General features: G+C 66.1%; 43 protein-coding genes, 1 tRNA gene and 1 pseudogene (2 of these 45 cut by a window edge). 24 read left to right on the top strand and 21 right to left on the bottom strand.

From position 1 onward, the window contains the following. The 3 genes from ybgF to H7F35_RS31965 form a co-directional block, all read left to right on the top strand. Nucleotides 1-426 carry the 3' portion of a tol-pal system protein YbgF gene (gene ybgF, locus H7F35_RS31975; protein WP_187110500.1) on the top strand. It extends 324 nt beyond the left edge of the window, so the window shows 426 of its 750 coding nt (coding positions 325-750); its start codon lies off the left edge, out of view; it ends in the stop codon at nucleotides 424-426. A 31-nt stretch (nucleotides 427-457) separates the two neighbouring features. Next, nucleotides 458-1,291, top strand: a complete 834-nt coding sequence (locus H7F35_RS31970; protein ID WP_410010806.1) for a ThiF family adenylyltransferase — start codon at nucleotides 458-460, stop codon at nucleotides 1,289-1,291. 48 nt (nucleotides 1,292-1,339) lie between these two features. Then, nucleotides 1,340-1,415 (top strand) — tRNA-Lys (locus H7F35_RS31965). A 262-nt stretch (nucleotides 1,416-1,677) separates the two neighbouring features. Here the strand turns inward: H7F35_RS31965 and H7F35_RS35200 are convergent. Both H7F35_RS35200 and H7F35_RS31955 read right to left on the bottom strand, forming a co-directional pair. Next, nucleotides 1,678-2,199, bottom strand: a pseudogene (locus H7F35_RS35200) (tyrosine-type recombinase/integrase); the annotation flags it as partial. Between the two features lie 488 nt (nucleotides 2,200-2,687). Then, complete coding sequence (locus tag H7F35_RS31955; RefSeq protein WP_187110498.1) at nucleotides 2,688-3,038, bottom strand: ssDNA-binding protein; 351 nt, start codon at nucleotides 3,036-3,038, stop codon at nucleotides 2,688-2,690. Between the two features lie 120 nt (nucleotides 3,039-3,158). Between H7F35_RS31955 and H7F35_RS31950 the strand changes: the two genes are divergently transcribed. Both H7F35_RS31950 and H7F35_RS31945 read left to right on the top strand, forming a co-directional pair. Continuing rightward, nucleotides 3,159-7,829 carry an RHS repeat-associated core domain-containing protein gene (locus tag H7F35_RS31950; protein WP_187110497.1) on the top strand — a complete coding sequence of 1,557 codons (4,671 nt, stop codon included), beginning with the start codon at nucleotides 3,159-3,161 and terminating at the stop codon, nucleotides 7,827-7,829. Nucleotide 7,830: 1 nt separating this feature from the next. Continuing rightward, nucleotides 7,831-8,535: a hypothetical protein gene (locus tag H7F35_RS31945; protein WP_187110496.1), complete on the top strand. Its 705-nt coding sequence runs from the start codon at nucleotides 7,831-7,833 to the stop codon at nucleotides 8,533-8,535. Between the two features lie 217 nt (nucleotides 8,536-8,752). On the opposite strand, the gene H7F35_RS34960 is transcribed toward H7F35_RS31945, so the two are convergent. Both H7F35_RS34960 and H7F35_RS31940 read right to left on the bottom strand, forming a co-directional pair. Further along, entirely contained in the window at nucleotides 8,753-8,878 is a 126-nt protein-coding gene (locus H7F35_RS34960; RefSeq protein WP_261803439.1) for a hypothetical protein, read from the bottom strand. A gap of 114 nt (nucleotides 8,879-8,992) precedes the next feature. After that, nucleotides 8,993-9,469, bottom strand: coding sequence for a hypothetical protein (locus tag H7F35_RS31940; protein ID WP_187110495.1), 477 nt, complete (start codon nucleotides 9,467-9,469; stop codon nucleotides 8,993-8,995). 162 nt (nucleotides 9,470-9,631) lie between these two features. Here H7F35_RS31940 and H7F35_RS31935 point away from each other — a divergent pair, with 162 nt between their 5' ends. The 12 genes from H7F35_RS31935 (at nucleotide 9,632) to H7F35_RS31880 (ending at nucleotide 23,380) form a co-directional block, all read left to right on the top strand. Next, a complete protein-coding gene (locus H7F35_RS31935; protein ID WP_187110494.1) occupies nucleotides 9,632-10,423 on the top strand; it encodes a class II aldolase/adducin family protein in 792 nt (263 codons plus the stop codon). A gap of 70 nt (nucleotides 10,424-10,493) precedes the next feature. Then, the gene (locus H7F35_RS31930; RefSeq protein ID WP_187110493.1) at nucleotides 10,494-12,062 is read left to right on the top strand and encodes an ABC transporter substrate-binding protein; all 1,569 of its coding nucleotides are present in this window, start codon (nucleotides 10,494-10,496) and stop codon (nucleotides 12,060-12,062) included. 34 nt (nucleotides 12,063-12,096) lie between these two features. Beyond that, a complete protein-coding gene (locus H7F35_RS31925) occupies nucleotides 12,097-13,071 on the top strand; it encodes an ABC transporter permease (RefSeq protein WP_187110492.1) in 975 nt (324 codons plus the stop codon). A 400-nt stretch (nucleotides 13,072-13,471) separates the two neighbouring features. After that, on the top strand, nucleotides 13,472-14,317 hold the full coding sequence (locus tag H7F35_RS31920; protein WP_187110491.1) for an ABC transporter permease: 846 nt from the start codon (nucleotides 13,472-13,474) through the stop codon (nucleotides 14,315-14,317). Next, nucleotides 14,314-15,966 (top strand): ABC transporter ATP-binding protein, encoded by a 1,653-nt coding sequence (locus tag H7F35_RS31915; protein WP_187110490.1) that lies wholly within the window; start codon nucleotides 14,314-14,316, stop codon nucleotides 15,964-15,966. Before H7F35_RS31920 ends, H7F35_RS31915 begins: the two co-directional genes overlap by 4 nt. Then, nucleotides 15,966-16,904, top strand: coding sequence for a 2-hydroxyacid dehydrogenase (locus tag H7F35_RS31910; protein ID WP_187110489.1), 939 nt, complete (start codon nucleotides 15,966-15,968; stop codon nucleotides 16,902-16,904). Before H7F35_RS31915 ends, H7F35_RS31910 begins: the two co-directional genes overlap by 1 nt. 49 nt (nucleotides 16,905-16,953) lie before the next feature. Further along, on the top strand, nucleotides 16,954-18,348 hold the full coding sequence (locus H7F35_RS31905; protein WP_187110488.1) for an aspartate aminotransferase family protein: 1,395 nt from the start codon (nucleotides 16,954-16,956) through the stop codon (nucleotides 18,346-18,348). Then, the gene (locus tag H7F35_RS31900) at nucleotides 18,345-19,247 is read left to right on the top strand and encodes a DMT family transporter (protein WP_410010746.1); all 903 of its coding nucleotides are present in this window, start codon (nucleotides 18,345-18,347) and stop codon (nucleotides 19,245-19,247) included. Before H7F35_RS31905 ends, H7F35_RS31900 begins: the two co-directional genes overlap by 4 nt. 33 nt (nucleotides 19,248-19,280) lie before the next feature. Further along, a complete protein-coding gene (locus H7F35_RS31895) occupies nucleotides 19,281-20,015 on the top strand; it encodes a GntR family transcriptional regulator (protein ID WP_187110487.1) in 735 nt (244 codons plus the stop codon). Further along, the gene (locus H7F35_RS31890) at nucleotides 20,012-21,040 is read left to right on the top strand and encodes a histone deacetylase family protein (RefSeq protein WP_187110486.1); all 1,029 of its coding nucleotides are present in this window, start codon (nucleotides 20,012-20,014) and stop codon (nucleotides 21,038-21,040) included. Before H7F35_RS31895 ends, H7F35_RS31890 begins: the two co-directional genes overlap by 4 nt. Then, a complete protein-coding gene (locus H7F35_RS31885; protein ID WP_187110485.1) occupies nucleotides 21,037-22,116 on the top strand; it encodes a phosphotransferase in 1,080 nt (359 codons plus the stop codon). The genes H7F35_RS31890 and H7F35_RS31885 overlap by 4 nt, the downstream gene beginning before the upstream one ends. Further along, on the top strand, nucleotides 22,106-23,380 hold the full coding sequence (locus H7F35_RS31880; RefSeq protein ID WP_187110484.1) for an aspartate aminotransferase family protein: 1,275 nt from the start codon (nucleotides 22,106-22,108) through the stop codon (nucleotides 23,378-23,380). The genes H7F35_RS31885 and H7F35_RS31880 overlap by 11 nt, the downstream gene beginning before the upstream one ends. 53 nt (nucleotides 23,381-23,433) lie before the next feature. Here the strand turns inward: H7F35_RS31880 and H7F35_RS31875 are convergent, their stop codons facing one another. Next, entirely contained in the window at nucleotides 23,434-24,372 is a 939-nt protein-coding gene (locus tag H7F35_RS31875) for a LysR family transcriptional regulator (protein WP_187110483.1), read from the bottom strand. Nucleotides 24,373-24,487: 115 nt separating this feature from the next. Here H7F35_RS31875 and H7F35_RS31870 point away from each other — a divergent pair, with 115 nt between their 5' ends. Together H7F35_RS31870 and H7F35_RS31865 are read left to right on the top strand one after the other, a co-directional pair. After that, a complete protein-coding gene (locus H7F35_RS31870) occupies nucleotides 24,488-25,921 on the top strand; it encodes a M20 family metallopeptidase (RefSeq protein ID WP_187110482.1) in 1,434 nt (477 codons plus the stop codon). A gap of 13 nt (nucleotides 25,922-25,934) precedes the next feature. After that, complete coding sequence (locus H7F35_RS31865; protein ID WP_187110481.1) at nucleotides 25,935-26,924, top strand: Bug family tripartite tricarboxylate transporter substrate binding protein; 990 nt, start codon at nucleotides 25,935-25,937, stop codon at nucleotides 26,922-26,924. 67 nt (nucleotides 26,925-26,991) lie between these two features. Here the strand turns inward: H7F35_RS31865 and H7F35_RS31860 are convergent, their stop codons facing one another. The 6 genes from H7F35_RS31860 to H7F35_RS31835 form a co-directional block, all read right to left on the bottom strand. Then, entirely contained in the window at nucleotides 26,992-28,287 is a 1,296-nt protein-coding gene (locus tag H7F35_RS31860) for a TCR/Tet family MFS transporter (protein ID WP_187110480.1), read from the bottom strand. Then, nucleotides 28,284-29,333: a glycosyltransferase family 2 protein gene (locus tag H7F35_RS31855; protein ID WP_187110479.1), complete on the bottom strand. Its 1,050-nt coding sequence runs from the start codon at nucleotides 29,331-29,333 to the stop codon at nucleotides 28,284-28,286. The genes H7F35_RS31860 and H7F35_RS31855 overlap by 4 nt, the downstream gene beginning before the upstream one ends. After that, the gene (locus H7F35_RS31850; RefSeq protein WP_187110478.1) at nucleotides 29,330-30,604 is read right to left on the bottom strand and encodes an acyltransferase family protein; all 1,275 of its coding nucleotides are present in this window, start codon (nucleotides 30,602-30,604) and stop codon (nucleotides 29,330-29,332) included. The genes H7F35_RS31855 and H7F35_RS31850 overlap by 4 nt, the downstream gene beginning before the upstream one ends. A gap of 190 nt (nucleotides 30,605-30,794) precedes the next feature. Beyond that, on the bottom strand, nucleotides 30,795-31,019 hold the full coding sequence (locus H7F35_RS31845) for an MbtH family protein (protein WP_187110477.1): 225 nt from the start codon (nucleotides 31,017-31,019) through the stop codon (nucleotides 30,795-30,797). 22 nt (nucleotides 31,020-31,041) lie between these two features. Continuing rightward, the gene (locus H7F35_RS31840) at nucleotides 31,042-32,361 is read right to left on the bottom strand and encodes a glycosyltransferase (protein WP_187110476.1); all 1,320 of its coding nucleotides are present in this window, start codon (nucleotides 32,359-32,361) and stop codon (nucleotides 31,042-31,044) included. An 8-nt stretch (nucleotides 32,362-32,369) separates the two neighbouring features. Continuing rightward, complete coding sequence (locus tag H7F35_RS31835) at nucleotides 32,370-39,857, bottom strand: non-ribosomal peptide synthetase (protein WP_187110475.1); 7,488 nt, start codon at nucleotides 39,855-39,857, stop codon at nucleotides 32,370-32,372. A 545-nt stretch (nucleotides 39,858-40,402) separates the two neighbouring features. On the opposite strand from H7F35_RS31835, the gene H7F35_RS31830 reads away from it, so the two are divergent. After that, nucleotides 40,403-42,019 carry a phospholipase D family protein gene (locus H7F35_RS31830; RefSeq protein ID WP_261803437.1) on the top strand — a complete coding sequence of 539 codons (1,617 nt, stop codon included), beginning with the start codon at nucleotides 40,403-40,405 and terminating at the stop codon, nucleotides 42,017-42,019. Nucleotides 42,020-42,051: 32 nt separating this feature from the next. Here the strand turns inward: H7F35_RS31830 and H7F35_RS31825 are convergent, their stop codons facing one another. Further along, nucleotides 42,052-43,320 (bottom strand): alpha/beta hydrolase family protein, encoded by a 1,269-nt coding sequence (locus H7F35_RS31825; protein WP_222621988.1) that lies wholly within the window; start codon nucleotides 43,318-43,320, stop codon nucleotides 42,052-42,054. Nucleotides 43,321-43,420: 100 nt separating this feature from the next. Here H7F35_RS31825 and H7F35_RS31820 point away from each other — a divergent pair, with 100 nt between their 5' ends. Then, nucleotides 43,421-44,518, top strand: a complete 1,098-nt coding sequence (locus H7F35_RS31820; RefSeq protein ID WP_187110473.1) for an AraC family transcriptional regulator — start codon at nucleotides 43,421-43,423, stop codon at nucleotides 44,516-44,518. Between the two features lie 2 nt (nucleotides 44,519-44,520). Here H7F35_RS31820 and H7F35_RS31815 read toward each other — a convergent pair whose 3' ends face one another. The 4 genes from H7F35_RS31815 to H7F35_RS31800 form a co-directional block, all read right to left on the bottom strand. After that, nucleotides 44,521-45,018, bottom strand: coding sequence for a hypothetical protein (locus H7F35_RS31815; protein ID WP_187110472.1), 498 nt, complete (start codon nucleotides 45,016-45,018; stop codon nucleotides 44,521-44,523). Nucleotides 45,019-45,384: 366 nt separating this feature from the next. After that, nucleotides 45,385-48,474, bottom strand: a complete 3,090-nt coding sequence (locus H7F35_RS31810; protein WP_187110471.1) for an efflux RND transporter permease subunit — start codon at nucleotides 48,472-48,474, stop codon at nucleotides 45,385-45,387. A gap of 10 nt (nucleotides 48,475-48,484) precedes the next feature. Continuing rightward, a complete protein-coding gene (locus H7F35_RS31805; protein WP_187110470.1) occupies nucleotides 48,485-49,684 on the bottom strand; it encodes an efflux RND transporter periplasmic adaptor subunit in 1,200 nt (399 codons plus the stop codon). Between the two features lie 74 nt (nucleotides 49,685-49,758). Then, nucleotides 49,759-51,261, bottom strand: a complete 1,503-nt coding sequence (locus tag H7F35_RS31800; protein ID WP_261803436.1) for an efflux transporter outer membrane subunit — start codon at nucleotides 51,259-51,261, stop codon at nucleotides 49,759-49,761. 350 nt (nucleotides 51,262-51,611) lie between these two features. Between H7F35_RS31800 and H7F35_RS31795 the strand changes: the two genes are divergently transcribed. Continuing rightward, complete coding sequence (locus H7F35_RS31795) at nucleotides 51,612-52,172, top strand: fasciclin domain-containing protein (RefSeq protein ID WP_187110468.1); 561 nt, start codon at nucleotides 51,612-51,614, stop codon at nucleotides 52,170-52,172. Between the two features lie 218 nt (nucleotides 52,173-52,390). Here the strand turns inward: H7F35_RS31795 and H7F35_RS31790 are convergent, their stop codons facing one another. Further along, the gene (locus H7F35_RS31790; RefSeq protein ID WP_187110467.1) at nucleotides 52,391-53,104 is read right to left on the bottom strand and encodes a helix-turn-helix domain-containing protein; all 714 of its coding nucleotides are present in this window, start codon (nucleotides 53,102-53,104) and stop codon (nucleotides 52,391-52,393) included. A 68-nt stretch (nucleotides 53,105-53,172) separates the two neighbouring features. On the opposite strand from H7F35_RS31790, the gene H7F35_RS31785 reads away from it, so the two are divergent. Together H7F35_RS31785 and H7F35_RS31780 are read left to right on the top strand one after the other, a co-directional pair. Further along, complete coding sequence (locus H7F35_RS31785; RefSeq protein WP_187110466.1) at nucleotides 53,173-53,400, top strand: helix-turn-helix domain-containing protein; 228 nt, start codon at nucleotides 53,173-53,175, stop codon at nucleotides 53,398-53,400. Between the two features lie 3 nt (nucleotides 53,401-53,403). Beyond that, nucleotides 53,404-53,637 carry a hypothetical protein gene (locus H7F35_RS31780; protein WP_187110465.1) on the top strand — a complete coding sequence of 78 codons (234 nt, stop codon included), beginning with the start codon at nucleotides 53,404-53,406 and terminating at the stop codon, nucleotides 53,635-53,637. On the opposite strand, the gene H7F35_RS31775 is transcribed toward H7F35_RS31780, so the two are convergent. The 4 genes from H7F35_RS31775 to dapE all read right to left on the bottom strand — a co-directional run. Continuing rightward, on the bottom strand, nucleotides 53,588-54,091 hold the full coding sequence (locus tag H7F35_RS31775) for a hypothetical protein (RefSeq protein WP_187110464.1): 504 nt from the start codon (nucleotides 54,089-54,091) through the stop codon (nucleotides 53,588-53,590). The genes H7F35_RS31780 and H7F35_RS31775 overlap by 50 nt on opposite strands. A gap of 25 nt (nucleotides 54,092-54,116) precedes the next feature. Continuing rightward, nucleotides 54,117-56,147, bottom strand: a complete 2,031-nt coding sequence (locus H7F35_RS31770; RefSeq protein WP_187110463.1) for an ABC-F family ATP-binding cassette domain-containing protein — start codon at nucleotides 56,145-56,147, stop codon at nucleotides 54,117-54,119. Nucleotides 56,148-56,317: 170 nt separating this feature from the next. Continuing rightward, a complete protein-coding gene (prmB, locus tag H7F35_RS31765) occupies nucleotides 56,318-57,196 on the bottom strand; it encodes a 50S ribosomal protein L3 N(5)-glutamine methyltransferase (protein ID WP_187110462.1) in 879 nt (292 codons plus the stop codon). After that, a protein-coding gene (gene dapE / locus H7F35_RS31760; protein ID WP_187110461.1) for a succinyl-diaminopimelate desuccinylase crosses the window boundary here: on the bottom strand, nucleotides 57,193-57,671 show its end. The gene runs 700 nt beyond the window's last position; the window shows 479 of its 1,179 coding nt (coding positions 701-1,179); the start codon falls outside the window, past its right edge; it ends in the stop codon at nucleotides 57,193-57,195. Before dapE ends, prmB begins: the two co-directional genes overlap by 4 nt.

Here is a 57,671-nt window from a genome sequence, read left to right as displayed (position 1 = left end):
CAGACCGAGCCGTCGAAGGTGTCCGTGGACGGCCGCGAGTTCAACGCCGACCCCAAGGAAAAGGCCGATTTCGACGCCGCTCTCGGTGTCTTCCGTGCCGGCCAGTTTGCCCAGTCGCAAACGGCGTTCGCCGAATTCGTCAAGCGCTACCCGCAAAGCGGATACAACGCCTCGGCGCTGTTCTGGCTCGGCAATGCGCAGTACGCCACGCGCAACTACAACGAGGCCATCGCCAACTTCCGCTCGATGCTTTCGCTCGCGCCCGACCATGCGAAGGCCCCCGAAGCCGTGCTGTCGATCGCGAACTGTCAGATCGAACTGAAGGACACGCGCGCGGCACGCCGCACGCTGGAAGACCTGGCCAAGGCCTACCCGCAGTCCGAAGCCGCGCAGGCCGGCCGCGAGCGCCTCTCGCGCCTGCGCTGATGCCGGCAGCGGAGATTTCCGCTTGAGCACCATCACTCCTGAAGCCTTCGCAACAACAGCCGCCGCGGATGTCCTCACCGACACCGCGGCGCCTGACTTTGCGCGCCGCTTCGGCGGACTCGAACGGCTCTATGGCGTGGCCGGTGCCGCAGGCATTCGCAACGCCCACGTGCTGGTCGTCGGCATCGGCGGCGTAGGCTCCTGGGCCGTCGAGGCGCTGGCACGCAGCGGGGTGGGGCGGCTGACGCTGATCGACCTCGACCACGTGTCGGAGTCGAACATCAACCGGCAGATCCACGCGCTCGATTCAACCGTGGGGCAGGCCAAGGTCGAAGCCATGCGCGAGCGCATTGCGCAGATCAACCCCGAATGCAAGGTGCTGGCCATCGACGAATTCGTCGAGCCCGGCAACTGGACTGCCCTGCTCGACACGGCGCAGGCTTCGAACGGGCCGGCAACGGCTGTCATCGATGCCTGTGACCAGGTGAAGGCCAAGCTTGCGATGGCCGCATGGTCGCGCAGCGCGCGCACGGCGTTCGTGACGGTCGGTGCGGCGGGTGGGAAGCGGCAGGCGCACAAGGTCGACATCGACGATCTGTCGCTCGTCACGCACGACCCTTTGCTTGCCCAACTTCGCCAGCGTCTGCGCAAGGAACACGGCGCGCCGCGCGAAGGCCGAAAGATCGGCGTGACCTGTGTCTTCAGCCGTGAAAGCGTGGCGCCGCCAGACGCTTCATGCTCGGTCGAAGGCGATGGTTCGCTCAACTGCCACGGCTATGGTTCTGTGGTCAGCGTGACGGCAACTTTCGGTCAATGTGCGGCAGGTTGGGTTCTCGACAAAATCGCGAGCAACGCCACGCTATAATCTTTGGCTTTGCTGGATTCAACGCCAGCAAGAAACAAAAATGGTTCCGGGACGTTAGCTCAGTTGGTAGAGCAGCGGACTTTTAATCCGTTGGTCACTGGTTCGAATCCAGTACGTCCTACCAACGAATCTTGAAAATCGTCATTTGCGGCAAGCACTTGGCGATTTTCTTCCGGCTTCAGGAGCGCGAGTCGCCTACTGTGACTGGTGCTACTGTGGCCGGAAGTGTGCCCTGCGGAAGCGGGGGCGATATGGTCGTCACCATGCGTGGGTTTAATCGAATGCAGGGTGTCGAGCACGCTGGCCGCCTCGGTGCCGTTGGCGGTAGGGTCCAAGTGAGCATACTTTTGGGTCATCACAACGTTGGCGTGACCCAACAGCTTTGAGACTTTGTAGAGGCTCACGCCGGCCTGCACCAGCCGCGCAGCGAAGGTGTCGCGGAACGTGTGGGGCGTCACCTTGTCGCTCGTCGGGTCACTGTTCAACCCGCAGCCGTCGATGTGGCGCTGGATGGCTCCAGTGGCATGGCCGCGTGGCCGGTCAACCTTGGGCATCCACGCCCGCCCTTTAAGCGCCGGGAAGACGTAGGAGTACCCCAGCCCTTCCATCGACTCTTTGCGCCCCTTCAGCATCGCCAGAGTGCGCTGCGTGAGGGTCAGGATCGATTCGTTGTCCACCTTGTCGCGGTACAGGTTGATGGTGCCGGCCCGAAGGTCGATCTGGCTCCAGCGAACCTCGGCGACTTCAGCGTACCGGGCGCCCGTGTCCAGCAGGAACAGGGTCAGGTCGTGGGCGTCAATAGCCGACTGGTCGTCGCTGCGTTGATCAGCAGTAGCGGCAAGTGACGCGAGCAATTTGTGCTCTTCCCAGTCGCGAAGCCAGCGCAGTTTGCCCTTGCGCTCGGCCATCTTGACCGAGGCCGCCTTGTTCCGACCAGCGGTCCAGACGAGGGGCGGGTTTGGTACGACCACCGACAGCGACTTGGCGTAGCCGATCAGCGTTTGCAGCAGGCTCATCTCGCGGTTCACGGTAGCTGGCGAGCAGCCCTCCTTGAGCCGGGCGGCCTTGAGGCGCACGAGGTGCTCTTGCGACAGGTCCTGAACAGGGAGGTCGCGGGGGAGCCCGTGGCGGTTGCCGACAGTCAGCACCCAGCCAGTCCCGTCCTGCACCAGCGAGTCGCCAAACAGCTTGCGCACGCGGCTGACGTTGTTGCGGTGGTCGCGGTGGGTGAGTTCGCTTGCAGCCAGCCATGACTCGGCCAGGGCGTACAGCGTGAAGCGCTTGTGGCCGTGGCGCTTGGCCTCAGCGTCGTCGCGGAGTTCTTGTAGTCGAAGTCCGCGCTGTCGTCCTCGTTTTCGCGGTAGCCGGCTTGGGCTCCACCGCTACGACGATCTCGTTAGAAATCTTCGTCGTCCTCGGGCTTCTCGCCACCTTCGTCGTCTTCACGCTCGGTGGTCTCGGCCGGCTTGGTGTCGCCGTCGAATTCGTCTTCTTCGTCGAAGTCGTCCACGGCCGAGGCAGCACGACGTTCCAGCAACTGCAGGGCGTTCAGGTACAGCGTCACGCCCTTGTTGGCGCCCGTGTCGAACTCGGCTGCAGCGATGGACAGCTTGCCGAAGTCACCGGACTTGGCGCTGGCCTTCAGAGGCGCCTTCTTCGAGTCCACTTGCTCGGGCTTGTTCTTCGACTTCGCCGACAGGACCCAGTAGCCGCGCATACCTTCGCGCTTCTCGTTGTCCTCGGCCATCGCGTCGCCGTCCTTGACGGGGCAGGTGACCGTTCAAAAAAAATGCTGATCACCAGGTGCGATGAAAAAACGGTCGCAGATGTTCAGTTTCACAAGCGAAAAAGCATGAGGGAGAGTGCAATGAGGCTTCTGAGCCAAATTCTGCGGCGCGTTCGAGATGCGGTGACGCCTAGCGGCTTGTCGTCGAACGGCGGGTCATCCGAATCGAAAAGGAAGGTTTGGCGCTCTCCCGTGATAGCGCATCTTCTGATGGCCTGGGCCGGTCTGCTTGTTGGCGCCCACGCCAGCGCAACGGAAGCGGAGCCAGGCATCCCAGATATTTTTATTGAATACCGCTCACAACTCTTAAGAGTACCCGCTGGCGTACAGCCTTGGGTCACCGGGCCGGAAGTACTTCCGATGTGCAATCAGGCCACCAGTTTAGTTGGCGGTCCCGACTACCTCGACCAGGCCATTTTGGATGAGCCGCCTTCGGTTCCCTACGTGGAGTATCCGACCGTCGGCGATCGACTGTACTCGGGCGTGTGCTTCATGAGTTGGAAGCAAGTTGCCTCCCATTACACCGCGCAAGTCGTGTATTTCCATCGAATCAGCGCCTGCCCGGCAAACAGCACTCATCTCTATGCCGCGACACGCTGTACTTGCCAGACGGGTTTTGCCGCAAAGAACAACGCTTGCGTGAAGACGCCACCGCGTGAGCTTCCCAACATGTGCAGAGCCGGAGACCCGGCGGGGTTCGTGGCAGGCAACCCGATTGTCCCGATGACAGGGGACAAGATCGAGAGCGTTACGGACTTTGCTGATCTTGGACCGTCGCCTTTGATGCTGCAGCGTTCTTATCGAAGCAGTCTCGGTCTCAATCCAGACCGGTCCGACAGCGGTTTTGGACGAGCCTGGACTCTCAAAGGTGGGGCAAGCCTGACGCGGTCTTCTTCGGTGAGTCCAGAGGAAGTCACCATCGAGTTTTCCGCCGGGCATGTGCGAACGTTCCAAGCGAACGGGACAGGCGGATGGTCCGACTCCCGCAATCCTTCGAGCACATTGATGCCAACTGCCGGTGGTGGATGGTCGTATAAAAGCGGGGATGATGACGTCACGCTCAACTTCAATTCCGCGGGTAAGTTGCTGAGCACGGTGCCGCCGAATGGGTGGATGACGACCTACACCTACAACGCGTCGGGTCAGCTCGCAACCATTGCGAATGTTTTTGGCCGAGTGCTCACCTTCAGCTACGACGGAAATGGGCAGGTTGCGTCAGTCACAACACCAGATGCCCGCGTCATCAACTACTCCTACGATGCGACCAAGCGGCTGGCTTCGGTCACGTATCCGGATGCGAAGGCGGTGGGCTACCTCTATGAAAGCTCGGCGTTTCGCTATGCGTTGACAGGCATCACCGATGAAGCCGGACTGCGGTACGCCACATTCGCATACGACGGGGCGGGTAATGCCATCAGCACGGAACATGCAGGCGGCGTAAATCGATACCAAGTCGTCAGAAACGCGACTGATGGGGTGGTCGTTAACGCCACGGTGATCGATCCTTTGGGTACGTCGCGCAGCTATGGCTACGAGCCCTTTTCCCCTAAGCCCATTGTTTCTACAAGCTCGCTTCCCTCTGGCGATGGGGCGCCGAGTTTTGCCAAGCGCGAGCAAAGTCTCTCTGGAGCCGTGTTGTCCGAATACGAGACGGATTTCAAGGGGAGGCTGGCGAGCCGCACGACTTGGGATCAAACACGCTGGCTTCCGGTTTCCATGGATCGGGACTTGTATGCCGATGAGCCTCAGACCGTCAAAACCGTTTGGCACGCGTCATTCCGGTTACCTGTTAGCGTGACTGAAGTCGGCCGTTTGACCAACTATTCCTACGATGCGTTGGGCAACGTCTTGTCGAAGATCGTTACCGACAGAGTGACTCGCAAAGAGCAGACTTGGGAATGGACCTACAACACTCAGCAACTTGTAGCCACAGCCAAGGAGCCCAACGGTGCGGTGACAAGCTACGCCTACGACACCCGGGGCAACATGCTGACGTCCACCAACGCCCTGGGCCACGTCACAACCTACAGCTATGACAACGCCAACCGGGTGGCCAGCAGCACGGCTCCTAACGGACTCGTCACTACCTACACTTACGATGCCCGTGATCGCTTGCTGACCCAGACCGTTGGAGGTCAGGCCACTACGATCACCTATAAGCCCTTCGGCACTGTCGAGACGATCACGCTACCCACCAGCCTCGTCCTCACCTATGCCTACGACGCCGCCCACCGCCTGATCGGCTGGAGCAACAACCGAGGCGAATTTGGCACCTACACCCTCGACGGCATGGGCAACCGCACCGCCGAGCAGATCAAGGACAGCGCAGGCCAAGTGGCTTGGAGCATGGCCCGCACGGTCAACAACATCAACCGCATCTCGAAGAAAACCGAGGGCTCAAATCAGACCAGCACCCTTGGCTACGACGCCAACGGAGACCTTAGCTCCGAGAGCAATGGCCTGAACCAAACCACGGGCTACGAACTGGATGTTCTGCGCCGGGTCACGCGAGTTACGAATGCTGCCGGTGATGGGGCTTCAATTCAGTACAACCCGCTCAATGCCGTGACGACGACTTGGGACTTCAAGAACGTTGCCACGAACTACAAGCGCGATGCCCAGGGCAACGCCACCACCGAAGCCAGCGCCGACGTGGGCAGCGCCAGTACCCAGTACGACAACCTCGGCCTGCCCAGCCAGATCACCGACGCCCTGGGCCAGGCCACAACCATCACCCGCGATGCGCTGGGCCGCCCCACAAGCCTCGTCTTCGCAGACGGCAAGACCACCACGCTGCGTTACGACCTCACGGCCAACAGCAAGGGGTATCTGTCCGAGATCGTGGACCGCAGCGGCACCACCGAGTACACCCGCGATGCCTTCGGCCGCGTCACCCTCAAGAAGCAGACCCTGATCAACGGCAGCGTGCAGCAGGTCAGCTACGGCTACAACGCCAACGGCACGCTGGCGAGCATCGGCTACCCCAACGGCGCCACGCTCACCCACCTGTACGACGCCACCGGCCGCCTTGCGGGCCTGAACTGGAACGGCAACCCCCTCGTCGCGGGCATCGCCTGGAACCCGCTGGGCCAGCCCATCGCCTGGACCTGGGCCTTTGCGAACCCTGCCGTAGCCGCCAGCCGGACCTACGACACAGCGGGACGCATGACTGCAACGGACTTCAGCAGCTACGTGTATGACGCCGCTGGCCGCATCACGAGCCTGACGCAGAACCTGTACCAGCCCGGCGATACCGATCCCACGCACAGCACCATCTCGCTGGCGCCGCAGACGTGGACTGTGGGCTACAACAATGTCGGGCGCATCGTGAGCTTCAATGCCACGGGCAACACCGCAGGCTTTGGCTACGACGCCAATGGCAACCGAAGCAGCAGCACCCGGGCCGTCAACGGCCTGAGCACCAACCGCACTTACACGGTGGGCGCGTCGAGCAACCAACTGACGGGCTTCACCCAGAGCATCAACGGCGCGAGCAACACCAGCGTCACCTACGGCTACAACACCAATGGCGACATGGTGACCGATGGCCTGCGCAGCTACACCTACGACGCTGAAGGGCGCCTCGGTGCATCGACCACCGGCGCCACCGATAGCAGCCCGACCACGCGCTACGCGCACAACGCGCTGGGGCAGCGGGTGTTCAAGACCGAGCCGCTGTATCCGCCGAGCCAGGGCAATGCGGCCGATCCGGGGTTCATGCAGAGCCTGATTGCGTTCTTCACCAAGCTGTGGAGCCCGAGCACAAGCCAAGCTGAACAACTGGGCTACGCGTATGTCTACGACGAGCAGGGCACGTTGATCGCAGAGGTGGGCAGCGGGGGCACGAACAGCGCGGGGCAGAGCCAGTACATCTACCTGCCCACGGCCAATGGGCCGATGCCGATTGCGGCCATCGTCAACGGCAACACGTTCGCGGTGCACAGCGATCACCTGAACACGCCGCGCAAGCTCACGAATGCGGACGGGCAAGCGGTCTGGCAGTGGAGCTACAGCGCGTTCGGGGAAGACAAGCCGACGCTGGCGAGGAACCGGTTTGCCAATCTGGAGGCGACACCGAATCCGGGCACGACCAACCTCTCCGAGGTGAGGTTCAACCTGAGGTATCCGGGGCAGTATGCGGATGAGGAGTCGGGGTTGTTCTACAACGGGTTCAGAACATATGACCCGAGAGTTGGTCGCTATACGCAGAGCGATCCCATCGGTCTCGAAGGTGGGTGGAATCGGTTCGGCTACGTTGGTGGAAATCCGCTGAGCTACGTTGATCCTGATGGATTGCAGGCGTTACCGAAGACAGTTGACCCCGCGCCGCGCATGTTTCCTCCTGCGGCGAATGATCCTCTTTATCGCGCGGGATCAGGGGCGATGCGACCGGTGACGGCTAGCAATCTCGCGATGATGGCATTCGCAGCTGGCGTCCTTACTTACCAGATGTGCAATCCGGAGGACAATTGCGACAGTAGGCTTGTCGCCATATATCGCTTGATGGCCGAAGTCGAAGGACGATTGACCGATCTATATTTCGACAAGCTCAATCTGAAAATCAACGCGCCCCAAAAACCGTCCCCTTCGCTGCCTGCTGGATCAGGCAGTTGGAATGGACATATCCAGCAGTTGGAACAAAAGCAGGGGCAGTTACGGAGAGCGATTACCGACGCGCTTGCGTCAGGGTGCAAGGTTCCACCGTTTGCTTTTCGTCTGGCCTATGCTTCTCTTCCAGATCGAATCTTGTGATATGAAATACAGAACCGATGACCTTGCGTTGTTGCTGAGTACCGATTGGTTTCTTCAGCTCTGGGGAACGTGTGGTCTGCTCAGCCCTTCTCCAGCTGCAGCGGAGATGAACAGGCAGTGTCGCGAGATCGTAAGAGATTTTGTCGGCGAGAACACGCGATACTGGGACGTGGAGTACTCACGATCGCGGATGAAGAAAACAGAAGATCGATTTCTGCAAGCGATGAGCGTGGCGCGGCTGGTTGCGCATGACCGTGAAACCCTATCCGGATTGAATCAAGGGCAGTCATCCAATACGCATTCCCTCGAAAACACTTCCCTGATATTCAACCTCTTGATGCTACTGACGTCGAACGGCGTTGCAGATAAGGATATGCGGGACGGAATTACTCCATCAATGTTTCAGAAGATCCAGGCGAGCCTTGCCAAGCATGCAGATGAGGATCGATCGGAAATTGTTGGTGCTGCATCGCAGGCCAGGACAAGGTGGGATGCATGGGCCGCGCAAATTACATCCGAAATCCCGGGCTTGCTCTTGGGCGTGGCCAGGGACGTCTATGACTACAACGGTCCCGCCGCCGCACTATGGGGGAGCCTACGTTCAGGTATGAGTGAGTCGGAGATGTCGGCCCTGAAGCTGTGGCTCAATCACTGGGGCCAAGAGCTTGCCGGCGTAGCCGTCATCGATCCCGGAGAAGTTCACTAAACGTCTTGTAGGTCCGAACGGAAGCGCCTCCTGCTCGTGACCGTTAATCCCGGGGCCCGCTGGGCCAGCCCATCGCCTGGACCTGGGCCTCTCTCTTCACCGTCCGAACAGCTTCCGAACAATCGACGGTCCAAGTAACCCCGTCAGGAACGGATGACGTTCGACCAGTTTCTTGCCCTGCGCGAATGCACTGGAATCCACGATGGTCTGGGCAACGTTAATCGCGCTTGTGCTTGACGGCCGTTTTCTGGGGAACCTTGGCGATTTGCTGCTTGGCCTTGGCCACCTTGATTGCGAGCAGTCCGCGAACTGGGCCTTGCAATGGTTTGGTCTCAAAGAACATGGCTCTCTCTTTCATTGGTTAATTGATTCGACGGCATGCCGTTGCTCCCGGAGCAGTGCGTTCAATTCCTTGCTGAGCTGGCGCGCTTCACGCCAACCCCCACCGGCATAGGCGTTACGCGACACCTTGGCTTTTCCTTCGGGTGTTTTTGGTCCGGTGGCTTTCTCCCACGGTCGCCAGGTGCGGATAAGCAGGGACTGCCGTTCCCGGCGCTCTTGTGTCCATCCATTCGCCATTGCTGCTCTCCAAAATTTTGTTTTGCGCGGTATCGCCGGTTTCCGCCTGCGCCTGTCGTGGCCGTCTAAGTAACGCCTGGGGATCAGGTGCAGGGGACTCGCCCTTGTTCTGATGCTGGACGACTGATCCCGGGCAACCTCGCAATTCGATCGTGCAGCGCTGCGCCAGGAATCGCCCGTCATTGCATTCGTGATTCGGTGACTCAGTGCGCGGCTGAGCCAAGAACGCGCCTTGCGGGGGCACTTCGCCGGTGCGCCCAGGCACACAAACGGACCCTTCAACCACGCCGATGTCGCGCGCTTGCATGCGCGCGCCATCGGCGTTTTTGCGTTCCGCCCCTTCGTACGGCGTCACTTTTTCCGCCTCCGACCTGCGACCAAGGGCTTACCCCATCACGCGGGCCTGCATATTGCTTAAGACTGTCGCGGGTCAACTGTCGACAGATTGCACTGTCGATCCAATGAACCCGAACAAGGCGCCGGCGACTCCCCGTCGGGCCTGAAAAAGGAACGCGATATGCAATTGCACGCAGTGGACCGCAAGGCCCCACCCGTTTCCGACGCCGAGCGCCAGGTCCGCGAAGACCTGGCCGCGGCCTACCGGCTGGTGGCGCACTACGGCATGGACGACAGCATCTACACGCACATCTCCGCGCGGGTGCCGGGCACTGAAGACCAGTTCCTGATCAACCCCTTCGGCATGTTGTTCCGCGACATCACGGCCTCGTCGCTGGTCAAGATCGACCTGGCGGGTCGCACCCTCGACGACTCGCCCCACGACGTGAACCCGGCCGGCTTCACCATCCACAGCGCGGTGCACGCGGCGCGCCACGACGCGGCCTGCGTGCTGCACACGCACACAGTGGCAGGCGTGGCGGTGTCGTCGCTGGCTGGCGGGCTGCAGCCGTGCAACCAGTGGGCGCTGCAGTTCTACCAACGCGTGGTCTATCACGACTTCGAAGGCATCGCGCTGGACCCCGAGGAGCGCGAGCGCCTCGTGGCCGACCTGGGCCCGACGGCCCGCGCGCTCATCCTGCGCAACCATGGCCTCGTCACGCTCGGCCGCACGGTGTCCGAAGCCTTCATCCTGATGCTCAACCTGGAGCGCGCCTGCCGCGTGCAGGTGGCCATCCAGTCGAGCGGCCTGCCGGTGTACCCGGTGCCGGCCGAGGTCTGCGAGAAGACCGCGCAGCAGTACGAAGCCGGTGGCGGCAGCGATCTGCCCGGCCACTCCGACCCGAACGCACGCGAATGGCGCGCGATGCTGCAGCGCATCGAGCCCGCACCGGCCACGTCGTTCCGCGACTGACCTGCTTTTCCCCGTTTCTTTCTTCCGTCCCTGTCCACCACCTCGCAAGAGCCAGAAGGAGTTCGCCCCCATGAAACGTCGCAACCTCATCCAGATGGGTGCCGCTGCCACCGCCGGCCTGACGCTGGCCGGCGTTCCCCTGCACCTTTTGGCCGCCGGCAAGAAGGGCGGCGTGATCAACGCCGTCGTCCAACCTGAACCTCCGGGGCTGATGCTGGGCATCACGCAGAACGGCCCCACGCAGATGATCTCCGGCAACATCTACGAAGGCCTGCTGCGCTACGACGAGAAGATCAATCCGCTGCCTTCGCTGGCCACTTCGTGGACCGTCAACAAGGAAGGCACGCTCTACACCTTCAAGCTCAAGCCCGGCGTCACCTGGCATGACGGCAAGCCCTTCACCTCGGCCGATGTGGTGTTCTCGGCCGATGTGTTCCTGCGCAAGACGCACGCACGCCTGCGGGCCAACCTGGCCGCGGTGGAAAGCATCCGCGCCATCGACCCGCTCACGGTCGAGTTTAAGCTCAAGTACCCCTTCGGGCCCTTCATCGGCATCTTCGAGGTCGGCAGCATGCCGATGGTGCCCAAGCACATCTACGACGGCACCGACTTCGCCACCAACCCCGCCAACGCCACGCCCATCGGCACCGGCCCGTTCAAGTTCAAGGAGTGGGTCAAGGGCTCGTACATCCAGCTCGTGGCCAACGACAAGTACCACGTGAAGGACGTGCCGCTGGTCGACAGCGTCTACTTCCACATCATTCCCGACGCGGCCTCGCGCGCGGCGGCCTTCGAATCGGGCAAGGTCGACCTGGTGCCCGGCGGCGCCGTCGAATACTTCGACGTGCAGCGCCTGGCCAAGCTGCCCGGCGTCGCGGTCACCACCAAGGGTTGGGAGTTCTTCGCGCCGCATTCGTGGCTGTGGCTCAACAACCGCAAGGCACCGATGGACAACGTCAAGTTCCGTCAGGCCGTGATGTTCGCCATGGACCGCGAGGCCATGGCCAAGATCGCGTGGCAGGGCTTCGCCAAGCCCGCCACCGGGCCGTTCAACAGCAACATCAAGTTCCACAGCACCGACGTTGCCAAGTACCCGCGCAACATCGAGACCGCCAAGAAGCTGCTCGCTGAATCGGGCTACAAGGGCGAAACGCTGCGGCTGCTGCCGCTGCCCTATGGCGAGACCTGGTCGCGGCAGGCCGAGATCCTGAAGCAGAACCTGGCGCAGGCCGGCATCAAGGTCGAGATGACCGCCACCGACGTGGCCGGCTGGAACCAGCGCCTGAACGACTGGGACTACGACCTCGCCTTCACCTACGTCTACCAGTACGGCGACCCGGCCTTGGGCGTGGCGCGCAACTACACCACCGCCAACATCGCCAAGGGCTCGCCCTTCAACAACGTCGAGGGTTATTCCAACCCGAAGATCGACGAACTGTTCGATGCCGGCGCGCGCGAGACCGACCCGGAAAAGCGCAAGGCCACCTACCTGCAGGCGCAGAAGATCCTGCTCGACGAGGTGCCCGTGGCCTGGATGCTGGAGCTCAACTTCCCGACGCTCTACCGCACCAAGCTCGGCAACATCATCAGCTCGGGCATCGGGCTGAACGACAGCCTCGGAACGGCAACGGTCGCATGACGGCACGCCAGCACCCGCAACGAAGGAGCCGCCGATGAAACGCACGCAGTTCATGCTCACCCGCGTGCTGCAGGGGCTGGTGGCGATCCTGCTGATCGCCACGGTCAACTTCATGCTGGTGCGCGCCGCGCCGGGCGATCCGGTGTCGGTGCTGGCCGGCGAGGCCGGCGCGTCCGATCCGCAGTTCGTCGCGCAACTGCGCGCGCAGTTCGGGCTCGACCAGCCGCTGTCCACGCAGCTCGCCACCTACGTCGGCAAGGTGGTGCAGCTAGACCTCGGCTATTCGTACCGCCAGCAGCAGCCGGTGCTCAAGCTCATCATGGACCGGCTGCCGGCCACGCTGCTGCTCACGGGCACTGCCTTCGCGCTGTCGCTGCTGTTCGGCATCACGCTGGGTGCGTTGTCGGCGCGGCGCGCGGGCACCTGGGTCGACAGCGGCATCACCGTGGTGGCGCTGCTGTTCTATGCCACGCCGCTCTACTGGCTCGCGCTGATGGCGGTGCTGGTGTTCACGGTGCAGCTCGACTGGCTGCCGGGCTTCGGCCTCTCGACCGTGGGCTCGGGTGCTACCGGCTTCGCACTGGCACTCGATGTGGCCAAGCACCTCGTGCTGCCAGCGCTCACGCTCGCGCTGTTCTACATGGCCGTCTATGCCCGCATGACGCGCGCCGCGATGCTCGAAGTGGCGCAGATGGACTTCGTGAAAACCGCGCGCGCCAAGGGTGTGCGGCCCGGCCGAATCCTGCGCGCGCATGTGTTGCGCAACGCGCTGCTGCCGGTGGTCACGCTCGCGGGCATCCAGGCCGGCGGGATGATCGGCGGCGCGGTGCTCACAGAGACCGTGTTCGCATGGCCCGGCATTGGCCGCCTGATGTTCGATGCGCTCCTGCAACGCGACTACAGCCTGTTGCTGGGTGCCTTCCTGGTGACGGCCGCAATGGCGGTCCTGTTCAATCTGATCACCGACCTGGTTTACACGCTGGTCGACCCACGGATCGAACTGACATGAAAACCTGTTTTTGGGGTCGCCGCGTTGTGTTTGATGTGCGTTGTTCAGGGCGCTGCTGTTGTTCAGGGCGTCGCTCACGCCGACACGGTGCTCTTTTTCGCGAATGTCCCCCGCTTCGCTCCTCCTTTATTTCGCGAAAAAGAGCCCCGTATCGACGTGAGCGTTATGCGGAGCGGTCGTTGATCGCCGATCACCAGCAGCGTGCCCCTGTGCGAATGACGCCGGGTGCTCCCCGCAGCGAAATAAAGGAGGAGCGAAGCGGGGGACATTCGCGGAGGGGAGCACCCGGTGTCATTCGCACCCGCCCTGAAGAACAACAGCGCCCCGAACAACAGCACCAAGAACAAAAGCCCACAGAACTCAAGCAACCCGCAACACAACGCGCAGCGGAGCAACCGACATGATGAACAGTCCTTTCTGGAGGCGCTTTCGCCGCAACAAGGGCGCAGTGGCCGGCATGGTCGTGCTGCTGGTCGTGGCGGCGGTCGCGCTGCTTGGTCCATGGCTCGCCACCAACGACCCGTGGGCCATGGTGGAGCAGCCCTTCGTGCGGCCCTGGTCCGAGCCCGGCTTTCTGCTGGGCACCGACACGCTGGGGCGCGACATTCTCTCGGGCCTCGTCTACGGCGCACGCGTGTCGCTCCTGATCGGCGTGGTGTCCACGCTGGTGGCACTGCTCATTGGCGTCTCGCTTGGCGCGGTGGCCGGCTACTTCGGCGGCTGGATCGATGCCGCGCTGATGCGCTTCACCGAGCTGTTCCAGGCGGTGCCGAGCTTTGCGCTGGCCATCGTGCTGGTGGCGATCTTCGAGCCCTCGATCAAGTCGATCGTCGTGGCCATCGCGATCGTCTCGTGGCCGCCGGTGGCGCGGCTGGTGCGCAGCGAATTCCTCACGCTGCGCCAGCGCGACTTCGTGCAGGCCGCGCTGCTCGCGGGGCAATCGACGCCGCGCATCATCCTCACGCAGATACTGCCCAACGCCATGTCGCCCATCATCGTGATGGCCTCGCTGATGGTGGCCACGGCCATCCTGCTCGAAAGCAGCCTGAGCTTTCTCGGCCTGGGCGACCCGAACCAGATGAGCTGGGGCTACATGGTCGGCGCGGCGCGCACCGTGCTGCGCCAGGCGTGGTGGATGGCGCTGTTTCCGGGGCTGGCCATCGTGCTGACGGTGCTTGCACTCAATCTTGTGGGCGAAGGCCTGAGCGACGGGCTCAACACGCGGCTCGACGGGAGGGGCAAATGAACGCCACCGTGACGCCGATGAAGCCCTTGCACCCCGTTCTTGAAATCACCGACCTGAGCATCTCTTTGCCCGCAGGCGCAGACCGCGCACTGGCCGTCGAAGGCGCCACGCTCTCGGTGATGCCGGGCCAGACGCTGTGCGTGGTCGGCGAGTCGGGCTCCGGCAAGTCGATGATCGCCAACGCGGTCATGGGCTTGCTGCCGCGCCCGCACGTGGCACCGGTGGCGGGCCGCATCCTGTTCGACGGCCACGACCTGCTGCAGCTCACCGAGCCGCAGATGCGCGAGCTGCGCGGCCGGCGCATCGGCATGGTGTTCCAGGAGCCGATGACCGCGCTGAACCCGGTGATGTGCATCGGCGAACAGATCGGCGAGGTGTTCGACGCGCACGGCAAGGTGCCCGCGGCAGAGAAGCGCCGCCGCATCCTTGCGGCGCTGGCCGACGTGGGCCTGCCCGACCCCGAGCTGCTGATCGACAGCTACCCCTTTCGCCTGTCGGGCGGCCAGAGGCAGCGCGTCATGATCGCCTGCGCGCTGGTGCTGGAGCCCGTGCTGCTGATCGCCGACGAGCCCACCACCGCGCTCGACGTCACCACGCAGGCGCAGATCCTAAAGCTCATCCGCGAGCTGCAGCAGCGCCGTGGCACGGCCGTGCTCTTCATCACGCACGACTTCGGCGTGGTCTCCGAAATTGCCGATCACGTGGTGGTCATGCAGACCGGCCATGTGGTGGAGTCCGGGCCGGCCGCGCAGGTGCTCAGTGCGCCGCAGCATCCCTACACGCGCAAGCTCATCGCCGCCATTCCCGATGGCCAGGCGCAGACCGTGCCGCACGACGACAAGACGCGCGTGCTGCAGGTGCAGGACCTGTGCAAGACCTACCACTCCAGCGGGGGCCTGTTCAAGCGTGGCCGCGCGGTGCAGGCGGCGAAGGACATCAACTTCGAGCTGCACCGCGGTGAAACGCTGGGGCTCGTTGGCGAGTCGGGCTCGGGCAAGTCGAGCGTGGGGCGCTGCCTGGTGGGGCTCGCGCCCTTCGACAGCGGCCGCATCATCTTCAAGGGCCGCACGCTCGCGCAGGGCAAGAACTTCCGGCGCGGCGTGGCCGGCAAGATCCAGATGGTGTTCCAGGACCCGTATGCCTCGCTCAACCCGCGCCACCGCGTGGGGGCAGCCATCGCGGGCGGCCCGATTGCGCAGGGCGTGAGCAAGGCCGAAGCCATGGCGCGCGCCATGGAGCTGCTCAAGCTCGTGGGCTTGGGCGCCGATGCGGCGCAGCGCTATCCGCATGAGTTTTCTGGCGGGCAGCGCCAGCGCATCGGCATTGCCCGCGCGCTCGCGATGCAGCCCGAGCTGCTGGTGGCCGACGAGCCCGTGTCCGCACTAGACGTGTCGGTGCAGGCGCAGGTACTGGAACTCTTTGCCCAGGTGCGCGAGCAGTTCCAGCTCGCGATGGTGTTCATCACGCACGACCTGCGCGTGGCCGGGCAGATGTGCGACCGCATCGCGGTGATGCAGCGCGGCGAAGTCGTGGAGTACGGCGAGACCCAGAAGGTGCTCAACGATCCGCAGCATGCCTACACGCGCAAGCTGATCGACGCGGTGCCGCGTCTGGCAGGGCAGGTCGATGCAGTGGCGAGGGTGGCCTGATGCCCTGTGTCGCGCTCCTGAGCGATGTGCTCGACATGCACTACCTCGCGCCCGCATTCCGCGCGCACTGCCCCGACATCGACCTGCGCCTGGGCGCCGACCTCGGCCCGCTCGACCAGATCGATGCCGCCGTCTGCTGGTATCCACCGCACGGTTTGCTCGCACAGTTGCCGCAACTGCAACTGGTGCAATCGCTGGCAGCGGGCGTCGACCACATCACGGCCGACCCACACCTGCCGCGCGCATTGCCGCTGTGCCGCATCGTCGATCCGGAGATGGCCACCGGCATGACGGCCTATGTGTGCTGGGCCGTGATCCAGCACCAGCGGCACATGCCGGCGTACCTTGCGAGCGCGGCAAGGGGCGCCTGGCAGGAACAGCCGATGAGCCCTCCGGGGCGCCACCGCGTCGGCATCGCGGGGCTTGGCACCTTGGGTCTGGCCTGTGCCGAGGCGCTGTCTGCCATCGGCTATCCGGTGCGCGGCTGGAGCCGCAACGCCAAGGCCGATCTGCCGGCCGGCATTGTTGGCTTTCACGGCGATGCGCAACTCGACGAATTTCTCTCGGGCTGCGACACGCTGGTGTGCCTGCTGCCGCTCACGCCGCAGACGCAGGGCTTTCTCGATGCCGATCTGTTCGCACGCCTGCCACGCGGTGCGCACCTGATCAACGTCGGGCGAGGCGCGCATCTGGTCGAAGCCGACCTGCTGCGCGCGCTTGAGCGGGGTGAGCTGTCCGCTGCCACGCTCGATGCCTTCACGCAGGAGCCGCTGCCGCCGGAGCACCCTTTCTGGGCCGACCCGCGCATCCTCGTCACGCCGCACATCGCCACCCGCACCGACGTCTCGGTGATCGCGCAACAGACGCTCGACAACCTCGCGTTGCTGCAGCGCGGGCAGCGGCCGGGCACGGCCGTCGACCTCGAACGGGGCTACTGAGCCGCGAGGCGCTCCTTCCCATATTCCCTCCATCAAAACGGACAGGTCCATGAACGCATCCATTCCCGCTTCCGCCCTGCAGTCGGCGCATGCCGAACGCGCCGCCAACGACATCGCGGCCCATCTGCACCCCTTCACCAACCTTGCGGCGCATCCGCAGGTCGACCCGCTCGTGATCGAGCGCGGCGACGGCATCTACGTGGAAGACGACCAGGGCCGCCGCTACCTGGAAGCCATGTCAGGCCTGTGGTGCGTCTCGCTGGGCTTCAGCAATGCGCGCCTGGCCAAGGCCGGCAGCGATGCGCTGCACACGCTGCCTTGTTATCACACCTTCAATCACCGATCGAACGCGGCCGCCATCGCGCTGGCTGAAAAGTTGATTGCGATGGCGCCGGTGCCCATGTCCAAGGTGTTCTTCGCCAACTCGGGCTCGGAGGCCAACGACACGGCGGTCAAGCTGGTCTGGTACTACCACAACGCCATCGGCAAGCCGGCCAAGAAGAAGATCATCGCGCGCCGCAATGCGTACCACGGCGTCACCGTGGCGGCGGCCAGCCTGAGCGGCCTGGTCCCCAACCACCGCGACTTCGACCTGCCCATCGACCGCATCCTGCATGTCGATTGCCCGCACCACTACCGCTACGCCGAGCCCGGCGAAACCGAAGAAGCTTTTGCCACGCGCCTGGCCGATGCGCTGGAGCAGCGCATCCTGGCCGAAGGGCCCGACACCGTGGGCGCCTTCATCGCCGAGCCGGTCATGGGTGCCGGCGGCGTGCTGGTGCCGCCCGCCACCTACTTCGAGAAGGTGCAGGCGGTGCTGCGCAAGTACGAGGTGCTGCTGATCGCCGACGAAGTGATCTGCGGTTTCTGCCGCACCGGCGAGATGTTCGGCTCCACCACCTTCGGCCTGCGGCCCGACATCCTCACGGCCGCCAAGGCGCTGTCGTCGGGCTATGTGCCGATCTCCGCCGTCATGGTGTCCGAGCAGGTGCATGCGGCCGTGGCCGCCAACAGCGGAAAGATCGGCACCTTCGGCCATGGCTTCACCTACTCGGGCCACCCGGTGACGGCCGCGGTGGCGCTCGAGACATTGCGCATCTACGAAGACGAAGAAGTGCTCGCGCACGTGAAGTCGCTGGCGCCGAAGTTCCAGGCCGGCCTGCGTCGCTACGCTGGCCATCCGCATGTGGGCGAAGTGCGCGGCGTGGGCCTGATCGGCGCGCTCGAACTCGCGGCCGACCCGGTGAAGCGCACGCCCTTCGATCCCGCAATGAAAGCCGGCGCACGCCTGGCTGAATTCGCGTTGGCCGAAGGCCTGATCGTGCGCGCCATGGGCGATGCGGTGGCTTTCTGCCCGCCGCTCATCATCACGGCCGCGGAAGTCGACGAGATGTTCGAGCGCTTCGATCGCGCAATGGTCCGTTTCGAGGCCTCGCTGGCGTGAAGACGGCCAGCGCCACAAGCGTCGCAACGGGGCTGCGCCCGCCGGGCTCCAGGAGCACCGGCGTCGCGCTGTTCTTCTGCGCGCTGATGGCCTTTGCGAGCTACGACGCCTTCTGCAAGTACATGCTGCAGTTCTACCCGGCGCCGTTCATCAACCTGATGCGCTACCTGTCGGTGATCTGCATTGCCTTCGCCATGCTGCTGCGCCACGGCGACCTGCGCATCTGGCGCGCGCCGCAGAAGAAGTTGCTGCTGCTGCGCGGCACCATGCTCGCAACGGTGGCCACCTGCTTCATGACGGCGCTGATCTGGATGCCGCTGGCCGAGGCCACCGCCATCTACTTCACCGCGCCGCTGCTCATGGTGGCGCTGTCGCCCTGGCTGGTCGGCGAATCTGTGCGGCGCAGCCAGTGGGTGGCGGTGAGCGCGGGCTTTGCCGGCATGCTGCTGATCGTGCGGCCCGGCGGCAACCTGCCATGGCTGGGCACGGTGTTGATGGCGGTGTCGGCTGTTTGCTACGCCATCTTCCAGTTGCTCACGCGGCGCCTCGCGGGGTTGGTCGCCAGCCCGGTGCAGTACGCGTACACCGCCGTGGTGTGCCTCGTCGTGACCGCGTTGCCCGCGCCGTTCTTTCTGCCGGCCGAGCGGCCTGCCGCCGGCGCCGTGTTGTTGCTGCTCGCGGGCGGTGCCTGTAGCGGCCTTGCGCAATGGCTGCTGCTGGCGGCCTTCGAGCGCGTCGAGGCCGCCACGCTGGCACCGCTCAATTACTTCCAGCTGCTGCTTGCCGTGGCCTTCAGCACCTTCTGGTTCCATCGGCCGCCCGACGGGTTGGCCATGGCGGGCATTGCGCTGATCGTGGCGGCGGGCATCTACCTGGCGCGGCGGCCGGTGAAAAAATAGCCCCCACACCCGTCATACAACGAGACAAACAACATGGCTTTTTCCTCCCCTTCAGACAGTGCCGTTTTCGAGTCCGTCGAGGCGCCCGACCTGGTCGGGCTGGTCGAGGCGCAACTGACACGCGCCATCGTCGAAGGGCACCTTGCGCCCGGCAGTCGCATCGTCGAAGCCGAGATCGCGCGCCGCATGGGTGTGAGCCGTGCCCCGGTGCGCGAGGCCGCACGCCGGCTCGAACGCCAGGGCGTGCTGGTGGCACGGCCGCGCCACGGCTTTGCGGTGCGCACCATCAGCGTCCAGGAGATCGACGATCTGTTCGAAGTGCGGCTGAGCCTGGAGCTGACTGCCGTCGAGCTGGCCTGCCGCAAGGCCGACGACGCGGGCCTGGCACGCCTGCGCGCGCTGGTCGACGCGATGGTGCGCGACGCACCCACGCAGCCGCAGCACGTGCGCATCGCGACCGACCTGGCTTTTCACACGCTGATCAGCGAGCTTTCGGGCAATGCCCACCTGCACCGCATCTTCTCGAACACGCAGACCGAGATGCAGATGATCATCGCGCTCATCGATGCGGTCTACCACGACCCCGAGACCATGGCCAACACGCACTACCCGATCGTCGATGCGCTGGAGAGCCGCGACGTCGAGGCTTCGCGCGCGGCCATGCGCGAGCACCTGGACGACGCCTGGCTGCAGGTGCGCGCGCTGTTCGTGAAGCAGCACGGCACCGTTTCCCCATCACCCACACCCACCAAAGGACCCGCGCGATGAAGATCGTCTACAGCGACGTGCACAAGGACCACGACCCGCAGCTCTTCATGGTGCGCGGCCGTTTGAAGCGCAGCAACGAGCAGCCCGAGCGCGCCTTCCGCCTGCTGTCGGCGGTCGAGCACGACGGCCACGAGGTCATTGCGGGCGAAGATTTCGGCCCCGGCCCGCGCGCCGCGATCCACACGCCGGAGTACCTGCGCTTTCTGGAGACCGCCTACGCGCGCTGGCGGCTGCTGGATGACCCGTCCGACGAGGTCATGCCCAACATCCATCCCTTTCCCGGCGAGCCGTGCACCTACCCCGAGAGCGTGGTCGGGCAGGCCGGCTACCACATGGGCGACAACGCCTGCTCGATCGGTCCGCACACCTGGGAGGCGGCCGTGGCCTCGGCCCACGTGGCCACGCATGCGGCGCAACTGGTGCTGCAGGGCGAGCGTGCGGCCTACGCGCTGTGCCGTCCGCCCGGCCATCACGCCTACGCGGACCGCGCCAACGGCTTCTGCTACCTCAACAACACGGCCATCGCCGCGCAGCAGTTGCGAGCCGCGCACGATCGCGTGGCCATCCTCGACATCGACGTGCATCACGGCAACGGCACGCAGGGCATCTTCTACCGCCGCGCCGACGTGCTGACCATTTCGCTGCACGGCGACCCGCGCAACTTCACGCCCTTTTTCACCGGCTATGCCCACGAGCGCGGCGAGGGCGCGGGCCTGGGCTACAACATCAACAAGCCGCTGGCGCTGGGCACCGACATCGATGGCTACCTGCCGGCCTTGCGCGATGCCTGCCAGAGCATTCGCGCCTTCGCGCCCGGCGCGCTGGTGGTGGCGCTGGGCCTCGATACGCATGAGCGCGATCCCTACAAGGGCATGAAGATCACGACGCCCGGTTTTGCTCGGTTGCTCGCGGAGATTGCCGGCCTCGGCCTGCCGACCGTGCTGGTGCAGGAGGGCGGCTACCTGTCGGACGACCTGGGCCCCAACCTCGCCAGTGCGCTGCGCGGCTTCGCAAGCGCCGCATGACGACGCAGGCCGGGTTCGACGACGAGGTCTTGAGCGAAGGCTCGCCTGCGCTCGATGCCGACTGGGTGCGCGCGCTCGCGTTGCGCCACTACGACATCGAAGGCGAGATGCAGCCGCTGACCGGCGAGCGCGACCGCAACTACCGTCTGGAATCCGCATGCACCGGCGAGCGCTTCATGCTGAAGATCTCGCATCCGTCCGAGACGCCGCTGGTGGCGGATTTCCAGACGCAAGCGCTGCTGCATATCGCGGCCACCGATCCGGAACTGCCGGTGCAGCGCATCGTGCCCACGAATGGCGGTCTTCCTTCCTTTCTGAGCGATCCGGGCGACGGACTGCCACGCGTGACGCGGCTGTTCAGCTACCTGCCGGGCACGCCCATGCCCGATGCGCCGCGCACGTCCACACAACAACTGAATCTCGCGTGCACCCTGGCCCGCCTCGACCTTGCGCTGCGCGACTTCGATCACCCGGCCGGCGCAATGGCGCTGCCTTGGGACATCCAGCGCGCCGACAGCGTGCGCGGCCTGCTCCAGCACATCGCCGATCCAGTGCGCCGCGCGCTGGCGGAACGCTCGCTCGACCGTTTCGAGCGCGACGCCAAGCCGGTGCTGGCCGGCCTGCGCTCGCAGCCCATTCACAACGACTTCAACATCTACAACGTGCTGGTCGATCCCGGTCACACCGACCGCATCGCCGGCGTTCTCGATTTCGGCGACATGGTGCGCGCACCGCTGATCGACGACCTGGCCGTGGCCGCGGCCTACCAGCTCGATCCGGCGGGTGACGCGCTGGCCGGCATCGTGCCCTTCGTCGCGGCGTACCACGCGGTGCTGCCGCTCGCGCGCGAAGAGGTCGACGCGCTGTTCACGCTCATCACCGCGCGGCTCGTGATGGTGGTGGCGATCAGCGGCTGGCGCGCCGCGCGTCATCCGGACAACGCGGCCTACCTGCTGCGCAACAACCCGCTGTCATGGGCCCGCCTGCAGGCCTGCGACCGCATCGGCAACGATGTCGCCAGCGCTGCGTTCCGGCGCGCCTGCGGCATGAACCAGAGTCACGAACATGCCTGTTGAAGAATCGCTCCTGGAGCGCCGCGCGCGCCTGCTCGGCCCGGCCTACCGCCTGTTCTACGAAGCGCCGTTGCACCCGGTGCGCGGCCAAGGCGTGTGGCTCGACGATGCCGATGGCAAGCGCTACCTTGACGCGTACAACAACGTCGCCTCGGTGGGGCATTGCCATCCGCATGTGGTGGAGACGATTGCGCGGCAGGCCGGCGTGCTCAACACCCACACCCGCTACCTGCACGAAGGCGTGCTCGACTATGCCGAACGCCTGCTCGCCACCATGCCGCCCGCGCTCGGCCATGCGATGTTCACCTGCACCGGCAGCGAGGCCAACGATCTGGCGATGCGCATTGCCAAGGCGCACACGAAGGCCGAAGGATTGATCGTCACGCGCTTCGCGTACCACGGCGTGACCGAATCGATCGCGCAGGCCTCGCCTTCACTCGGGCGCTTCGTGCAGCTTGGCAAGGCGGTGCGCGCCGTGCCGTCGCCCGACAGCTACCGCGTGCCGCCCGAAGAGCAGGGCAGGGTCTTTGCAGCCGGGGTGCGCGCTGCCATTGCCGACCTGCAGGCCCATGGCGTGCGGCCTGCGGCGCTGATGGTCGACACGGTGTTCTCGAGCGACGGCATCTTCACCGACCCTGCAGGTTTTCTGCATGAGGCGGTGGCCGCGATCCGCGAAGCCGGCGGCATCTTCATCGCCGACGAAGTGCAGCCCGGCCTCGGGCGCACAGGCGACGCCTTCTGGGGCTTCATGCGCCACGAGGGCCTGGTGCCCGACATCGTGACCATGGGCAAGCCGCTGGGCAATGGCCATCCGCTGGCCGGACTGGCCATACGTCCCGAGGTGCTGGCCGCGTTTGGCCGCGAGTGCCGCTACTTCAATACCTTCGGCGGCAACCCGGTGTCGATGGCCGCCGGCATGGCCGTGCTCGACGTGATCGAGCGTGAAGGCTTGATGGCCAATGCACAGCGCGTCGGCCGCCATCTGCGTGCCGGCCTCGTGAAGCTCGCCGAACGGCATGCGCTGATCGGCGACGTGCGCGGCGCGGGCCTGTTCGTGGGCGTGGAGCTGGTGACGGACCGCCACGCGCGCACGCCCGCCACTGCAGAGACCGTTCGCGTCGTCAACGGGCTGCGGGAGCGGCAGGTGTTGCTGAGCGCCACCGGCGAACACGCCAACACGCTGAAGATCCGCCCGCCGATGGTGTTTTCCGAAGCCAATGCAGATCTGCTGATCGATACGCTGCAGGACGTTCTGCGGACGTTGTGATGTGGCAGCGAAGATGGCGGCGCCGAGCACGCTGTCCGTCGCGGTGAGCTTCCTCAGGCGCAGGCGCGCGCAAGCCCGAGTTTGCGCCGGCCCGCTTTGGCGATGGTCTCCACCAGATGCTGCACGAAGTCCTGTGCCAGCGGCGGCAGCGTGCGGCCTTCGAGCGCCAGCACCTGCAACTGGCGCTGCTGCAGCGGCGCTTCGGCAAAGGGCCGCGCCACCACAGTGCCGGCGTCGATCAGGTGCATCACCGTGAGATGCCCCGACAGCATCACGTCGGAGCTGCGCAGCAGCGGCAGCAGCACCGACGAGAAGTTGCTCACGAAGATCGCGCGGTACTGCAGCCCCTGCAGGCTGCAGGCCTGGTCGAACAACTGGCGCGCGGTGACGCCCTTGTCGCCCACGGCCAGCGGGTAGCGCACCGCGTCGGCCACCGACACCACGCGCTGTCGCGCCAGCGGATGGTTGGGCCGCAGCACCGCGTACACCGGCGCGGTGGCCGTGTGCGCAACAGCCAGGCCGGGCTCCGGCGCCACGACGTACTTGAGCGCGATGTCGGTCTCGCCGCGCGCCAGCAGCGCGCTCACGCCGTCGGGCGAGCCCACGTGCAGTTCGAGCTGGCAGCCGGGGTGGGTCTCTTCGAAGCTGCGCATCACCAGCGGCATGAAGTGCCCGGCAAAGCCCTCGGTGCAGGCCATGCGGATGCGACGTGCGCCCTGGCCGCCGAGGTCGCGCACCTGCTCGAACACCTGTTCGATGTCGAGCTGCGCATTGCGCAGGTGCGCCGCCAGCCGCTCGCCGGCGGCCGTGAGCGCCATGCCGCGCGCATGCCGCTCGAACAGCGGCGTGCCCAGGCTGTCTTCGAGCTTGGCGATCTGCCGGCTCACCGCCGACGACGCAACGAACAGCCGCGCCGCGGCCTGGTTGACCGAACCGCTGCGTGCCACTTCGAGGAAGTGGCGCATCGGGATGCTCAGAAGTGGAAGGGCCATGCGTACAGCCAGGTGTTGCCTTGAAGGCAATGGTAGCTTGCCAAAACGATGCTGGAAGCATCGGCCTTCAGGCCTTGTACTTGCTGCACCCGATGGACAGACAAGGACCCCCTTCATGCAACGCACCGACAGCCTGGCCGCCGCCGCCGCCTATTTCGATGGCGGCGGCTTCTTCGCCGACCTCCAGCGCCGCATCGCCTTTCGCACCGAAAGCGACACCGGTGCGGTCACGCCCGCGCTCGAGGCCTACCTGCGCGAGGAACTGATGCCGCCGCTCGCGGCGCTCGGCTTCGCCTGCGAGATCGTCGCCAACCCGGTGCCCGGCGGCGGACCCTTCCTCATCGCGCGCCGCATCGAAGACCCGGCGCTGCCCACGGTGATGACCTACGGCCACGGCGATGTCGTGAGCGGGCAGGACGCGCAGTGGGACGAGGGCCTTGCGCCGTGGTTGCTCACCGTGCGCGGCGAGCGCTGGTACGGGCGTGGCACGGCCGACAACAAGGGCCAGCACAGCATCAACCTGGGCGGGCTGGCCGCCGCCATCGAGGCCCGCGGCGGACGCCTGGGCTACAACATGACGTGGCTCGTCGAGATGGGCGAGGAGGCCGCCTCGCCCGGCCTCCATGCGGTGTGCGCGCAGGAGCGCGACAAGCTGCGCGCCGACCTGTTCATCGCCAGCGACGGCCCGCGCGTGAGCGCCGAGCGGCCCACGCTCTTCCTGGGCTCGCGCGGCGCGGTCAATTTCAGCCTGCGGCTGCGCGCCCGGCCGCGCGGCTACCACTCGGGCAACTGGGGCGGCGTGCTGGTCAACCCGGGCACGGTGCTCAGCCATGCGGTGGCCTCGCTGGTGGATGCGCGCGGTTGCATCCTGGTCGAAGCCTTGCGCCCGCCGCCGGTCACACAGGCGGTGCGCGATGCGCTGGCCGACATCGCCATCGGCGGCGGTACCGACGACCCGACGGTCGACGAAGGGTGGGGCGAGCCCGGCCTGAGCCCGGCCGAGCGCCTGGTGGCATGGAACACCATCGAGGTGCTGGCGCTCGGTGCGGGCTCGGCCACGCGGCCGGTCAACGCCATTCCTTCGGAGGCCGTGGCGCATTGCCAACTGCGCTTTGTGGTGGGTACGCCCTGGCAAGACCTGCGGCAGATCGTGCGCACGCACCTCGATGCACATGGCTTCGAGCAGGTGGACGTCGAGATCACGCTGACCGGCGCCGCCACGCGGCTCGACGTCGACAACCCATGGGTCGGCTGGGCCCGCCAGTCCATCGAAGAAAGCAGCGGACAGCGCCTCGATCTGCTGCCTAATCTTGCGGGTTCGCTGCCCAACGACGTGTTCGCCGACCTGCTGGGTTTGCCGACGCTGTGGGTGCCGCATTCGTACCCCGCGTGCGCACAGCACGCGCCCAACGAGCATCTGCTCGCGCCGCTGGCGCGCGCGGGCCTGCAGATCATGGCCGGCCTGTACTGGGACCTGGGCGAGCCCGATGCCGCGCCGTGGACCACGGGGCGCATGGCTTCGACGGCTTCCGCTTCCGCAACCTCCTGACACGCACGCATCCATGAAATCCACTGTCTCCCGCCGCTCCTTCGGCCTGCTGCTCGGCGCCCTTGCCATTGTGGCGATGCATGACCCCGCGTTCGCGCAGAACGCCTGGCCCGAGCGCCCTGTCAAGCTCGTCGTTCCGTTCCCGCCCGGCGGGGGCACCGACATCGTGGCGCGTGCGATGGGGCAGACCTTGTCGGAGCGGCTCGGGCAGCCCATCGTGATCGACAACAAGCCAGGCGCCTCGACCATCATCGGCACCGACGCGGTGGCCAAGGCCGCGCCCGACGGCTACACGCTGCTGCTCTCCGGCTCGACCAGCTACAGCGTGAATCCGGCCCTGCGCGCCAGGCTGCCCTACGACCCCGTGCGCGACCTGGCGCCCATTGCCATCGTGGCGCGCACGCCGCTGGTGCTGGTGGTGGGCAAGGGCACGCCGTGGCATTCGGTGGCCGAACTCGTCGCGGCGGCCAAGGCCAAGCCCGGGAGCATCCGCTACGCCACCTTCGGCTCAGGCTCGGGCCCGCATCTGGCGGGCGAACTGCTGGCGCTGGCCGCCGGCATCCAGTTGCAGGACATTCCGTACAAGGGCAGCAGCCAGGGCGCGATGGCCGTGATCGGCGGCGAGGTCGAGATCGGCATCGACACGGTGACCTCGGTCGCGCCGCATGTGCGTTCGGGCAAGCTGCGTGCGCTGGGCATCGTGGGCGCGACGCGCTCCAGCCTGCTGCCCGAGGTGCGCACGCTGGCCGAGCAGGGCCTGCCCGACGCCACCTTCGACGCCTGGTACGGCTTTGCTGCGCCGGCGCGCACCCCCGCGCCGGTGATCGACAAGCTCACCCGTGCGGTCACTGCAACCATGGGCAATCCAGCGCTGCAGGCGCAGCTGCGCGCGCAGGGCATGGAGCCGGTGGTCATCGGCGCGGCGGCTTTCCGTGCGCAGATGGTGGGCGAGATCTCGCGCTACCGTGCGCTGGCGCACCGCGCGGGGATTGCAGCCGAGTAGGGCAGGAGCGTGGCCGCAGGCCTCGTCTCGGCACAGCGAGTGGCCGGCACCGCCGCAGTGGCAGCCGTCAGCGCGTGCGACAGCGAGGGGGCGCTGGACAGGTCGTCGGCGCCACCACCGCTGCCCCTGTCACCTTCCGCCGCGTGTACCGCCACGCGATCAGCGTGCCGATGCCCAGGAACACCGCGGCGAGGAAAAAGGGTGCGCCTGGCAAGTGCACCGGCGTGTCCGCGCCGATGAAATAGCCGAAGCTGCCGGCGAACATCGCCGGTCCGACGATGCCTGCCACTGACACCAGGCTCGTCAGCGCGCCCTGAATGCGACCCTGCTCACCGGCATCGACCTGCTCGGTGACCAGCGCCTGTGCCGCCGGCCCAGCGAACGCCAGCAAGGTGCCGAACGGCAGCGCGGCCAGAAGCATCCAGCCGGCATTGGCAAAGCCGTAGATGACGAAGCCGAGCACGCCGAAACCCATTCCGAACAACAGGGCACGGCGCTCGCCGAAGCGCTTCACGCCTGGCCCGATCAACAGCGCGTTGACCCCCACGCTGAGCACGCCCACCAGCCCGAGCACCCACCCCACGGTGTCTTCCTTCCAGTGGTACTGGTAGTCGGCGAACAGCACGAACACGCTGGGATAAACGTACTGGGCGAGGTTGACGAGGAAGATCACCGCCGCCAGCCCGAACACCTGCGGATAGCGCTTGAGCAGCACCAGCGATCCGACCGGGTTGGCATGCGACCAGTCGAACTTCCGGGCGCGCCGCTGTGGCGGCAGCGATTCCGGCAGCACGAACCATCCGTAGCAGAAGCTGAGCATGGTCAGGCCGGCCGCGAACCAGAACGGCAAGCGCGGATCGATGTGGCTCAGTTGCCCGCCAAACACGGGCCCGATCACCAGGCCCATGCCGAAGGCCGCGCCCACGATGCCGTAGCTCTTGGCGCGCTCGTCTGGCGGCGTCACATCGGCGATGTAGGCATTGGCGATGGTGAAGCTGGCCGCGAACACACCCGACACCACGCGGCCGATGAACAGCCACGGCAAGCTGGTGGCCAGGGCCATGAACACGAAGTCCACGCCCAACCCCAGGCACGACAGCAGGATCACCGGCCGCCGCCCGAAGCGATCGGACAACGCGCCCTGGATCGGCGCGCTGATGAACTGGATCGCCGCGAACGCCGTGCCGAACACCGCGATCCAGTACGCCGCCGTCGCGGTGCTGCCGCCGGCCAGGCGCTCCACCAGGTGCGGCAGGCCGGGAAGGATCAACCCGAACGCCAGGAAGTCGATCAGCACGGTCACGAAGATGAAGGCGAGCGCAGCGCGGCGCGCGCGCGGCGCTTGAAGGGTCGAGGTCGTCATGAATTCGCCGAAGTTGTCCCGCGCCCCGTTGCTCGATCGCTGCGGCTCAGGTACTTGCCCACCCGGGGGTGCACCTCGCTGAGGCCGCCCAGCCTGCCGAGCAGCCCGTCGACGAAGCCGACCATCAGCGCGATGCTCTTTCTCCAACGATCGCGCTCGAACATCAGCATGGGCAGGATCTGTTTGAGCGTGTAGACGTTGATGAACAGGATCGCGGGAAAGGCGCGCACATGCGCCCGCGAGAGGTCCAGGGCATTGCGCGCAATGTAGTAGCGCCGTGCGGCCGGATAGTTGATGAAATGGATCTTCCAGCCGAACAAAGACCTGGCCTCGATCTGGCCGATCTGGTGCCGCAGAACGACGTGCGGATTGAGATACAGCGGCACGTCGCGGCGCAGGGCGCGCATGCAATAGTCGGTGTCCACGTGGTCGATGACGTAGCGCTCGTCGAACCGGCCGACCCTGGCCCAGGCGGCGCGCGAAATCAAAGAGCCCGACGAGATCAGGAAGGCGCAGCGAACCAGCGGCTCGGTGAAGGGCTGTCGCAGATCGAACTGATAGACACGCTTGTCCTTGAGACCGAATTGCGGGATCAGCGCATCCAGGTTCGTGTCGTGAACGAGCGGCCCGATCAGGAAAGCCGCATCTTCCTTACCCTCGCTCTCCCGGTTCCGGGCTGCCATCGCGGCCTCGCACATTGCAGCGAAGTAGCCGGGCGGCAGCTTCGAGTCCTGGTCGAGCAGGAAGAAGAGTTCAGCGCCCCGCGCTTCGAGTTCGACAATGCCGCCATTGAAGGCCCCCGCGATGCCGCCGCGGTTGCCGTTGTGCAGCACATGGATTCCTGCATCGGCGAGCGCCCGATGCCAATCGCCCGCTTGTGGCGTGTTGTCGACCACGCACAGGCGCGCGCACGATCCGGCAAGCGCGTGGAGATTCGCCACTTGCGCGTCGGTCGGGAAATAGGTGACGACGACAGCACCGAACGAGAAGGGCACCTCGAGCGTCGACCGGCAGGAGGCGTCCTTGTCGCCAGACGGATAGCTCATCGTCGGGTTCCTTGCAGAGGTTGCTTCAACCCATTGCCATGGATGCCGCGGACTGCGACACCGGATCGCGCACGCCTGCCACGTGCGATGCCCGGCTTCTCGACAAGGCAGTAGCTGGCGACCGATGCCGCCACGAGCAGCAGCGCGCACAAGGTGCCCACCAGCCAGTACTGCATGGCCCCGGCCATCGCGAAATCGCGCATCGGCGGCATTGAGAAGATCACGGTCAGCACGAGGCCCTGCAGCAGGTAGATGCTGTAGCTCACCGTGCTCATGCGCCGGGCCACGCGCGTGGCCAGCAAGCCGTACAGCGTGCTGCCGCTGCAGACGAGATGGAAGAAGACCCAGAGCAGCAAGACCTGAACGGGGCCGACCATGTGCGGGAACCCGAGGAATAGAGCGACCAGGCAGGCCAGCGCGAAGAGGGACGCCGCCCATTCCGGCAAGTGCTCTCGCAGCCGGCTCGTGCCGTCGTGCCGGATCAGCCATGCCGACAGCATCCCCATGAGGAACGACGCGAGCACCCAGGCCAGTGCACCGACCACCAACGCAAGCGTGGGGTGCGTGGGCGAGCCGGCCGACGGAAGCGCCGCGACCGTCAGCGCCGGCAGGCACAGCAGCAACAAGCCGGCGGCGACGAAGCGCGGCGTCCGACCGCCGCGCGCGAGCGGTGCCATCAGCCGCAGAGATCCGTAGAACAACCATTCCACGAAGACCGTCCAGGTCACGCCCGCGAGGATCAAGGTCGTCCCGACGTAGCCATTGATGTCGGGCTGCTGCGGCACGATGCCGAGGGCCAGCCACTGCAGCGCCGCGGCCAGCACGGACCACGTCGGCTCCCTGAGCACGAACCCGGTTTTCCAGGCGACGATCAGGAACATCAGGCCGACCGCCAGCAGGTACGTCGGGCCGATGCGCCAGAGCCGGCCGATGTAGAGGCTGCGCCAGTCCGGGCGGCCCTTGGCGTCGAGCAATTTGCCCCAGAACAGGAAGCCCGTGATCATGAAGAAGACCCCCACGCCGACCTGTCCGAGCAGGGTGGGGAAGCCCGGAGGCGGAAACGTCCATTCGCCGTGTTCGAGGTAGCCGTGGGTCACCATCAGGTGATGCACGAAGACGCTCAGCGCGAGAAAGCCGCGCAGCCCGTCGAGCGTTGCGGTGCGCTGGTTGCGCTGCGGCGGCTCGTCGGCCACGCTGAAGACCGGCAGCGCCAGCATGCCGAGCACGACCAGCACGAGCGCGAAGTACGGCCAGACAGAGAAGACGCTCATCGCCGGCGCAGCCTGCGTTGCTGTTGCATTGCTGTTCCCCGCGGCTTGGCAGGAGCGCGGCCTTTCCCATCCGCAGGCCCGGCGCGCTCCCTGTCCGGCGCGCCAACGCCGGTCACTTCACCGGCAGCCGGCGGTTGGAACAGCGATGCATACGCCCATGCGGCGCCGCGCCGGTGCAGGGCGAACATCCTCATGCCTTGGTGGCATCGAGGTCCCTGGCCACCAGCGAGCGCGGCCGCATGTCACGCCGATGGGTCTCGATGAAGTCGTCGCAGGCGGCCCTGTCGGTTGCCGCCAGGGCCACCGTCCAGCCGGCGGGCACGCCGATGAAGCCCGGCCACAGCGAGTGCTGTCCTTCTTCGTTCACCAGCACCAGGAAGCTGGCGCTCTTGTCGTCAAACGGGTTGCTGCTCATCGTCGGTTTCCTTGCTTGGCGTTCAAGCCGTTTCCGCGGATGCGGGGGTTGTGTGCTGGAGTGCGGTGAGGGCTTGCGCGATGCCGCCCAGCGCGTGATGACGCGCGAAGTCCTCGCGCAGCGCGGCGGCGCGCTGCCGGTAGGTGGATGGGCCCAGCACCTTGCGCACGGCGTCGCCGATCTGCCGGGCACCGGGCTGGCCGCTGCCGAGATTGATGCCGGTGCCCGACCAGGCCACGCGTGCGGCGATCTCGGGCTTTTCCTCGGTGCCGCCCGCCACCACCAACGGCACGCCGAGGCTGAGCGCATGGTTGACCGAGCCATAGCCGCCGTTGGTCACCATGGCATGCACCTTGGGCAGCAACCGGTCGTAGGGCAGGAACGGCAACACGCGAGCGTTAGCTGGCACGTTCGCACTCAGCGCGGCAGGCACGGGGCCGCCGGTGGTGGCGATGACCTGAATGCCCTTGTCGCCCGCCAGGGCCTGCAGGGTCGGGCCGATCAACTGCGCCGGATTCTGGTTGGCCAGCGTGCCCTGCGTGACCAGCACGACCGCACGGCCGTCGTCCAGTTCGTGCCACCAGTCGGGCGGCGTGAAGTCGCGGCTGGCGGGTGCGAGCAACGGGCCGACGAAATGCACCGAGGCCGGCAGGTCGCTGCGCGGGTACTCGAAGGAAGCGGCCGTCGCCTGCAGGTAGAGGTCGGGCAGCGTGACCATGGCGTCGATGAAGAAATCCAGCAGCGCAGGCAAGGCCATGCACGCCAGCAAGGCGTCGAAGTAGCGCTGCACCCCACCGAACATCGCCTGCTTGAGGTTGGCGTTCATCGAGCGGTTGCGCGCCCGCCCTTCGGGTGTGGACGACGGCGGCAGCGCGGTACCGAAGAACGCCGTGTCGCAACTGGACAGCGGCAGCGCCGAGATGCCGATGGAGACAACCGCCGGACGGGCCGCGCGCGCGCCCAGCAGCAGCGGAAAGGTGCCGCAGAACATCGTGTCGACCACGATGGCATCGGCCCTGAAGTCCTGCAGGATGCCGCGAAGGCCCTTCAACTGCGGTGCCATCGCATCCGCAAAGAAGTGCTTCAGGCCGAAGCACAACTGGGCATGCGCCGAAGACAGACGCTGGCGTTCGGGAAAGCGCTGGTCGAGCTGCCGGTAGTCGTAGTCGATGGCCGGCTCGAAGGCGGTGAAGCTGGCGCCGGTCGCCTCGGCCTGCGCCCTGAACTGGCTCGCGGTGTGCACCCGCACCTCGTGCCCCAGGCCCACCAGATGCTGCGCGATGGCCAGCATCGGCAGCACGTGTCCCGGCAACGCGGTTGCCGCAATGAGATAGCGTGCCATCGGTCCTCCTACGACTTGCTCGTTTCCAGCGTGCGGCGCGCCTTGGTGTCGATGCCGAGATCGACGAAGTAGCGCTGCAGCAGGTCGCGGTCCACCGGACGGATGGGTGCGCCGATGGCTTCGAGCTGCGCGTGCGTCGCCGCGCCGCTCACCTGCGGCGGCGTGGCCGAGGTGTCGTAGCGGTCGAGGATCGCCAGCACCGCTGCCAGGTCGCGGTCTTGCCCGACCGCGAGCCGCGCATGCGCGCGCTGCAGCCAGGGCGCCAGCCCCACCGGTTCGAGCCGCATGCCCAGCCGCTCGAAGACGGGTGGAATGTCGCGCACCCGCAGCGGCGCCTGGCTCATCAGGTGGAACACCTGGCCCCACGAAGCCTGCTGCCCCGCCAGGCCGAGGATGGCGCGCGCCACGTCGTCCACCGGTGTCAGGTTGAGCGGCAGGTCCATGTCGGGAATTGCCTCCAGGTCCGCATAGAGGTGCGCCACGCGCCAGATCAGGTCTTCGGCGTTGCAGATCGCATGCGTGTGGTCGCCGGTCACCGCGCCCAGCCGGTAGATCGCGACCGGCATGCCGCGCGCCTGCGCTTCGCGGGCCAGCGCATCGCCGACCCACTTGCTCTGGCTGTAGCCGTCCACCAGGCCGCGCCACGAGGCCAGCGCGGATTGCTCGGTGACGGTGCCGTCCTTGTTGTTCTGGTCGATCACTGCCAGCGTGGACACGTAGTGCATGCTCTTGGGCCGGCCCTGCGAAGTCCATTCGAGCAGCGTGACCACGCTCCCGACATTCGCTGCCTTCAGGCTCGCATAGGGATGCAGAAAATCGACCTGCGCGGCGCAGTGGTAGATGGCGTCGCAGCCGTCGCGCACCAGTTGCACCGCGCTGTCGTCGAGGCCGAGTTGCGGCTTGCCGAGGTCGCCGGTCACGACCTTGATGCGCGCGTCGTCCCAGATCGCGCCGAGCTGGCGCTGCGCCAGCGTGCGCTTCAGGCGCAGCGTGCCTGCGTCCTCGTCGGCCGCGCGCACATGGCAGACCACGCAGGCCGAGGTGTCGCGCAGCAGCGCGGCCAGCAGATGGCTGCCGACGAAGCCGCTGGCACCGGTGAGAAACACGCGCTTCGGCGCCAGCGTCGGCGACGCCCCTTGGCTGCGGATGTGTTCAGGCAGATGCAGTTCGCGCGACAGGTCCAGCGCCTCGGCCACGCCGCCGACGTTGTCGATCCATGCCGCCAGCTCGGCAATCGACGGGCGGTTGTAGACCTCGGCATGCGGAAAGTCCGGCCGCATCCGTTCACGGATGCGCATGCCGAGCTGGATGGCCATCAGCGAATGGCCGCCGAGTTCGAAGAAGTTGTCGTGGATGCCGACGCGCTCCAGATGCAGGGTGTCGGCCCAGAGTTCGGCGAGCTGTTTCTCGGTCGGTGTGCGGGGCTCGGCATAGGGCGCGGCGGCCTGCTGCTCGGGCACCGGCAGTGCCTTGCGGTCGAGCTTGCCGCTCTGGTTCAGCGGCAGGGTCGGCAGATGGACGAAGGCCGAGGGCACCATGTAGTCGGGCAGCGCCTGCGCCATGTGGGCGCGCAGCTCGGTCGGCTGCAAGTCGGCGGCGGCGACCACATAAGCCACCAGGCGCTTGTCGCCCGGCACGTCCTCGCGCACGACCACGGCGGCCTGCGTCACCTGTGGATGCCGCAGCAGCACGGATTCGATCTCGCCGGTCTCGATGCGGAAGCCGCGAATCTTGACTTGCTGGTCGGCACGGCCGAGGAAGTCGAGGCTGCCGTCGCTGCGCCAGCGTGCGAGGTCGCCGGTGCGGTACATGCGGCTGCCGGGCGCGCCGTAGGGGTTGGCGATGAAGCGCTCGGCGCTGAGCAGCGGACGGTTCAGGTAGCCGCGCGCCAGGCCGCTGCCGGCGATGTACAGCTCGCCCGCCACGCCGGGTGGCACCGGCTGCAGGCTGTCGTCGAGCACATACATCCGCGTGTTCCAGATCGGCTGGCCGATGGACGGCTGCGCTTCGCTCGTCATCGGTGCGCTCATGCTCGCGCAGATGGTTATCTCGGTCGGGCCGTAGGCGTTGACCATGCGGCGGCCTTGCGACCACCGCGCGGCGAGCGCGGCGGGGCAGGCTTCGCCGCCCACCACCAGCGTTTGCAGGTGACGGAACTCGCCATGCGGCAAGGTCGCGAGCGCAGCGGGCGGAATCAACGCATGGCTGACGGCCTGCCTTTCGAGCAGATCGGCCAGGTCCGGGCCCAGCAGTTGTTGTGCCGCCGGCACCACCAGCGCGGCGCCGGCATGGAAGGCCATCAACGCGTCCATGACGGAGGCGTCGAAACCGCAGGAGGAGAACTGCAGCACGCGCGAATCGTGGCCGATGGCGAGCCGCTCCGCCATGGCCGTTCCCAGGCTGCTCAAGCCTGCATGAGGCACGACCACGCCCTTGGGCACGCCGGTGGAGCCGGAGGTGTAGATGATGTAGGCGGCATCCTGCGGATCGACGGCCTGCGCTGGCGCGACAGCATCGTCCGACTGGATCGCCAGCGCGGCGACCGTTTCGTCGCTGTCGAGCGCCACGCAATGAAGAACGCCGGCCAGCCGTGGCAGCAGCGCGGCATGGGTCAGCACGGCGGCCGGCGTCGCTTCCTCGAACACGAAGGCGCTGCGCGCCGACATGTGATGGGGATCGATCGGCAGGTAAGCCGCCCCCGCCTTGACGATGGCCAGATGCGCCACGACAAGGTCGAGCGAGCGCGGCAGCACCGTCGCGACGATGGTGCCCGCCGCAATGCCTTGCCGGCGCAGCAGGTGCGCGAGCCGGTTCGCGCGCACGTCGAGTTCGGCATAGCTGAGCGTGGCGTCGTCCAGCACCACCGCTGCCGCATGCGGACGCTCGGCGGCGTGGGCTTGCACCATGGCGGCCAGCGTGAGCGGCGGCAGATCGCGCGTGGGGCCGCTCCAGTCGGTCAGCAAACGCCGGTGCTCCTCGGCACTCAGGATGGAGAGACTGCTCAGCGCCTCGTCGGGCGCCTCGCAAGCCTCTTCCAGCAAGCGCACCAGACGGGCCGCGATGGCCTCGACCGTGCCGCGATCGAACAGGTCGGTGCTGTACTGGATGCCGCCGGCAATGCCGCCCGGCAAGCCGTCGGTGCCGCGCTGTTCGTCGAGGATGAAAGACAGGTCGAACTTCGCGGTGTCGATAGCCACAGGCTGCGGCGTGATCGACAGGCCGGGCAGGCTGAAGGACAAGCGGTTGCTGCCCTGCTGGAACCCCAGCATCACCCGGAACAGCGGCAGGTTGGCGCGCGAGCGCTCCGGCCGCAGCAGCTCCACGATGCGGTCGTATGGAAACTCCTGGTTCGCATAGGCCGCGAGGTTGGTGGTGCGCACCCGCGCGATCAGCTCGCGCAGGCTCGGTTGTCCTGAAGCGTCGGTGCGCAGCACCAGCGCGTTGACGAAGCAGCCGATCAGCTCGTCGAGCGCGTGGTCGCTGCGGCCTGCGACCGGTGTTCCGATGACGATGTCGTCGCCACCGCCCAGCCGGTTCAGCAAGCCCGCCAGCGCAGCCTGCAGCACCATGAAGACGCTGGCCTGGCCATCGCGCGCCAGTTGCAGCATGCGCTCGTGAACGCGTGCGCCGATCTGCACCGGCACCACGTCGCCGCGGTAGCTGGGAACGGCCGGATGCGGCCGGTCGGTGGGCAGGCTCATCTGCTCGGGCAGGTCGCGCAGGGTCTCGCGCCAGAACTCGCGCTGGCGGCCCGCCATGCTTTCGGGATCGTCTTCGCTGCCGAGCAATTCCTGCTGCCACAGTGCGTAGTCGGCGTACTGCAGTGGCAACGGCAACCAGCCCGGCGCCTTGCCTTCGCAGCGCGCGGCATAGGCCACGCTGAGGTCGCGCGCCAGCGGCAGCAGCGAGGCGCCATCGCCGACGATGTGGTGTGTGAGCAGCAGCAGCACGTGTTCGTCGGCGGCCAGCTTGAACAGATGGGCACGCAGGGGCGTCGTGCTGCCAAGCTCGAAGCCGCTGCGGGCCGCGGCATGCAACTGGGCGGCGATCTCGTCTTCGCTGCTGTCGGCTTCGATCACCGCCGGCAACGCATCCGCGCCGTCGAGGATGTGCTGGTACGGCAACCCGTCTTCGTTCGGGTAGATGGTGCGCAGGCTCTCATGGCGCTGCACCAGGTCACCCAGTGCCTCGTGCAACGCCACGCGGTCCAGTACACCGGACAGGCGCAAGGCCAGCGGCATGTTGTAGGCCGGGTTGGCTTGTTCGAGCTGGTTCATCAGCCACAGGCGGCGCTGCGCAAACGACAGCGGAATGCGCGCCGGGCGCAGCATCGGCGTGAGGCTGGGGCGCGCCACCGACTCCTGATCGAGCAGCTCCGCAAGACCTGCGATGGTCGACACTTGGAACAGCGTGTCCACCGGCAGGTCGATCATGAACTGCTGCCGGATCATCGAGATCAGCTGCACGATCATCAGCGAGTGGCCGCCGAGTTCGAAGAAGTTGTCGTGGACACCGACGCGCTGCAGGTGCAAGGTCTCGGCCCAGAGGCCGGCCAGTATCTTTTCGGTGGGCGTGCGCGGTGCGGCGTAGGGCGTGGCGGCTTGCTGCTCGGGCGCCGGCAGCGCCTTGCGATCGAGCTTGCCGCTCGGGCCGAGCGGCAGGGCCGGCAGGCTGACGAAGGCCGAGGGCACCATGTAGTCGGGCAGGGCCTGCGCCAGGTGCGCGCGCAATTCGGACGCCTGCGGATCGCTGGCATCCGCCGCAACGACATAGGCCACGAGGCGCTTGTCGCCGGCCACGTCTTCACGCGCAATCACCGCGGCCTGTGCAACTTGGGGGTGCTGCAGCAGCACCGACTCGATCTCGCCCGGCTCGATGCGCAGGCCGCGGATCTTCACCTGCTGGTCGGCGCGTCCGAGAAAGTCGAGGCTGCCGTCATGGCGCCAGCACGCGAGGTCGCCAGTGCGGTACATGCGGCTGCCGGGCGCGCCGTGGGGGTTGGCGATGAAGCGTTCGGCGCTGAGCAGCGGACGGTTCAGGTAGCCGCGCGCCAGACCGACGCCGGCGATGTACAGCTCGCCCGTCACGCCCGGAGGCACGAGCTGCAGGCCGCTGTCGAGCACATGCATCTGCGTGTTCCAGATCGGGCGGCCGATGGGAACACGCTCCGATGTCGACTCGATCTCGGGTGCGCGCTGGCATTCCCACGCGGTGACGTCGACCGCCGCTTCGGTCGGACCATAGAGGTTGTGCAGTTCGCAGGTCAGGTGTTGCTGGAACTGCGATTGCAGCGCGGGCGACAAAGCCTCGCCGCTGCAGATCACCCGCCGCAGCGACGTGCACGCGGCGGCCGCGGGTTCGCGCAGGAAGACTTCGAGCATCGAGGGCACGAAGTGCAGTGTGGTGATGCCTTCCCTGCCGATGAGGTCGGCCAGGTAGGCCGCGTCCTTGTGGCCGCCCGGTTTTGCGAGCACCAGCGTCGCGCCGTCGATCAGGGGCCAGAAGAATTCCCAGACCGACACGTCGAAGCTCGAAGGGGTTTTCTGCAGCACGCGGTCGTCGGCCTGCAGGCCGTAGCGGTCCTGCATCCAGCGCAGGCGATTGACGATGGCGCGGTGCGACACCACCGCGCCCTTCGGCGTGCCGGTGGAGCCGGAGGTGTAGATCACATAGGCCGGGTGCGAGGGATCGATGGCAGCGCCGGGGTTGGTGTCCGCACAACTCACCAGTTCGGCAATCGTTTGCGGAAGGTCGAGCAGCAATTGCGATGCATGGCCCGGCAGTACCTCCGACAAGGCGGAAGTCGTGATCAGGCACACCGGCTGCGCGTCGCCGAGCATGAAGGCGATGCGGTCCTGCGGGAAATCCGGATCGACCGGTAGATAGGCGGCGCCGGTCTTCAGAACAGCCAGCAACGACACCATCAGCTCCAGCGAGCGGGGGAGGGCGAGCGCCACGGTGCGCTCCGGGCCCGCGCCGCGTGCGCGCAGCAGGTGGGCCAGCCGATTGGCGCGACGGTTCAGTTCGTCGTTGCGCATCGTCTGTCCGTCGAAGCGCAATGCAATGCCGCTCGGGTTGCCTGCGAGCTGTGCCTCGATCAATGCCGTGAGGTGGGTGTCGGGCACTGCGTGGCCGGTGTCGTTCCAGTCCACCAGCAGTTGCCGGCGCTCATCGGTACTCAGCAGATCGACATGGCCGACCGCTTGATCGGGCTCATCTATGACAGCGGCGATGAAGGCCAGCAACCGGCGTTGATGATCGGCCAGTGCCTGCGCGGTGTAGATCGCGGGATTGGCGTCGAAGTCGATCTGCAGGTCTTGCCCGTTGCCGCGCTCGTACAGGAAGATGCCCAGGTCCTCGGCAGTGCCGTTGGACAGGTTGCGCAGCTTCGCGGCGTGCCCCGCAAAACGCAGGTCATAGTCGAAGGGTTCGACGTTGACCACGGTCGTGAACAGCTGCCGGTTGTTCACCAGCATGTTCAGGTCGTTGCGCAGGTACTCGTAGCGATAGGACTGGTGCCGCAGGATCTGTCGCATCTGCCGTCCGACCTCGCGGATCAGCTCCGGGATGCGCAACTGCGCGCTCATCGCAAGGCGCAGCGGCAAGGCATTCGCCACCATGGCCGGCACGCGCCGCATCTGGTCGTTGTGGCGCGCAGTCACCGGGATGCCGATCACCATGTCGGCGATGCCGGTGGCGCGGTACAGGTAGGCCGCGGTGGTGGCGATCAATATCTGCGGCAGCGTGGTGCCCAGTTCCTGCGCAATGCCTTGCAAGGCCTGCACGCTGGCGGCCGGCAGGTGCACGGTCTGGCGCAGCAGGCCACCGACGTTGACCGAGCGCCGCTGCGCCAGGCTCAGCGGATCGGGCGCATCGCTGAAGCGCTCCATCCAGTACTGGCGGTCGCGCGGAAAGCGGCCGGACTCGCGGTAGGCGTTCTCCTCGTGGGCGAGCTGTGCGATCGGTGCGAAGCGCGAAGCTTCGGGAACATCGGTGTGCTGGACCCGTGCGGTGTAGATGTCCGCGAAGCGTCGTGCAATGAGTCCGCCGCCGAAACCGTCAAGCACGATGTGATGGCTGCGGTGGTACCAGATGTGGCGATTGGCTGCCAAGCGAATCAGCGCGGACAACCACAACTGCCCGTTCGCCAGATCGATGTTGCGGCCGAAGTCGGCGTGCATCCAGGTCTCTGCCTCGGCACGGGGATCGCTCTTCTCGCTGTAGTCGAGGTAGAGGATCTCGCGGCTGAAAGGCGACGCCACGATCTGTCGCGGCCCTTGCTCGGTATCGACGAAACGCAGCCGCGTGGCCTCGGCCTCTTCGACCACTTGCCGCATGGACGCCAGGAAGATGGCCGGGTCGACCGGACCATCGATCTCGATGGCTTCGGCCAGGTTGAAATTGGTGTCGGGCGAGGCGAACCTGGCGCCGAGCCACATCGCCATCTGACCCGAGGTAAGGGGTGTTGCGCTGTCCAGCAGGTCGACGGTATGCATGCACTACTCCAGGTCTTGAATGAAATCGGCAACGATGCAAGTGCACGCTGAATGGACACGTGGCGAGCGCTTCGCACGGGGAGAGACGCCGAGCCACGGTTGACAATTCGTTCACATTGCCAAACCAATGTACAAGTGGTTGCAACGATTTCAGTGACGCTTTTTGGCGTTTCAATATTTCACGATGGCCACTGAGCGAGAAAGATTTCATCCTGAAGTTGCGATCTGAATCGCGGTGTCGAGAATCGAAGGCTTTCATCGTATTTCGAGGGGAAAACGCACCCGAAGGATGTTGCAGCGCAGCAACTTCTAGTTCGATGCTTAGGGGTATTGCAGAGCCCCTTGGGGCCGTGGGTGTTGTCGGTACTGAAGACTTGGTTAGTACTGTCGTTTGTCTGGGTATGAAGTCGGCCTCTGCATCCGCACGCTTCACGCTGCCAGCAGCGCACGCACTGGCCCCGCTGCCCGAAAGAGGGAAATAATCCGCATCAAGATCCGGCTGTCCGGACCAAGGGAAGGCCAGGATGAAAAAAGCGTTTCGGGACTTGCTTGCCCCCGTCTTCCGCCCGGTACTGGCGCTCGGCGTTGCCGTCTTGCTGGCTGCCTGCTCCAGCTTGCCGCCGCAGGTCGTCCGCGCGCCGACGTTGGCCATCGACGACTATGCACAGACGCCGCTGGCCGCGATCACACAGAAGGTGCTGCCGACCGACGGCCGCTCGGGGTTTCAGTTGCAGCCCTATGGCCCCAATTCGTTCGCGACGCGGATCGCGCTGACCCAACTCGCAACCCGCAGCCTCGACGTGCAGTACTACCTGCTGCAAGGCGACAACACGGGCCTCACCCTGATGCGCGCGTTGCGGGAAGCGGCAGCACGGGGCGTTCGCGTCCGCCTGCTGGTCGACGACCTGTACACGACCGGCGAAGACGATCTGCTGCTGGGGCTCGCCAGCTATCCGAACGTGGAAGTGCGCCTGTTCAATCCGTTTCCGGGCGGCCGCGGCAGCGAGATCACCCGCTTCATCAGCTCGGGCCTGGAGTTTCGCCGCGTGAACCGGCGCATGCACAACAAGCTCTTCGTCGCGGACAACGCAGCGGCCGTGGCCGGTGGCCGCAACATGGCCGACGAGTACGTGATGAACGCCAAGGGCGCGAACTTCATCGACATGGACACCTTCGTGGCCGGCCCGGTGGTGCGCGACCTGTCCAGCGAGTTCGATCACTACTGGAACAGCGAGGTGGTGTTTCCCCTGGAACGCATCGCGTACACCGGACTGACCCGCGCCGAATTGCAGGACAACTTCCAGCAGCAGACCGCGAACGCGAAGCCGCCCGAGGCGAGCGAGATACCGGCGGACGGCAGGCCCTTGCATCCCGGCGAGGGCGAGCCGACATCGGTGGCGCCGGACCTCGTTCCGATGCTCAACCTGCCGTTCGAGCTGGCCAACCATCGGCTCAGCCCGCTGCTGTGGGCCAAGGCCCGCGTCCTGTTCGATCCGCTGACGAAGACGCAAGGCCTGAACGAGCACGAGAACTCGATCAAGGGGACCGTCACGGAAGGCGTCATCCAGTGGCTCAAGACCGCGAACAGCGACATCAAGATGGTGTCGCCTTACTTCGTGCCGAGCGAAGGCTCGGTCAACAGCCTGGTGGGCGCGCGCAAGGCCGGGGTCAGCGTCGCGCTCGTGACCAATTCACTGGCGTCGACCGACGAGCCGTGGGTCTATGTGGGCTACTGGGCCCACATCAAGGAACTGCTGAAGGCCGACGTGAAGATCTTCGAGATCAGTCCCTCGCTGAGCGTGAAGCGCCACAAGCTGGGCATCTTCGGCCACCGCACCGGCGCGCTGCACATGAAGAACGCGATCCTCGACCGCAAGGAGGTGTTTCTCGGCTCGATGAACCTCGATCCGCGCTCGGCCGTGCTCAACACCGAACTGGGCCTGATCATCGAGAGCGAGGAAATGGCGCAGCAGCTCGAAGGTTTTGCGGACGCCGGCAGCTCCTATGCGCTGCGCCTGAATGCCAGCAGCCAGAGCGTCGAGTGGGTGGAGCTGGGCGACGACGGCAAGCAGACGGTGTACGACGTGCCGCCCGAAACCACCGCCTGGCAGCGCTTGCGGTTGCGCCTGGTGGCGCCCTTCATTCCCGTGCACGAGCTGTAGCAGATGCAGCGCCGGATGGCCGCGTCCGCAGGTCAGGCGAAGGTCTTGCGCAGCCAGTCGAAGAAGGCGGCATGCCACAGCGTGGCCGCACCCAGTTGGCAATGTTCCGCGCCGCCCGAGGCCCGGTCGAAGATCCGCGTCGTGACGCTCTTCGCGTTCACCAGCGACTTCTCGAAATCGGCGGTCTGGTGATAGGGCACAAAGTGATCTTCAGCGCCCGCCAGGATCAACACCGGTTGCCGGATGCGGGCCGCCACGGGCGCGAGCTTGTAGGCCTGGAAGGCCTGGCGGGTTGATTCGAGGTCGGCTGTTCCCATGGTCCAGCGCGCGTTGTCCATGGCCCAGATGAAGTCCGGGCTGGACCGCGCCTGGGGGTTGGCAGCCATCTTGACGATGCCATCGGCAATCTCGCCGATGTCGAAGAAGGTGTCGAAGGCCACCACCCCGTCGATGCGATCGTCGAAGGCGGCGGCACGCGGGGCAAGGTAGCCGCCCATGCTCATGCCGACCAGGATCGTCTTCACCGGCTTGGCGTGCGTGTGCAGGAAGGCGTCGAGCACCGCGCCATTGGGCTTCTCCCACTCGGGCAGAAAGTGCAGGCCCTGCTTGCGCAGCGCCTCTCCTTGCCCGGGACCTTCGTAGGTCAGTACCGAATAGCCACGGTCGTGCGCTGCCTTCACGAGCACGAGATACAGCTCTTCGAGCGTCGAGTCGTAGCCACCGACAAACATGATGAGCGGCTTGGACGCAGCGCCCGCAGGACCCGGGTAGTAGATGGCCTGCAGACCCCCGCCAGGGTAGGGCGCGCGGAAGCGCTCATGCGCGACGCCGAGCGTGTCGAGTGCCTTGTAGAAGCAGCCGATGTTGCGCTCCCACGAAGCAGGGCGCTTGGCATCGTCGGGCGGCAGCAGGAACTCGGCCGTGCGGAAGTAGTTGTGCGCGCGCATGTAGGCGCCACCTTTGCTGAGCGGGTCCTGCGTCTCCTGTGCAAGCGCCAGCACGCGGTCGCCGGTTTTCGTCCATGCCGCATACCAGCCTTGTGCGTCGCCGTCCTTGATGGTCTTGATCGTCTCGAGCACCTCGCCGGTGTCTGCGCCGCCGAAAGGGACGTCCGACAGCGCCCGGAGTGTCTGGAAGTGATAGGTCTGGCTTTTGAAAAACCGGCCGAGGCCGGTGGCGCCGGGCGCGGCTGCCGGCAGCGGATGCGAGCCGGCATCCCGGGCCGCAGGTTCGGTCTGGGCGCGCGCGGCGAGAGTCATTGCGGCGAGGGCGGCAACCGCCTTGCGCTTGGTCATTTCCATGGTGTCTCCGACAGTTCTGGTTGCTTGGGGGCTTGACCATAGGTTGGTGGGTCTTCGCCACGATTGACAAATTTCGCTGACTTCTTGACAGTTCGCGCCAATGCGCAAACAGCTTCATCGAACCGCTGCCATCGATGCGCCATCGGCGGGGGCAACGCAGGCATCCCTTCTCGGGTACACGGTCTCGGCCGACTTGATGCGCGGCTTGCATCGCAGTGCGGTTCGCGCAGGAATCCCGCAGCGGGACCTGGCCGAATTGGAGGAAGCCGCATCCACGGCGCAGGCGCCATCGGCGATACCGGCTCGCGGCCCGGGGCAGCAGTTGCGCGCCTTCTGGGAGCGCGTCACCTGCGTGGGAGACGACACGGTCATCGGCTTCCGGATGGCGAACGCCGCCGAGCCCAAGGTGTTCGGCGTGCTCGGGCAGGTGCTCTCACGGTGCGACACCGTGCTGGATGCCTACCTGCAGATCGAGCGCTACGCTGCACTGGCGTATCAGGGCACGCGAGTGCGCGTCACGTGCGATGCCAAGGCTGTCACGGTCACCGTCAGCTCCAATCTGCTGTCGGGCAAGGCGGCCTTCAACGCCATGCTCTGGCTGATGACGAACCTTGCGCTGCTGCCGCAACGCCTGGCGGACCCGACCCTCCAGCCATGTGCGATCACATGTGCGTTCGCGCCGCCTGATCGCGCTGTGCTGCGGATCCTGGGCGAGCATTTTTCCTTTCGATTCAACGCGCCTTCGCACAGTGTGGTGCTGCCGCGGAAGGTTGCGGATCTGCGCATCGCTTCCGCCGACACGGAGCTGCGGTTGCTGCTCTTGCAATTGATGGAGCAGCAACTCGGCGCACTCGCTGCAAGCGATGACCTCGAACGCTGCCTCGCGCTGATGCTTCGGGAGATGTTCAACGGGACCATCCCGACCTTGAAGTCGCTCAGTCAACGCGCCTCGCTCACGCAACGCACGCTGCAGCGCAAGCTGGCGGCGTCGAACCTGAGCTTTCAGAGCCTGCTTCAGCAGGTGCAACGAGAGGTTGCCGACGAACACCTCGCAGAAGGCGTTTTGACGCAAAGCGAGATCGCCTTTCTGCTCGGCTATTCCGAGGTGAGTGCTTTTGCTCGGGCCTACCGCGCGTGGACGGGACACTCGCCGGGCGCGTACCGCCAGCGGCTCGCGCAGGCGGATGCTGTCGCCTGAGGTCACTGCTCATCCTTCAATGCCCGGCGCATCCAGGCCGCCATGGCCTCCAGTTGATCGGCCGAAAAAATGCCGGTCAGCCCTACGCGCCCGATGCCGGCTTTCCAATGCACGTAGTTGCCCGAGCTGGAATCGCCCTGCCGATTGGGACGGGCGACCTGCGCCAGAAACCTTTGAATTTCGTCGTCGGTCATTCGGCCTGGAACGCGGTGAATGGAAAGGGAGGCGCCGGAGGATGCAAGAAAGTCCAGCGAGCGCAGTTCCACGGGGTTTTCGGGCGTGTACGGACCGCCCATCTTCATTTTGGCGCGAACCTTCTGATGAATGACTTCCGAGTTGGTCACGTAGATGCTGAGCAAGGAGTGCCCATCGTCTTTCGCACCGAAATGATCTTCCATGGCCTTTCGGCTGATCTTTGCCGCGGTGCGCGCTCGGCCGTCACGCATGCGGAAATCCAGCCATTCGCCGTGGTCTTCACTGCTCCCTGAGTCTTCTCCCATCCTCTCCATCCACGTTGACGAAGAGCTCGCTAGGACGTGAGCGAGCCGAACAACGATGCCGTCGCGCGGGGAAGGTGTGTCGCCGGATGGCGTGGAGCCCGATCAGCCCGATCGGGTCATCTGTGAAGGGGGCGATGGCCTCCCCATTGAGGTGCGTGACAGCTTGTGGATGTTCACCCAAGGGCTGGCAGGGGCAAGCGCCGTTCGTAAGTCACGGCTGAAAACGTGGAAAAAATCACGCTCAAGCGCTTCTTCATTTGGGCGCGGGCGCCTGGTTTTTCGGCCTCCGCGCGAGTCACCAGACGCATCTCGTCGCGATGCCAGCGTCTTGCCGAGGGCCCCGAGCGGCGGCTCGGGGCCTGGCGATCAGGCTTCCGGCGCCGCCGTCCCCGGCAGCGCTGATGCGGGCGCCGCCGCATCAGCGCTGGTGCGCGGCTCTTCCTTCTCATGCCGCGCCGCGATGAACAGGTACATCGCCGGCACCACGAACAGCGTGAACAGCGTGCCGATCGACAGCCCGCTGAAGATCACGATGCCCATGGCCTTGCGCCCTGCAGCGCCGGCACCGGAGGCGATGACCAACGGCAGCACGCCGAACACCATGGCGGCCGTCGTCATCAGGATCGGGCGCAGCCGCGTGCCGGACGCCTCGACGATGGCATCGAGCTTGCTCAGGCCTTGCTTTTGCAGGCGGTTCGCCACTTCCACGATCAAAATGCCGTGCTTGCTGATGAGGCCCATCAGCGTGACCAGCCCGACCTGCGTGTAGATGTTCATCGAGGCGAAGCCCCAGAAGATGAAGATCATGGCGCCGAACAGCGCGAGCGGCACCGACACCAGAATCACCACCGGGTCGCGGAAGCTCTCGAACTGCGCCGCCAGCGCCAGGAACACGATGATCAGCGCGAACAGGAAGGTGATGGCGAAGTTGCCCGACTCCTGCACGAACTGGCGCGACTGGCCCGAGTAGTCCACGGTGTAGCCGCTCGGCGCCAACTGCTGCACCACGCCGCGCAGGTACTCCAGCGTCTCGCCCTGCGTGCCGCTGGGCACGCCCTGGATGGTCACCGAGTTGAGCTGCTGGAAGTGGTTCACCGTCTCGGGCTGCACGCTGTACTTCAGGCTCGCAACGGTGCTGGCCGGCACCACGCCGTTGGGCGTCTTGATGTAGAAGTTCAGCACGTCCGAGGGGTTGAGCCGGTCGACCTGCTGCACCTGCGGAATCACCTTGTAGGAGCGGCCCGAGATCGAGAAGTAGTTGACGTAGCCGCCACCGAGCGCCGCGCCCAGCGCATTGCCCACGTCCTGCTGCGTGATGCCGAGCGATGCGATCTTGTCGCGGTCGACCACCACGGTGGCCTGCGGCAGGTCGATCTTCAGGTCGGCGTCGATGTAGTAGAACTTTCCGTCCGCGCGCGCCTTGTCCATGATCTGCTGCGCGAGCGTGTTCAGGTTCTCGAACGGCTCCGTGGTCTTGATCACGAACTGCACCGGCAGGCCCGAGGCGCCCGGCAGGGCCGGGAACTGGAAGGCCACCACCTTGGCACCGGCAATGCCGTTCCAGCGCTTTTGCAGGTCGGCCTGGATGTCGTGCGCGCTGCGCGTGCGCTGGTCCCAGGGCTTGAGCAGCACGCCGGCAATGCCCGCGTTGGTGCTCGGCACGCCGGTGAGCTGGAACAACTGCGCGTACTCGGGCGTGTCGTGCGCGATCTTGAAGATCTGGTCGGCGTAGGTCTGCATCTGCGTGATCGTGGCCGTGGGCGCACCCACCACCTGCGACAGCACGATGCCCTGGTCTTCTTCGGGTGCCAGTTCGGACTTCGACATCTTGAACATCACGAACAGCAGCCCGATGAGGATGACGCCCATCACGATCATCACCGGCCAGGTCTTGAGCACGCCACGCAGGATGAGCTCGTAGCGGTGATGCACGCGCTCGAAGATGTGCTCGATCTTCATCGCGAACTTGCCGCTGTCCTGCTCGGGCTTGAAGATGCGCGAGCACATCATGGGCGACAGCGTCAGCGCCACCACGCCCGACACGACCACGGCCCCGGCGAGCGTGAAGGCGAACTCGGTGAAGAGCGAGCCGGTCAGCCCGCCCTGGAAGCCGATGGGCACGTACACCGCCACCAGCACCACCGTCATCGCCAGAATCGGCCCGCCCAGCTCGCGCGCCGCGAGCAACGCGGCCTGCATGGGTGTCTTGCCCTGCCGCATGTGCCGGTCGACGTTCTCCACCACGATGATCGCGTCGTCCACCACCAGCCCGATCGCCAGCACCAGCGCAAGCAGCGTGAGCAGGTTGATCGAGTAGCCCAGCACCAGCATCACGAAGAAGGTGCCGATCAGCGACAACGGCATCGCGATCACTGGCACCAGCACCGCGCGCAGGCTGCCCAGGAAGAGGTAGATCACCACCGTCACGATCAACAGCGCCTCGACCAGCGTCTTGATCACTTCGGTGATGGAGGTGTTGATGAAGTCGGTCGAGTCGTAGACGATCTTGCCGGTCAGGCCGCTGGGCAGTTGGGCCTGCAGCTCGGGGAAGGTCGTGCGCACCTGCTTGGCCACCTCGAGGATGTTGGCCTCGGGCGCGACCTTGATGCCGATGAACACCGAGCGCACACCGTTGAACGCGACGTTGAAGTCGTAGTTCTCGGAGCCGAGCGTCACGTTGGCCACGTCCTGCAGCCGCACGATCGCGCCGTTGCTGCTCTTGATGGACAACTGCTTGAACTCGTCCACGCTGTGCAGCGAGGTGCCGGCCGTCAGCGGCACGCTGACCATCTGGCCCTTGCTGGCGCCCACGGCGGCCAGGTAGTTGTTGGCGGAGAGCGCCGCGCTCACGTCGGTCGCGGTCACGCCGAAGGCGGCCATCTTCTGCGCATCGAGCCAGGCGCGCAGCGCGAAGGTGCGCGCGCCCAGGATTTCGGCCGTCTGCACGCCGGGAATGGCGTTGAGCTTGGGCTGCACCACGCGCACCAGGAAGTCGGTGACGTTGTTGTTGGGCAGCGTGTCGCTGTAGAAGCCGATGTACATGGCATCGGTGGTCTGGCCCGTGGCCACGGTCAGCACCGGCTGCTGCGCCTGCGGCGGCAGCTGGTTGCGCACCGAATTGACCTGCGTGTTGATCTCGGTCAGCGCGCGGTTCGAGTCGTAGTTCAGCCGCAGCGTCGCGGTGATCGTCGACACGCCCAGGCTGCTGGACGAGGACAGGTAGTCGATGCCCTGCGCCTGCGACACGGCGGCTTCGAGCGGCTGCGTGATGAAGCCCGCGACCGTGGCCGCATCGGCGCCGTAGTAGGCGGTGCTGATGGTGACCACGCCGTTCTCGGTCTTCGGGTACTGGTTGACCGGCAGGCCGGACAGCGCGCGCAGCCCCAGCACCACGATCAGCAGGCTCACCACCATCGCCAGCACAGGCCGGCGGATGAAGATGTCGGTGAAGTTCATGCGGTCGGCCTCACTTTTCCTGCGGCGTCGGGTTCGGGCTGTTGGTCGGCTGGACGCTGTTGTCCACTGCCACCGGTGTGCCGTTCTTCAGCTTGTTCTGTCCGGTGCTCACGACCACCTGGCCGGCTTCCAGGCCCTTGACGATGGCGATCTGGTCGCCGCGCGTCGGGCCGGTCTCGACGAAGACCTGCTGCGCGACGAGCTGTTGTCCGCTCGGTGCGTTGCTGTTGGCAGGGGCAGCCGGTGCGGCGGGCGCGCCAGGGGCGGCGGGTGCAGCAGGCGCGGTGGCAGCCTTGAACGCATCGGCCGTCTTCACGACGAACACCGTCGAGCCGTACGGGTTGTAGGTGACGGCGGTGGAGGGCAGCGTGAGCTGTTCCTGCGAGGTGCCGATGTCGATCTTCACGTTGGCGAACATGCCCGGCAGCAGCAGTTGCTTCGGGTTCGAGATGGTCGCCTCGATCTGCACGTTGCGCGTGGTGGCATCCACCTTCGGGCTGATCGCGTTGATCTTTCCGGTGAACGGCTGGTTGGGGAAGGTGTCGACTGCAAGATTCACCACCTGGCCCACAGCCAGCCCGGCGAGCTGCTGCTGCGGCAGCGTGAAGTCGACATAGATCGGGTCCAGCGTCTGCAGTGTGACCAGCTTGTCGCCCGCGTTCACGTACTGGCCCGGGTTCAGCGTGGTGATGCCCAGGCGGCCCGAGAAGGGCGCGCGAATCGACTTCTTCGCCACCACGGCGGCCTGCTGCTCGACCTGCGCGCGCTTGGCCTTGAGGTCGTTCACGTCCGCGTCGATCTGCGCCTGGCTCACGGCCTGCACCGCGAGCTGCGCCTGGTCGCGCTTGAGCACGGTGGCGGCTTGCGCGGCGGCGGCTTCGGCGGAGTGCAGCAGGGCGATGTCGGAATCGGCATTCAGCTCGACCAGCAGCGCGCCGGCCTTCACGTCCTGCCCGGACTTGAAGTGCACGTTGCGCACCAGGCCCGCGACTTCGGTGCTGAGGTCGGCGCCACGCACCGGGTTCAGCGTGCCGACCGCGGCGAACTGCGATTGCCACTGCAGCTTCTGCACTTGGACCGTCGACACGGTCTGCGCGCCGGGCTTGGGCACAGCGGCAATCAACGCGCGGATCTGCAGGAACTTGCCGAGCGCCAGCGCGGCGACCAGCAGCAGCACGCAGCCGATCATGATGATCATTCTCCGGGTCATGGGTGGGCTTCTCTTCGAGTTATGGATGAAGGGGGGTGGTGCTGCGGCATGGCGAGGTCATGTCGCAGCGGGGGTCAGTTCTGCGCCGGCGCAGGTGCGGGCGCGGCGTCGGATGCGGGGGCGATCGTCGCGTTGGCAAGCTCGCCGCGGTTCCACCAGCCACCGCCCAGTGCCTGGAAGAGGGCGGCGGTATCGGCATAGCGCGCGGCCTGGGCTTGCACCAGTGCGGTGTGCGTCTGGAGCCAGGCCTGCTGCGCGGTCAGGAGCTGCACGTAGCTGACCGCGCCGGCGCGAAACTGCGTCGTGGTCAGGTCGAGCGACTGTTTGGCGAGCGTTTCGGCCGTGGCCTGGTTCTGCAGCGCGATGGCGTCGAATTCGAGCGCGCGCAAGGCATCGGCCACGTTCTGGAAGGCGCCCAGCACGGTGCTGCGGTACTGCGCCGCGGCCGAGTCGTAGGCCGCCTCTGCCGCGCGCCTTTGCGCCCGCAGCGCCCCGCCATTGAAGAGCGGCTGCGTCAGCCCGGCGCCCACGTTCCACAAGGTGGTCGGGCCGCTGAACAGGTCGCGTGCGCGCGTCGCGCTGTTGCCGTAGCTGCCCGTGAGCTGGAACTGTGGATAGAGGTTGGCCGTGGCCACGCCGACCGCAGCGCTGGCCTGATGCAGTTGCGCTTCGCTGGCGCGCACGTCCGGCCGCTGGCGCGCCAGTTCCGAGGGCAAAGAGAGCGGCAGGGCTTGCGGCAGCGTGAGGCTCGCCAGGTCGAACTCCGGCAGGCCCGCTTCGGCCGGCAGCCGTCCGGCGAACACCGCGAGCTGATGGCGCGTTTGCGCGAGCGATTTTTCGATCGGCGGCAAGGTGGCTTGCGTCTGCGCCACCTGCGTGCGCTGCTGCAGCACGGTCGATTTGGGAATGGCGCCGGTGTCGAACTGCTTTTCGATCACGTTCAACTGTTCGCGCTGCGCCTTCAGCACTTCGCGCGAGGCCTGAAGCTGCGCGCGCAGCGAGGCTTCGCGGATGGCGGTGGTCACAAGGTTGGACGTCAGCGTGAGGTAGACCGCCTCGACCTGGTAGCGCTGCGCGTCGACGGCGGCCTGCGCGCCTTCGACCTGGCGGCGCGCGCCGCCGAACACGTCGAGGTTGTAGCTGACGTTGATCGATGCGTTGTACAGCGTGAGCAACTGGCCGCCCGGCACCTGGGAGGTGATTTGCGATGCGCGCTCGCGCTGCGCGCCGAGCTGGGCGTTGACCTGCGGCCACAGCAGGTTGCCCGACTTGGCCTCGTAAGTGGCTTCCGCCTCGCGCAGCGCGGCCTGTGCGGATGCGAGCGTGGGGCTTTGCGCGAGCGAGGCGCGAATCAACTGGTCGAGCGGCGCCGACTGGAACACGCCCCACCACTGCGCGGGAATGTCGCGGCCCGCCAGCAGCTCTTGCGACTGGCCTCCCGGTGCATCGGCCTGCGCGGTGCGCGGGGGCGCTGGCGCGGGTGTGTAGTCCGCCCCTTGGGCAGTGGCTGGCAGCCCGGGTGTCTTGAAGTCGGGACCGACCGCACAGGCACTCAGGAGCAGGGCCGCGCTGAGCACGGCCCCATGAGTGGGCCACCCTGGCCGCCGGCGCGCGGTAGCCGCGCGCAACGAACTGGGGTGATCCTCCAACGCATGGTTTTCTTGATTTGGCATGGGGGAGCGTTTGTACACCCGGAAAGGCCGGGGGTAGCTGACTTCCTGAAATGTCGCCGCACCCGCGCTGCGACGCAATAGCGATGCGACGAAATTGGTACTACATGGCGCGAAAAGCGCGGGCGCGGTGCGAAGTGCATCGGCCTTGAAAGCTTCTTTTCTTTTCGCCGCAGCCGAATCTGTTCCGCGCGGGGCCCCGTATGGATGACAGCCGCCGCGATTTCGTGGCGGTCCACTCAACCAGGAGCATCTCCATGCAAAGCAAACTTCATCGCCTCGCTTCCGTCACCCTCGCCATCGCGATTTCCGCCGGTGCCGTCTCGGCCATGGCCGCTTCCGTCATGGTGGGCGGTGCGCCGATGCTGCCGACCAAGGACATCATCGACAACGCCGTCAATTCCAAGGACCACACCACGCTGGTCGCCGCCGTCAAGGCTGCGGGCCTGGTCGACACGCTGAAGGGCCCGGGTCCGTTCACCGTGTTCGCACCGACGAACGAAGCCTTTGCCGCGCTGCCTGCCGGCACCGTCGACACGCTGCTCAAGCCCGAGAGCAAGGATGCGCTGACCGGCGTGCTGACCTACCACGTGGTGGCCGGCAAGCTCGACGCCGCCGCGCTGAAGAAGGAGATCAAGGCAGGCAAGGGTTCGGCCGAACTCAAGACCGTGGCCGGTGGTGTGCTCGTCGCCTCGGAAAAGGGCGGCAAGATCATGATCACCGATGAAAAGGGCGGCACCGCCACGGTGACCATCCCCAACGTCTACCAGTCGAACGGCGTGATCCACGTGGTCAACAAGGTCCTGCTGCCCAAGTAAGCCGCGACTGCTCTCCCTGGCGAGTCACACCAAAAAAACAGCCCGCACGAAGGCGGGCTGGAAGGTGACCTGCTGGAGGAGGGAGGATCAGAGAGTGCAGGCCACAGGGAGAGACTTGACTATCTCTTTCCAACCTGCCCGCAACCTGACTGTCACATTCCCCGGCCCTCGCGCCTGAGTGAAGATTGAGTGAAGAATTGTGAAGATGAACGACGACCTCAGTCCTCGTCTTCCCACTTTCCGATGACGGTGCCCAGCACGGTGAAGGCCGCGCGGATCGGCTCGTGCTTCGGGTTCAACGGCAGCAGCCAGCGGCGGCCGTCGTCTTCCTTGTAGGTCTTGAAGGTGATGTCGTCGCCGTCTTCGAGCTGGGCGATGACGCGTTCGCCGTCCTCCGGCTTTCTGAGCTGCGTGTCGATGAAGATGATCGATTCTTCGGGATAGTTTTTCAGCTCCCCGCTCGACGAGATCATGCTGTCGCCGCGCACCCGCAGCGCATAGGTCTCGGGGCTGTGATGGGCGATGCAGGGAATCCAGCGAGCGGCATCGGCGGCCTGCTTGCCCGCCTTGTCCCAGTTCGCCGCCTGCGGCCATGAAATGAGCGGCACCGTGTCGGGTGTGCCGGGTGCAAAGCACGGCACTTCAGGCGGAACGCGCACGACCCGGTAGACGGCTGCCGGTTCGTTGGCGCTGTTCTGCGCCGGCCGGATCTGCACCGGGTCCCAAGGCGCCGGGCCATCGCCGGTGTCGAGCCAATGGGGATCGGCGCCATAGATGCGGGCCAGGGCCAGCAGGCCCATGGTTCGGGTGGTATCCCCGCGCTCGATCTTTGAAATGCTGGACTGTTTGACGCCGGACGCAGCCTCCGCTTGCCGCTGTGTCAGCTTGGCATGTTTGCGGGCCGCCTTGGCGCGTGTGGCAATAGTCTCCATGGCCGCGGATTTAAGCCCAGATGAATATTACCTTTAAACTGAGAAATATAAAAAAGGGAGTAATTGCCATGAAGCCACGCGAGTTGGTGCTGGCGCTGCGAGCCATGGGGCTCACGCAAAAGCAGATCCAGGAACGCACCGGAATTCCACAGCCCACGGTCAGCAAGATCGGACTGGGGCGTGTCAGCGACGTGATGTCGCGCCACTACCTGGCGCTCCTTCGCGCCTACGAACAAGGCGTGAAGGAGCAGGCCGTGCGGCCAGCGCCCTTTGCCTGGCCCCGCATCAATGACTGAGCGGTGCGCAGGCCTTCGCCGTCGGGCCTGTGGCTCGACCGCGCGCTGTGCGTGCTGCTGGCGCTGCTGTCCTTCGCGGCCCTGATCTACGGGGTTCTGACGGAGCACCCCGGCATTGCCGGCGGGGGCGCCTTCGGGCTGATCGGCGCGCTGGGCGCGGCGATGGTGCTGTTCGACGAGGAAGCGCTCAGGCGCTCGCGTGCGCTGCAGGCGGCGCGAGAGCGAGAGTGGCGCTGACGCGCACGCAGTCCTTGATGTGCTGCTCGCCCAGGGCGCGCAGGGCCGCATAGCCCAGCGCCGCGGACACGAGTTGCCCGGCAATCGGCACGTACTTGGTCGCCTGCTTGGCGGTCAGGCGCACGCCGGCATGCTTGGCCAGCCGGACCAGCAGGTCGCGCGTGACCAGCCGCCCCACCAGCAAGGCGCCCACCGTGGTGGCCGCCTTCTGAATGCGCTCGCGCTGGTGCGGCGCGAGCTTTTCGACCTGGGTGACCGAGAGTCCGAACTCGGCGCTGATCTGAGGCACCAGCCGCGAGAGCAGGGCCGCATCGGCGGCCCAGTCGATGCCGGGCAGCGGTATCGCGCTGGCGGCCGCCGCCATCAGGGCCTTGCGGCCGATCAGGCGACGGCTGCGGTGGACCGCCGCTATCAGCTTTTCGTCGCCGTTGGCGAGGTCGATGGCAGACGGCATGCGGTGTCCCTTCGCTGTGCCCGCGTCAGGCGGTCAATGCTTCCAGTTGGTCCGACAGGGCCAGCCAGCGCTCTTCGAGGCGGGCGATTTCGTCGTTGAGCGCCTTCAGGCGCTTGCCCGCGTCGGCGATCTCGGCCGGCGGCAGCGGCTGCGCCAGTCGCGCTTCGAGCGCGGTGCGCTCGGTGCTGGCGGCGGCCATGCGTTCGTCGATCTGGGCGATTTCTCGCTTGATCGGCTTGGCCTGGTCGCTGCGCTGCTGGCGGTCCTGGGCGTCCTGCTTGCGTTGCTGCGGGTTCTTGCTGGCGGCTGCACTTTCGGTGCCCGAAGCGGCTGCAACGGCCGTCTTTGCTGGGGTTGCAGCTGCAGTTTCAATAGCGTTGGCCGCATCGCGCACAGCCACCTTGGCTTCTTCGCGCAGGCGCTTGGCTTCGTCGAGCAGGTAGCGCTGGTAGTCGTCGAGGTCGCCGTCGAAGTCGGTGACGACACCGCGGCCCACCAGCCAGAACTCGTCGCACACCGAACGCAGCAGCGCACGGTCGTGGCTCACCAGCATCAGCGTGCCTTCGAACTCGTTGAGCGCCACGGCCAGGGCTTCGCGGGTGGCAAGGTCCAGGTGGTTGGTGGGCTCGTCCAGCAGCAGCAGGTTTGGGCGCTGCCAGACCATCATGGCGAGTACAAGGCGGGCCTTTTCGCCGCCGCTCATGGTGCCCACGGGCTGCTTGACCATGTCGCCGCTGAAATTGAAGCTGCCCAGGTAGCCGCGCAATGCCTGCTCGCCGGTGGCTTCCTTGACCGCGCTGCCGAGTTCGCGCGCCATGCGCACCATGTGTTCGAGCGGGTTGTCCTGCGGGCGCAGCACGTCGAGTTCCTGCTGCGCGAAGTAGCCGATGTTCAGGCCCTTGCCCTCCGTGACTTCACCGGCCAGCGCACCCATTTCGCGTGCAATGGTCTTCACCAGCGTCGATTTGCCCTGGCCGTTGGCGCCCAGGATGCCGATGCGCTGGCCCGCCAGCACCGAGCGGCTGACACCGCGCAGGATGGTCTTGGGCGCGGCGTCTTCAATTTCGTAGCCGAAGCTCGCATTGCTGATCGACAGCATCGGATTCGGGATGTTGCCCGGCTCCTTGAACTCGAAGGTGAAGTCGGCTTCGGCCAGCAGCGGCGCGACCTTTTCCATGCGCTCCAGCGCCTTCACGCGGCTTTGCGCCTGCTTGGCCTTGCTGGCCTTGGCCTTGAAGCGGTCGATGAACTTCTGCAGGTGGGCGATCTTGTCCTGCTGCTTGCTGAAGGCGGTCTGCTGCAGCGCCATCTGCTCGGCGCGCAAGGTCTCGAAGGCGCTGTAGTTGCCGCCGTAGCGCGTGAGCTGGGCGTTGGCGATGTGCAGGGTCACGTCGGTCACGGCATCGAGGAATTCGCGGTCGTGGCTGATGACGATCATGGTGCCGGCGTACTTCTGCAGCCAGGCTTCGAGCCACACCAACGCGTCCAAGTCCAGGTGGTTGGTGGGTTCGTCGAGCAGCAGCAGGTCGCTGGGGCACATCAGCGCGCGGGCCAACTGCAGGCGCATGCGCCAGCCGCCCGAGAAGCTGTTGACGGCGCCGTCGAGTTCGTGCGACTTGAAACCCAGCCCGAGGATCAGCGCCTGCGCGCGCGGCACGGCATCGTGCTCGCCGGCATCGGCCAGGTCGGTGTAGGCGTGGGCCAGTTCCATGCCGATGTCGGCATCGTCGGGGTTCTCGGTGTAGGCGGCCTCGATGGCGGCCAGCGTGGTGCGCAGCTCGGTCAGGCGGGTGTCGCCGCCGACGACGAATTCGGTGGCCGATTCGTCGGTTTCGGGCATGTCCTGCGCCACCTGGGCCATGCGCCACTGCTTGGGCACGTAGAAGTCGCCGCCGTCTTCGTGCAGCGACCCGTTGAACAGCGCGAACAGCGAGGACTTGCCGGCACCGTTGCGCCCCACAAGGCCGACCTTTTCGCCGGGGTTGAGGTTGACGGTGGCGCCGTCGAGCAGTTTCTTGGCGCTGCGGCGAAGAATGACGTTTTTGAGAGTAATCATGAAATAGGAACCGTAGGGGCGATTATCCCGTCCGGCCCTTGGCGGCCTGGCGCGAAGGGGCAAATGAGGGCATCACCCGATGAAGGGGGACTGCAGCCGGGGCTGCGAGAAAGCGGCAGAAAGGGGCTTGGGCGGGCGCAGCTAACGCACGCCGGCACCGGCAGTCACCGTCATGGCGGTGTGAGCGACGCGAGGGCCGCACGGGTCACGAGCAAGACTTGGTCTTCGCCTGCCGAGGTTTCGAGCCACACGACTTCGAGCTGCGGAAACGCCGCCTCGAAGTAGTCGCGCTCGTTGCCGATTTCCAGCACCAGCACCGCCTGCTCGCTCATGCGCGAAGGCGCGCCGGCGAACAGTTGGCGCACGAAGTCCATGCCGTCGGTGCCACCGGCCAGCGCCAGTTCGGGCTCGGCGCGGTATTCGGCGGGCAGGGCGGCCATGCTTGCGCTGTTCACATAGGGCGGGTTGCACAGCACCAGGTCGTAGGGGCCGGCCAGCTTGGCCAGGCCATCGGACTCGACCAGCTTCACGCGCCCATCGAGTTCGTGCCGGGTGACGTTGATGGCGGCCACTTCGAGCGCTTCGACGGACAGGTCGGCGGCATCCACCGTCACATCCGGGTAGGTCAGCGCCGCAATGACGGCCAGGCTGCCATTGCCGGTGCACAGGTCGAGCACGCGCTGCGTGTGCGGGCCGAGCCAGTAGTCGATGCTGCCATCGGCGATCAGCTCGGCAATGAAGCTGCGCGGCACGATGGCGCGCTCGTCCACGTAGAAGGGCACACCCTGCAGCCAGGCCTCTTTCGTCAGGTAGGCGGCGGGCTTGCGCGTGGCGATGCGTTCGTCGAACAGGGCGGCGACCTTGCCGGCATCGGCCGGCGACACGGGCCTGTCGGCCACTGCGTCGATGTCGTCCAGCGGCAGCTTCAGGCGCCACAGCACCAGCCAGGCGGCTTCGTCGAAGGCGTTGGCCGTGCCGTGGCCGAAAGCCACACCGGCGTCGGTCAGGCGCTGGGCGCCGGCTTCGATCAGTTCGATGACGGTGCTCATCGGGCGAGCGCGGCGTCGAGCTGCTTGAGCGTGCGCACGTAGATGTTCTTGAGCGTCTCGATCTCGGCCACGTCGATGTGTTCGTCGATCTTGTGGATGCTGGCGTTCACCGGGCCCAGCTCGACCACCTGCTTGCAGATCTTGGCGATGAAGCGCGCGTCGCTGGTGCCGCCGCTGGTCGACAGCTCGGTCTCGATGCCGGTTTCTTCGCGGATGGCGCCTTGCACCGCCACCACCAGTTCGCCGGGCGTGGTCAGGAAGGGCAGGCCGCCGACGGTCCAGGCCAGCGTGTAGTCGACACCGTGCGCGTCGAGCACGGCGTGCACGCGCTGCTGCAGCGATTCGGGCGTGGATTCGGTCGAGAAGCGGAAGTTGAAGTCGATCACCGCGCTGCCCGGAATCACGTTGCTGGCGCCGGTGCCCGAGTGGAAATTGCTGATCTGCCAGCTTGTGGGCTGGAAGTAGGGGTTGCTCA

The sequence above is a fragment of the Variovorax sp. PAMC26660 genome, assembly GCF_014302995.1.
In the GTDB taxonomy this organism is placed as follows: Bacteria; Pseudomonadota; Gammaproteobacteria; order Burkholderiales; family Burkholderiaceae_C; genus Variovorax.
Note: the sequence above shows the minus strand (reverse complement) of the source record. Positions and strands in the feature narration are given on the sequence as shown.

Bases quoted from the DNA above. Each gene is read 5' to 3' on its own strand.
- H7F35_RS31955 (WP_187110498.1), bottom strand. From the start codon at position 3,038: ATGGCCGAGGACAACGAGAAGCGCGAAGGTATGCGCGGCTACTGGGTC.
- H7F35_RS31950 (WP_187110497.1), top strand. From the start codon at position 3,159: ATGAGGCTTCTGAGCCAAATTCTGCGGCGCGTTCGAGATGCGGTGACG.
- H7F35_RS31945 (WP_187110496.1), top strand. From the start codon at position 7,831: ATGAAATACAGAACCGATGACCTTGCGTTGTTGCTGAGTACCGATTGG.
- H7F35_RS34960 (WP_261803439.1), bottom strand. From the start codon at position 8,878: ATGTTCTTTGAGACCAAACCATTGCAAGGCCCAGTTCGCGGACTGCTC.
- H7F35_RS31935 (WP_187110494.1), top strand. From the start codon at position 9,632: ATGCAATTGCACGCAGTGGACCGCAAGGCCCCACCCGTTTCCGACGCC.
- H7F35_RS31930 (WP_187110493.1), top strand. From the start codon at position 10,494: ATGAAACGTCGCAACCTCATCCAGATGGGTGCCGCTGCCACCGCCGGC.
- H7F35_RS31925 (WP_187110492.1), top strand. From the start codon at position 12,097: ATGAAACGCACGCAGTTCATGCTCACCCGCGTGCTGCAGGGGCTGGTG.
- H7F35_RS31920 (WP_187110491.1), top strand. From the start codon at position 13,472: ATGATGAACAGTCCTTTCTGGAGGCGCTTTCGCCGCAACAAGGGCGCA.
- H7F35_RS31915 (WP_187110490.1), top strand. From the start codon at position 14,314: ATGAACGCCACCGTGACGCCGATGAAGCCCTTGCACCCCGTTCTTGAA.
- H7F35_RS31910 (WP_187110489.1), top strand. From the start codon at position 15,966: ATGCCCTGTGTCGCGCTCCTGAGCGATGTGCTCGACATGCACTACCTC.
- H7F35_RS31905 (WP_187110488.1), top strand. From the start codon at position 16,954: ATGAACGCATCCATTCCCGCTTCCGCCCTGCAGTCGGCGCATGCCGAA.
- H7F35_RS31895 (WP_187110487.1), top strand. From the start codon at position 19,281: ATGGCTTTTTCCTCCCCTTCAGACAGTGCCGTTTTCGAGTCCGTCGAG.
- H7F35_RS31890 (WP_187110486.1), top strand. From the start codon at position 20,012: ATGAAGATCGTCTACAGCGACGTGCACAAGGACCACGACCCGCAGCTC.
- H7F35_RS31885 (WP_187110485.1), top strand. From the start codon at position 21,037: ATGACGACGCAGGCCGGGTTCGACGACGAGGTCTTGAGCGAAGGCTCG.
- H7F35_RS31880 (WP_187110484.1), top strand. From the start codon at position 22,106: ATGCCTGTTGAAGAATCGCTCCTGGAGCGCCGCGCGCGCCTGCTCGGC.
- H7F35_RS31875 (WP_187110483.1), bottom strand. From the start codon at position 24,372: ATGGCCCTTCCACTTCTGAGCATCCCGATGCGCCACTTCCTCGAAGTG.
- H7F35_RS31870 (WP_187110482.1), top strand. From the start codon at position 24,488: ATGCAACGCACCGACAGCCTGGCCGCCGCCGCCGCCTATTTCGATGGC.
- H7F35_RS31865 (WP_187110481.1), top strand. From the start codon at position 25,935: ATGAAATCCACTGTCTCCCGCCGCTCCTTCGGCCTGCTGCTCGGCGCC.
- H7F35_RS31860 (WP_187110480.1), bottom strand. From the start codon at position 28,287: ATGACGACCTCGACCCTTCAAGCGCCGCGCGCGCGCCGCGCTGCGCTC.
- H7F35_RS31855 (WP_187110479.1), bottom strand. From the start codon at position 29,333: ATGAGCTATCCGTCTGGCGACAAGGACGCCTCCTGCCGGTCGACGCTC.
- H7F35_RS31850 (WP_187110478.1), bottom strand. From the start codon at position 30,604: ATGAGCGTCTTCTCTGTCTGGCCGTACTTCGCGCTCGTGCTGGTCGTG.
- H7F35_RS31845 (WP_187110477.1), bottom strand. From the start codon at position 31,019: ATGAGCAGCAACCCGTTTGACGACAAGAGCGCCAGCTTCCTGGTGCTG.
- H7F35_RS31840 (WP_187110476.1), bottom strand. From the start codon at position 32,361: ATGGCACGCTATCTCATTGCGGCAACCGCGTTGCCGGGACACGTGCTG.
- H7F35_RS31835 (WP_187110475.1), bottom strand. From the start codon at position 39,857: ATGCATACCGTCGACCTGCTGGACAGCGCAACACCCCTTACCTCGGGT.
- H7F35_RS31825 (WP_222621988.1), bottom strand. From the start codon at position 43,320: ATGGAAATGACCAAGCGCAAGGCGGTTGCCGCCCTCGCCGCAATGACT.
- H7F35_RS31820 (WP_187110473.1), top strand. From the start codon at position 43,421: ATGCGCAAACAGCTTCATCGAACCGCTGCCATCGATGCGCCATCGGCG.
- H7F35_RS31815 (WP_187110472.1), bottom strand. From the start codon at position 45,018: ATGGGAGAAGACTCAGGGAGCAGTGAAGACCACGGCGAATGGCTGGAT.
- H7F35_RS31810 (WP_187110471.1), bottom strand. From the start codon at position 48,474: ATGAACTTCACCGACATCTTCATCCGCCGGCCTGTGCTGGCGATGGTG.
- H7F35_RS31805 (WP_187110470.1), bottom strand. From the start codon at position 49,684: ATGACCCGGAGAATGATCATCATGATCGGCTGCGTGCTGCTGCTGGTC.
- H7F35_RS31795 (WP_187110468.1), top strand. From the start codon at position 51,612: ATGCAAAGCAAACTTCATCGCCTCGCTTCCGTCACCCTCGCCATCGCG.
- H7F35_RS31790 (WP_187110467.1), bottom strand. From the start codon at position 53,104: ATGGAGACTATTGCCACACGCGCCAAGGCGGCCCGCAAACATGCCAAG.
- H7F35_RS31785 (WP_187110466.1), top strand. From the start codon at position 53,173: ATGAAGCCACGCGAGTTGGTGCTGGCGCTGCGAGCCATGGGGCTCACG.
- H7F35_RS31775 (WP_187110464.1), bottom strand. From the start codon at position 54,091: ATGCCGTCTGCCATCGACCTCGCCAACGGCGACGAAAAGCTGATAGCG.
- H7F35_RS31770 (WP_187110463.1), bottom strand. From the start codon at position 56,147: ATGATTACTCTCAAAAACGTCATTCTTCGCCGCAGCGCCAAGAAACTG.
- prmB (WP_187110462.1), bottom strand. From the start codon at position 57,196: ATGAGCACCGTCATCGAACTGATCGAAGCCGGCGCCCAGCGCCTGACC.